This window comes from Paraburkholderia solitsugae (assembly GCF_013177695.1).
GTDB classification, from domain to species: domain Bacteria; phylum Pseudomonadota; class Gammaproteobacteria; order Burkholderiales; family Burkholderiaceae; genus Paraburkholderia; species Paraburkholderia solitsugae.
The window spans coordinates 1-57501 of sequence record NZ_WOEY01000105.1; the positions used below are offsets into that span (position 1 = coordinate 1).

General features: G+C 58.5%; 56 protein-coding genes (1 of these 56 only partly in view). 19 read left to right on the forward strand and 37 right to left on the reverse strand.

Going from position 1 to position 57501, the window contains the following annotated elements; all coding sequences use genetic code 11:
• Positions 1 to 253: 253 nt before the first annotated feature.
• The gene (locus GNZ12_RS26690) at positions 254 to 520 is read right to left on the reverse strand and encodes a hypothetical protein (protein ID WP_172315194.1); all 267 of its coding nucleotides are present in this window, start codon (positions 518 to 520) and stop codon (positions 254 to 256) included.
• A gap of 279 nt (positions 521 to 799) precedes the next feature.
• Between GNZ12_RS26690 and GNZ12_RS26695 the strand changes: the two genes are divergently transcribed.
• Entirely contained in the window at positions 800 to 2494 is a 1695-nt protein-coding gene (locus GNZ12_RS26695; protein WP_172315195.1) for a hypothetical protein, read from the forward strand.
• Positions 2495 to 3006: 512 nt separating this feature from the next.
• Here the strand turns inward: GNZ12_RS26695 and GNZ12_RS26700 are convergent.
• The 6 genes from GNZ12_RS26700 to GNZ12_RS26725 form a co-directional block, all read right to left on the reverse strand.
• Positions 3007 to 4251: a porin gene (locus GNZ12_RS26700; protein WP_235993900.1), complete on the reverse strand. Its 1245-nt coding sequence runs from the start codon at positions 4249 to 4251 to the stop codon at positions 3007 to 3009.
• A gap of 286 nt (positions 4252 to 4537) precedes the next feature.
• Entirely contained in the window at positions 4538 to 5557 is a 1020-nt protein-coding gene (locus GNZ12_RS26705; protein WP_172315197.1) for a succinylglutamate desuccinylase/aspartoacylase family protein, read from the reverse strand.
• Positions 5558 to 5632: 75 nt separating this feature from the next.
• Positions 5633 to 7177, reverse strand: a complete 1545-nt coding sequence (locus GNZ12_RS26710; RefSeq protein WP_172315198.1) for a sugar ABC transporter ATP-binding protein — start codon at positions 7175 to 7177, stop codon at positions 5633 to 5635.
• The gene (locus tag GNZ12_RS26715) at positions 7174 to 8349 is read right to left on the reverse strand and encodes a sugar ABC transporter substrate-binding protein (protein WP_172315199.1); all 1176 of its coding nucleotides are present in this window, start codon (positions 8347 to 8349) and stop codon (positions 7174 to 7176) included. The genes GNZ12_RS26710 and GNZ12_RS26715 overlap by 4 nt, the downstream gene beginning before the upstream one ends.
• Before the next feature lie 47 nt (positions 8350 to 8396).
• On the reverse strand, positions 8397 to 9419 hold the full coding sequence (locus GNZ12_RS26720) for an ABC transporter permease (protein ID WP_172315200.1): 1023 nt from the start codon (positions 9417 to 9419) through the stop codon (positions 8397 to 8399).
• A 229-nt stretch (positions 9420 to 9648) separates the two neighbouring features.
• Positions 9649 to 10797: an amidohydrolase gene (locus GNZ12_RS26725; protein ID WP_172315251.1), complete on the reverse strand. Its 1149-nt coding sequence runs from the start codon at positions 10795 to 10797 to the stop codon at positions 9649 to 9651.
• Positions 10798 to 10911: 114 nt separating this feature from the next.
• Between GNZ12_RS26725 and GNZ12_RS26730 the strand changes: the two genes are divergently transcribed.
• Positions 10912 to 11823 carry a LysR family transcriptional regulator gene (locus GNZ12_RS26730; protein ID WP_216673374.1) on the forward strand — a complete coding sequence of 304 codons (912 nt, stop codon included), beginning with the start codon at positions 10912 to 10914 and terminating at the stop codon, positions 11821 to 11823.
• An 801-nt stretch (positions 11824 to 12624) separates the two neighbouring features.
• Positions 12625 to 13239 (forward strand): dioxygenase family protein, encoded by a 615-nt coding sequence (locus GNZ12_RS26735; protein WP_172315202.1) that lies wholly within the window; start codon positions 12625 to 12627, stop codon positions 13237 to 13239.
• Positions 13240 to 13281: 42 nt separating this feature from the next.
• Here GNZ12_RS26735 and GNZ12_RS26740 read toward each other — a convergent pair whose 3' ends face one another.
• Positions 13282 to 13533 carry a transcriptional regulator gene (locus GNZ12_RS26740; protein ID WP_172315203.1) on the reverse strand — a complete coding sequence of 84 codons (252 nt, stop codon included), beginning with the start codon at positions 13531 to 13533 and terminating at the stop codon, positions 13282 to 13284.
• A gap of 167 nt (positions 13534 to 13700) precedes the next feature.
• Between GNZ12_RS26740 and hmpA the strand changes: the two genes are divergently transcribed.
• Positions 13701 to 14912 (forward strand): NO-inducible flavohemoprotein, encoded by a 1212-nt coding sequence (hmpA, locus tag GNZ12_RS26745; RefSeq protein ID WP_172315204.1) that lies wholly within the window; start codon positions 13701 to 13703, stop codon positions 14910 to 14912.
• A 58-nt stretch (positions 14913 to 14970) separates the two neighbouring features.
• On the opposite strand, the gene GNZ12_RS26750 is transcribed toward hmpA, so the two are convergent.
• The 4 genes from GNZ12_RS26750 to parS form a co-directional block, all read right to left on the reverse strand.
• Complete coding sequence (locus GNZ12_RS26750) at positions 14971 to 15708, reverse strand: hypothetical protein (RefSeq protein ID WP_172315205.1); 738 nt, start codon at positions 15706 to 15708, stop codon at positions 14971 to 14973.
• Between the two features lie 158 nt (positions 15709 to 15866).
• Positions 15867 to 16286 carry a hypothetical protein gene (locus GNZ12_RS26755; RefSeq protein ID WP_328806075.1) on the reverse strand — a complete coding sequence of 140 codons (420 nt, stop codon included), beginning with the start codon at positions 16284 to 16286 and terminating at the stop codon, positions 15867 to 15869.
• A complete protein-coding gene (locus tag GNZ12_RS26760; protein ID WP_172315206.1) occupies positions 16283 to 16753 on the reverse strand; it encodes an RES family NAD+ phosphorylase in 471 nt (156 codons plus the stop codon). Before GNZ12_RS26760 ends, GNZ12_RS26755 begins: the two co-directional genes overlap by 4 nt.
• A complete protein-coding gene (gene parS / locus GNZ12_RS26765) occupies positions 16750 to 17277 on the reverse strand; it encodes a type II RES/Xre toxin-antitoxin system antitoxin (protein WP_172315207.1) in 528 nt (175 codons plus the stop codon). The genes GNZ12_RS26760 and parS overlap by 4 nt, the downstream gene beginning before the upstream one ends.
• Positions 17278 to 17421: 144 nt before the next feature.
• On the opposite strand from parS, the gene GNZ12_RS26770 reads away from it, so the two are divergent.
• A complete protein-coding gene (locus GNZ12_RS26770; protein WP_172315208.1) occupies positions 17422 to 17703 on the forward strand; it encodes a hypothetical protein in 282 nt (93 codons plus the stop codon).
• Here the strand turns inward: GNZ12_RS26770 and GNZ12_RS26775 are convergent.
• The 14 genes from GNZ12_RS26775 to GNZ12_RS26840 form a co-directional block, all read right to left on the reverse strand.
• Positions 17697 to 18329, reverse strand: a complete 633-nt coding sequence (locus tag GNZ12_RS26775; protein WP_172315209.1) for a hypothetical protein — start codon at positions 18327 to 18329, stop codon at positions 17697 to 17699. The genes GNZ12_RS26770 and GNZ12_RS26775 overlap by 7 nt on opposite strands.
• A 245-nt stretch (positions 18330 to 18574) precedes the next feature.
• Positions 18575 to 19150, reverse strand: coding sequence for a hypothetical protein (locus GNZ12_RS26780; RefSeq protein ID WP_172315210.1), 576 nt, complete (start codon positions 19148 to 19150; stop codon positions 18575 to 18577).
• Positions 19151 to 19215: 65 nt separating this feature from the next.
• Positions 19216 to 19689, reverse strand: a complete 474-nt coding sequence (locus GNZ12_RS26785; protein ID WP_172315211.1) for a hypothetical protein — start codon at positions 19687 to 19689, stop codon at positions 19216 to 19218.
• 45 nt (positions 19690 to 19734) lie between these two features.
• Positions 19735 to 19926 (reverse strand): hypothetical protein, encoded by a 192-nt coding sequence (locus tag GNZ12_RS26790; protein WP_097393057.1) that lies wholly within the window; start codon positions 19924 to 19926, stop codon positions 19735 to 19737.
• Between the two features lie 82 nt (positions 19927 to 20008).
• Positions 20009 to 20227, reverse strand: a complete 219-nt coding sequence (locus tag GNZ12_RS26795) for a hypothetical protein (RefSeq protein WP_172315212.1) — start codon at positions 20225 to 20227, stop codon at positions 20009 to 20011.
• 522 nt (positions 20228 to 20749) lie between these two features.
• On the reverse strand, positions 20750 to 21205 hold the full coding sequence (locus tag GNZ12_RS26800; protein WP_172315213.1) for an antitoxin VbhA family protein: 456 nt from the start codon (positions 21203 to 21205) through the stop codon (positions 20750 to 20752).
• Between the two features lie 14 nt (positions 21206 to 21219).
• Entirely contained in the window at positions 21220 to 21516 is a 297-nt protein-coding gene (locus GNZ12_RS26805; protein ID WP_172315214.1) for a hypothetical protein, read from the reverse strand.
• Between the two features lie 90 nt (positions 21517 to 21606).
• Positions 21607 to 21765: a hypothetical protein gene (locus GNZ12_RS26810; protein ID WP_235993901.1), complete on the reverse strand. Its 159-nt coding sequence runs from the start codon at positions 21763 to 21765 to the stop codon at positions 21607 to 21609.
• Between the two features lie 11 nt (positions 21766 to 21776).
• Positions 21777 to 22409 (reverse strand): hypothetical protein, encoded by a 633-nt coding sequence (locus GNZ12_RS26815; RefSeq protein ID WP_172315215.1) that lies wholly within the window; start codon positions 22407 to 22409, stop codon positions 21777 to 21779.
• A gap of 625 nt (positions 22410 to 23034) precedes the next feature.
• Entirely contained in the window at positions 23035 to 23256 is a 222-nt protein-coding gene (locus tag GNZ12_RS45610; RefSeq protein ID WP_172315216.1) for a ClpX C4-type zinc finger protein, read from the reverse strand.
• A gap of 88 nt (positions 23257 to 23344) precedes the next feature.
• Complete coding sequence (locus GNZ12_RS26825) at positions 23345 to 23911, reverse strand: hypothetical protein (RefSeq protein WP_172315217.1); 567 nt, start codon at positions 23909 to 23911, stop codon at positions 23345 to 23347.
• Positions 23912 to 23917: 6 nt separating this feature from the next.
• Positions 23918 to 24187, reverse strand: a complete 270-nt coding sequence (locus GNZ12_RS26830; RefSeq protein WP_172315218.1) for a hypothetical protein — start codon at positions 24185 to 24187, stop codon at positions 23918 to 23920.
• Between the two features lie 8 nt (positions 24188 to 24195).
• Positions 24196 to 24552, reverse strand: a complete 357-nt coding sequence (locus tag GNZ12_RS26835; protein WP_168788769.1) for a helix-turn-helix domain-containing protein — start codon at positions 24550 to 24552, stop codon at positions 24196 to 24198.
• A 5-nt stretch (positions 24553 to 24557) separates the two neighbouring features.
• Positions 24558 to 24860: a type II toxin-antitoxin system HigB family toxin gene (locus tag GNZ12_RS26840; protein ID WP_169491228.1), complete on the reverse strand. Its 303-nt coding sequence runs from the start codon at positions 24858 to 24860 to the stop codon at positions 24558 to 24560.
• 361 nt (positions 24861 to 25221) lie between these two features.
• On the opposite strand from GNZ12_RS26840, the gene GNZ12_RS26845 reads away from it, so the two are divergent.
• Positions 25222 to 25575: a hypothetical protein gene (locus tag GNZ12_RS26845; RefSeq protein WP_172315219.1), complete on the forward strand. Its 354-nt coding sequence runs from the start codon at positions 25222 to 25224 to the stop codon at positions 25573 to 25575.
• A gap of 458 nt (positions 25576 to 26033) precedes the next feature.
• Here GNZ12_RS26845 and GNZ12_RS26850 read toward each other — a convergent pair whose 3' ends face one another.
• Both GNZ12_RS26850 and GNZ12_RS26855 read right to left on the reverse strand, forming a co-directional pair.
• A complete protein-coding gene (locus GNZ12_RS26850; protein ID WP_172315220.1) occupies positions 26034 to 26567 on the reverse strand; it encodes a hypothetical protein in 534 nt (177 codons plus the stop codon).
• Between the two features lie 85 nt (positions 26568 to 26652).
• Positions 26653 to 27219: a hypothetical protein gene (locus tag GNZ12_RS26855; RefSeq protein ID WP_172315221.1), complete on the reverse strand. Its 567-nt coding sequence runs from the start codon at positions 27217 to 27219 to the stop codon at positions 26653 to 26655.
• Between the two features lie 305 nt (positions 27220 to 27524).
• On the opposite strand from GNZ12_RS26855, the gene ligD reads away from it, so the two are divergent.
• The 8 genes from ligD to GNZ12_RS26895 all read left to right on the forward strand — a co-directional run bounded on the left by ligD (position 27525) and on the right by GNZ12_RS26895 (position 40750).
• Positions 27525 to 30038, forward strand: coding sequence for a DNA ligase D (ligD, locus tag GNZ12_RS26860; RefSeq protein ID WP_172315222.1), 2514 nt, complete (start codon positions 27525 to 27527; stop codon positions 30036 to 30038).
• Positions 30039 to 30104: 66 nt separating this feature from the next.
• Positions 30105 to 31016 carry a non-homologous end joining protein Ku gene (ku, locus tag GNZ12_RS26865; RefSeq protein ID WP_172315223.1) on the forward strand — a complete coding sequence of 304 codons (912 nt, stop codon included), beginning with the start codon at positions 30105 to 30107 and terminating at the stop codon, positions 31014 to 31016.
• Positions 31013 to 31855: a tetratricopeptide repeat protein gene (locus tag GNZ12_RS26870; protein ID WP_407947735.1), complete on the forward strand. Its 843-nt coding sequence runs from the start codon at positions 31013 to 31015 to the stop codon at positions 31853 to 31855. Before ku ends, GNZ12_RS26870 begins: the two co-directional genes overlap by 4 nt.
• A gap of 444 nt (positions 31856 to 32299) precedes the next feature.
• Entirely contained in the window at positions 32300 to 33016 is a 717-nt protein-coding gene (imuA, locus tag GNZ12_RS26875; protein WP_172315224.1) for a translesion DNA synthesis-associated protein ImuA, read from the forward strand.
• The gene (locus GNZ12_RS26880; protein WP_172315225.1) at positions 32937 to 34406 is read left to right on the forward strand and encodes a Y-family DNA polymerase; all 1470 of its coding nucleotides are present in this window, start codon (positions 32937 to 32939) and stop codon (positions 34404 to 34406) included. Before imuA ends, GNZ12_RS26880 begins: the two co-directional genes overlap by 80 nt.
• Positions 34407 to 34412: 6 nt before the next feature.
• Positions 34413 to 37556, forward strand: a complete 3144-nt coding sequence (locus GNZ12_RS26885) for an error-prone DNA polymerase (RefSeq protein WP_172315226.1) — start codon at positions 34413 to 34415, stop codon at positions 37554 to 37556.
• A gap of 46 nt (positions 37557 to 37602) precedes the next feature.
• Complete coding sequence (locus GNZ12_RS26890) at positions 37603 to 38562, forward strand: SOS response-associated peptidase family protein (protein WP_172315227.1); 960 nt, start codon at positions 37603 to 37605, stop codon at positions 38560 to 38562.
• 712 nt (positions 38563 to 39274) lie between these two features.
• Positions 39275 to 40750 (forward strand): patatin-like phospholipase family protein, encoded by a 1476-nt coding sequence (locus tag GNZ12_RS26895; protein ID WP_172315228.1) that lies wholly within the window; start codon positions 39275 to 39277, stop codon positions 40748 to 40750.
• A 759-nt stretch (positions 40751 to 41509) separates the two neighbouring features.
• Here the strand turns inward: GNZ12_RS26895 and GNZ12_RS26900 are convergent.
• From GNZ12_RS26900 to GNZ12_RS26915, 4 genes are all read right to left on the reverse strand, one after another.
• Positions 41510 to 42115, reverse strand: coding sequence for a hypothetical protein (locus tag GNZ12_RS26900; protein ID WP_172315229.1), 606 nt, complete (start codon positions 42113 to 42115; stop codon positions 41510 to 41512).
• Between the two features lie 227 nt (positions 42116 to 42342).
• On the reverse strand, positions 42343 to 42615 hold the full coding sequence (locus GNZ12_RS26905; protein ID WP_172315230.1) for a hypothetical protein: 273 nt from the start codon (positions 42613 to 42615) through the stop codon (positions 42343 to 42345).
• Between the two features lie 235 nt (positions 42616 to 42850).
• Positions 42851 to 44206: an MFS transporter gene (locus GNZ12_RS26910; RefSeq protein WP_172315231.1), complete on the reverse strand. Its 1356-nt coding sequence runs from the start codon at positions 44204 to 44206 to the stop codon at positions 42851 to 42853.
• An 82-nt stretch (positions 44207 to 44288) separates the two neighbouring features.
• Positions 44289 to 46634, reverse strand: a complete 2346-nt coding sequence (locus GNZ12_RS26915) for a cytochrome P450/oxidoreductase (RefSeq protein ID WP_172315232.1) — start codon at positions 46632 to 46634, stop codon at positions 44289 to 44291.
• Positions 46635 to 46752: 118 nt separating this feature from the next.
• On the opposite strand from GNZ12_RS26915, the gene GNZ12_RS26920 reads away from it, so the two are divergent.
• From GNZ12_RS26920 to GNZ12_RS26935, 4 genes are all read left to right on the forward strand, one after another.
• Positions 46753 to 47598, forward strand: a complete 846-nt coding sequence (locus tag GNZ12_RS26920; protein ID WP_172315233.1) for an IclR family transcriptional regulator — start codon at positions 46753 to 46755, stop codon at positions 47596 to 47598.
• A 278-nt stretch (positions 47599 to 47876) separates the two neighbouring features.
• Positions 47877 to 48104 (forward strand): hypothetical protein, encoded by a 228-nt coding sequence (locus GNZ12_RS26925; RefSeq protein ID WP_172315234.1) that lies wholly within the window; start codon positions 47877 to 47879, stop codon positions 48102 to 48104.
• On the forward strand, positions 48104 to 49039 hold the full coding sequence (locus tag GNZ12_RS26930) for a patatin-like phospholipase family protein (protein WP_172315235.1): 936 nt from the start codon (positions 48104 to 48106) through the stop codon (positions 49037 to 49039). The genes GNZ12_RS26925 and GNZ12_RS26930 overlap by 1 nt, the downstream gene beginning before the upstream one ends.
• 9 nt (positions 49040 to 49048) lie before the next feature.
• A complete protein-coding gene (locus tag GNZ12_RS26935) occupies positions 49049 to 49945 on the forward strand; it encodes a nucleotidyltransferase domain-containing protein (protein ID WP_216673375.1) in 897 nt (298 codons plus the stop codon).
• A gap of 131 nt (positions 49946 to 50076) precedes the next feature.
• On the opposite strand, the gene GNZ12_RS26940 is transcribed toward GNZ12_RS26935, so the two are convergent.
• The gene (locus GNZ12_RS26940) at positions 50077 to 51342 is read right to left on the reverse strand and encodes a three-Cys-motif partner protein TcmP (RefSeq protein ID WP_172315236.1); all 1266 of its coding nucleotides are present in this window, start codon (positions 51340 to 51342) and stop codon (positions 50077 to 50079) included.
• Between the two features lie 19 nt (positions 51343 to 51361).
• On the reverse strand, positions 51362 to 52219 hold the full coding sequence (locus tag GNZ12_RS26945) for a DUF5131 family protein (RefSeq protein WP_172315237.1): 858 nt from the start codon (positions 52217 to 52219) through the stop codon (positions 51362 to 51364).
• A gap of 98 nt (positions 52220 to 52317) precedes the next feature.
• Between GNZ12_RS26945 and GNZ12_RS26950 the strand changes: the two genes are divergently transcribed.
• Complete coding sequence (locus GNZ12_RS26950) at positions 52318 to 52611, forward strand: helix-turn-helix domain-containing protein (protein WP_172315238.1); 294 nt, start codon at positions 52318 to 52320, stop codon at positions 52609 to 52611.
• Between the two features lie 123 nt (positions 52612 to 52734).
• Here GNZ12_RS26950 and GNZ12_RS26955 read toward each other — a convergent pair whose 3' ends face one another.
• The 3 genes in view from GNZ12_RS26955 to GNZ12_RS26965 are tightly spaced (at most 8 nt apart) and all read right to left on the reverse strand, a layout consistent with a single transcriptional unit that may run on beyond the window.
• Positions 52735 to 55455 carry a DEAD/DEAH box helicase family protein gene (locus tag GNZ12_RS26955; RefSeq protein ID WP_172315239.1) on the reverse strand — a complete coding sequence of 907 codons (2721 nt, stop codon included), beginning with the start codon at positions 55453 to 55455 and terminating at the stop codon, positions 52735 to 52737.
• Between the two features lie 8 nt (positions 55456 to 55463).
• Positions 55464 to 57125, reverse strand: a complete 1662-nt coding sequence (locus tag GNZ12_RS26960; RefSeq protein ID WP_172315240.1) for a site-specific DNA-methyltransferase — start codon at positions 57123 to 57125, stop codon at positions 55464 to 55466.
• On the reverse strand, positions 57122 to 57501 hold the final stretch of the coding sequence (locus tag GNZ12_RS26965; RefSeq protein ID WP_172315241.1) for an SNF2-related protein. The gene runs 2461 nt beyond the window's last position; 380 of the gene's 2841 nt are visible here — the last part of the coding sequence; the start codon falls outside the window, past its right edge — the gene reads right to left on this strand; the stop codon is at positions 57122 to 57124. Before GNZ12_RS26965 ends, GNZ12_RS26960 begins: the two co-directional genes overlap by 4 nt.

Consider the following 57501-nt stretch of genomic DNA (forward strand, 5'->3'; position numbering starts at 1 on the left):
GACGCTTCACTTGAGCTGGAACTGCATCTGTTAGCTGGCAGCGCAGGCAAGAAATCATTCGCGAGCGTCTCTTATGGAGATTGGGCCGGACCGAGGCAACTTCCGGGCCAGTGGCTCAGATGGGTCGACCACGGCCCATCGTGACAGACAACTGCCAGGTCAAAACCGGTTCGAAGTCGATGGACACCGAGGCTTAGGCGCGATGCGCACCCAGCGTCGCAATACCGTGATATGGCAACGCGTCAGCCCTTCGTTAGAGGTCAGCGGCCGAAAGCGTTATCCGTTCGCCAGTGCCTGACAACGCTTTCTGCTCTACACCCTGCAAAAGCCGGCGCTTTCCAAGCTCGAAGGCGAGCATCAATTGCTTCGGGGTCTCGTTCGCTGCGCCGAGTTTTTCGCAAACCGCTTCAGGAGGAAGCGCAAAGGCGCAGTATCCCCAGCCGAAGCCGTAGGCCGAAAACCATAGTGTCGAGTCGGCGGAAAGAAGTGGTGCCGTGAGGTTGGTACGGAACTGGTCCATGGCTGTCACCTTCCTGACCGATAGGAGTGGATTATGATTCTCGCACAGCGAACTTACAGAAGTCCTTTCGTCTCGATGGCTTGCCTGCGGTCATCATTGGCGGAGTCCGGCCAGGTTCGGTCGTTCGACCTCGGCTCGAAGATCGTCGTCAATAGGTGGCGAGCTTGAGCGAGGCCAGGCGACATTCCCTATCCTTTGGGAGCTGGCAAAGCCCGAGACAACCTCTCCCACACGAGCGCAGCCTCGTTAGACCAAACCTATCGAGCAAGGAGCGGCAAAGTGGTTGATGAATACTGCTGGTGGTTCGTGTGCTTTGTTCCGTTGAAAGCGAACGCCCCCAAATTCTTCGGATTCGCTGAATTCCTTGCTGCATTAGCCCTCATGGTACTGGCTTGGACCATCGCCGAGTTTCGGTACCAGTTTCGAGTCAGAACCGCGCCACTGCCGCTTCGACACATCACTTTTGCTATGGTCGCAGCGGTGGGTCTACTGACATTATTGACGGACCTGTGGCGCGCCGAACAATGGCACGTTCCAGAAGGAGACCTTCTTACCCCCGAGATTTGGCAAGCTCTCCTGGGCGCAACCTTTTTCTGTACGTTCCTTGCGTGGGCATGGTTCGCCTTCATTCGTCCGCCCGTCTACGGAAAGAGAAACGCTGAACGCTACGTGCGCGAATTGTATCGGGTGATCCTCAAAGGCTCTTCATCCGAACTCGCTATAGTTGCGGACGAATTCGCACATTCTGTAAGGTCAGTGATTCGATATGCAACTGAACAACCGCAGTTCGCCGAGGGACAACAAGATCCCCGTCCCCGGGTAGCAGCGTACGCAGACGATCTGTTGCTATTGATAGCGGACAGGAAATTTTGCCGCGCGGTGATCGAATCGTCATCCGGCACGGCGCTCGCGATATTTCAGGAACTGGCTGAGACCGAGAAATACCGAGTGCAGATTGGTACATTTGCGAGAAACGTCGTTGGAGAAGCCTTCTTGAACAAGGATTCGTTTCTGTTCCACGAAACAGCAGGATATGAATCGGGTTTGATCGGTTACGTCAAACCGCTCAGTAAGGCGATGTTCGGAAACTACCGGATGGTAGAAACGATTGGAACATTGCTCGATGCGACGCCGTCAAATGGAAACGCTGCCCAATGGGAAGCCTATTGCCGACTAGTGCTGGTTACCTTTCGCGACTACGTCAATGGGGGGATGGGCGGACACTCCTTTGTTCTACATCGGGCGAAGGGCTATATACAAACAGCCGTATCCGACCTCTACAAGATCGACGGCATGCCAGAGAATGCTTGGGATGACGACATACATAACAGGCTCCACGCTGTGGTGAAATTTATCAGGGACGCAGTTGACATTCTTGACAAAAAGGGCGTGCCACCTTATGTCCGATTGCGGATAAGAAATAATGCGGGGCCACCACATGAGACGTTTTACGATCATCTCGCCAGCATGATCTTCGAGGTGGTTTTCAGGGCGTCCTGTGTCCGGTCTCCGCAGGACCTCTGCTGGGCGATTCAATACGGTGCCGTCTGGGGTGAGCTGTTCGAGTTCGGTTCGATGAACAGCGCGGCGGGCAAGGTTGTGAAGTTCAAGGCGCGCCGCTTGATATACGATGAAATCATCAGGATGGGGAAAATTCCGAACTTCAAACGTGCCGGGGTTCTGGGCTTTTGCCTGAACATCATGGGATTGGCATGCCAAAAAGACAAGAATTTTCGCGATACTATGGCGCTCCACAAAGCTGTCCTATCCTGGACGACGAAACACTTCGTCTGGTTATATGCCTATAACTCCCGAGTTGGCGAAGCATGTCTGATTAACGGCATCAGTTATGAAGCAGAGAATCGTCGACTGGTCAGAACGTACCCAGCGGAAGGGTTAAGACGTCAAGCCTCCACAATCTACTTGGACTTGGACCCTGCTCCTGAGGAATCCGTTGATTCGGCAGAGAACTGACGGAATATCGCTTGCCCTCTAACATGACCCCCGCGTTGGCCGTTGCGCAGAGCGTCAGCGCGGGTGTTTCGTCAGCATGCAGCACACCCTGCTGCAGGAAGTCCTGGCGCAGCGCATCGGCCCGCGCGGTCGAAGCCGCACACCGCGTACGCCGACGTAGGGCGGAGCATGGATTGGGGGATGGCCAGACCAGCGCGCGCACAGTTGGAGCGGCCAAATGAGCGGCCGCTTTCCGTAGTGTCGACTGGCCGAATGGGTCGATCTGCGACGGTCGGCATCTGTCTCTGTGCGGCCACAACCTGCCGTTCAGCGAGCGCAAAAACCTGCCGTTGGAACGGCCGCAGTACTCCGGAACCGGACGGACGAGCTACGCGCGTGATCCCGCCATTGCCGACATTCAGGTGTCGCCGTTCGTGAGGCGCCTTCAGTTCGCTTTTCTGCCATTCGTATCAGGTTCCCGACATTTTCTCAGTGCGCGCACCGGGACACACCAGTCCGGCGCGCCCATGGCATCAGAACGTATGCCGAATGCCGACCGTCACCGCAACCTGGTTAGCAGAGTTGGCAGTGCCGACAGCAGCAAGCTGTGCAAGCGGCAAACCAAACGTCGTTTCCCCTGTCACAGGATTCGTATAGCGACCGATGCCGTCGCCGCCGGCATGTTCGTAGTTGACAATCCCATACAGCGCTGTTCGCTTTGACAGGTTGTAGGTGAAGTCGACACTCGCGATCTGGAATTTCGGCCGCTGACTCGTCGTATTCACGTGGCCATATTCGTAGCTGTAAGCAGCCCCAAACACGAGCGCCTCGGACACATTGTATGTGCCGTTTAACTCTACCGTGTCGAATGTTATGTCGCTGCCCGTACTGCTATTCGCTTGAGCGAAATAGAGGCTGTTCGCCAGCCGGGAATGGGTATACAAGAGTCCGAGTGTCGCGCTCCCGAACGTGTACGAGCCGCCGACCCCGAGGTTCGCGAGCGAGTTGGCGTTTTGAATCTGATCATAGCGAGCGGGTCCGAGTGCTGACCAGCTGAGGTCGCCAATATACCCGCTGTCGTCGCCGTTCGCAGTGCCGCCCAGCGCAGACTGGAACGGGTGGTTGACGTAGAGATAGCCGGCTGCCAGCGTAACAGGTCCATTGCTGTAATCCACGCCGAAAGACCACGCACGGTTGGTGGCGATACTGCCCGCCACCCCGCCGAAGCTATAAAGGGCACCGAACTTGAAGCCATCCCAGGTTGGGCTCTCATACTTCAACGCGTTGGGGATATTCATCGCGAAGTTGAGGTTGTCGATGTCGCCGAAGTGCGCCCCCATGAGAGAGGCACCGTTGCAGCTCGACGCGAGTATGCCCAGATATGACGTGTAGGGGTCGAACTGCCGCCCAAACGTGATCGCACCGTATGACCCGTTACTGAGGCCTACATAGGCCTGGTGGTTGAACAGGGTATTGGGTTGAAGCAACGCTCCCGTCGCGCTGGTGTAGCTGTTCTCCAGAGTAAAAATCGCTTGCGTTCCGCCGCCCAGATCCTCAACGCCCTTCAGTCCGAAAATGGACGGAAAGTTATTTCCACCTGTCATCATCACGTTCTTGCTACCGCTTCTATGCCCATCCTGGTCCGACAAAACCTGACTGCTTAGATAGGTAGCGCCGACGTCCACCACACCATACAGCGTAACGGTACTTTGCGAAAAGGCCGCACCGGATGCGCCGGCAAGAGCCGCAAATACGATACTGTTTTTCAACATCTCCATGCCCCTCATTTATTTAGTAAAACTACGTTATATGCCTACTTTCGTCTTATTTACTGTTGCGATACTTCTATTATCGAGTTGCCACTTCGTTGAACGGGGCCGGTGTTTCTCCATGTCGAGGCGATGCTCCTCGAGCGCGGCATGTAACGATTCAAGTCGGCACGACAATGCTAACGGTTCGCTTCAATCCGCATTCCAATTCCAGACGAGATGGGCGTCCGAACCCCAAAGTCGCGACCCCCAATCGCGACCGGGGTTTCAGCACACGGAGAAATTTGGGCGTTGACTACGAAGTTCGCTCCGCAAAGAATCCGATATCCGACCCTTCCGGTAGGGCAAACGTCCCAGCGCCAGATAGTGCACCGGTAAATGCCCAAACGAATCCGTCAGTGGGGCTGACTACGACCTCCAGAACGTCACCATAAAGATTGGTGATTTCCGCGACCGTCTCGCCGCAGTCGACCAGCTCGCCGGGCTCAACCTTTGGCCAGAGCAGGCCCGCAGCCTGAGCGTTGATACAACCCCAGTACTTGTAGCGACCCGGGAGAGCCTTCGGTGACACCTGCTCTTCCTGGTTCCCTTCGATCATTCCAAGCATGCGCATCACATTCATCACACCCCTGCAGCCCCGGTCGGCATCCATGCAGGTGTGCGACATCATTAACTCGACCATCAGTGACGGAACACCATGGGCCATCGCCGTGGGAACGGGATAGTCGTCGGCCGCACCAACCCAGTGTGGGTGAGCGATAGGATCGCTCATGTCCACCGGCGTCACTCCAAAAGCATCGGCGAGCGCCACTGTCCTTTCACGGACCACCAGATCATTGGTAGAGCTCAGATACATCATCGACATCGGAGCAGACGGTTCATGATTGCCATGAAGGTCGATGTAGTAGTCTGCCATCTGATACAGAGGTCCGATGAACGCTCCCATACGTGCGGTCAAAGTGCCTTTCGGGTCTGTTTTCCAGTAAACGCCGGATGCCATATTTCGACCATCCTGCGGAGTAAAGTACGCCCCCTGATCGAAAGCCGCCGCGTTTGCGGCAGGCAACGCAATGACTGAGCCCTTCATCCTTGACGGATCAAGTCCCTGCATAAGGCGAATGATAGCCCCCGTACCCGCGATTTCATTTCCGTGGGTTGCGCCCGAAAGAACGAGTGTGGGGCCTTCCTCCACGCCATGCGCAAACAGGCATGGAATGCTGAATTTGGAACCGGAGGGGTTTCGAATGGTTCCAAGTTCTGTTCGGTGCTTTGTACCGGGTTCAGCCTTCACTTCTCCGATCTTTAGCGTCTTCATAAGTTGTCTCTTTCAGTTCAGGACTGGCGCCGAATCGCTGGCGTCGGCCGCTTCAATTTGTCTGGACCCAAAATCCTAGCCTTCCATCATGCACTCTGCGACGATCCGCTGTTCGCCGAGAGTCGATCCGCTGAGTTCAGCGCTTTTTTGGCCGTTTCGCATGACGACGACACGATCACAGAGGTTTGCCAGATCCGCGTATTCCGTACTGAACAGTACGATGGCGGCGCCTGCGTCAGCAGCATCTTTGATCATTCGAAAAATAGTTCGCCGTGAGCCTACGTCGACACCGTGCGTTGGTTCATGCAGCAGCAGTACATCAGGTTTCATCTGAAACCACTTGGCGAGTAATGCCTTTTGCTGATTACCGCCGCTTAGTGCCGAAAGCGGCAACTCTGGATCTGATGGCCGAACCTCAAATCTTCCAAGCAGTTCGTGCACATGATTTCGCTCGGCCTTTTCACGCAAGAATCCATTCTTAAAAAAGCGTTGAAGGACTGGCAGACTGACGTTTTCGCGAACGGAAGCAGCACCGACGCCAGAGGCGTTGCGGCGATCGGCGGGCAACAATGCCATTCCCGCACGAATGGATTTGGCGGGAGAAAGCTCGGCCTGCGAGAACGACTGACCGCACACGGCAATGGAACCGGAACTAGCCCTCCTGGCGCCGAACAGGAGATACGGGATTTCCTCCTGTCCTGCACCGATCAAGCCGGTGATGCCCACAACTTCGCCCCGGCGAACGGCAAAGTCCATATTCTGAACCCGCTTCCCACAAAGGTTGTCGACGTCCAGAACTATTTCTCCGGCGTTTGTTTCCCTTTCTGGATAGAGCGCATCAAGATCAAAACCCAGTATGGCTCTGATAAGCTCCCGCTCAGTACATGACCCTGTGCTGGCGACATGCGCGATGACACCATCACGAATGACCGACACCCTATCAGTGACCGCAAAAACCTCATCAAAGCGATGTGTCACCAGCAGTACTGCGTGCCCCTGGCTCGCCACTCGTCGGATCGCGGCAAAAACCCGGTCCACTCCGTCACGAGGAAGATGCGCGGTTGGTTCATCGAGAATGAGGACGCCGGGACGATCCGGAGGCAGACCTTGCAATCCTCGAAGTATGGCAAGCATGGCGCGATCGGCTTCCGGCAACTCACTCGCTGCCTGCTCCGGCGTTGCATGAATGCCAAACTCGCCCAATGCACGCGCCACGTCATTGCGAACTCGGCGCCAATCAATTCGCCACGCAAGCCCGGTCTCGAAGCGTCCAATCATCAGATTTTCCAGCACACTCGCGGAACTGATGATGGGAAGATCCTGATGGACCGCAGCAATCCCCGCCGTTGCTGCAAAATCGGCGTCAGGTGGCAAATTGATCGGCTCGCCCCGCAGCACCATCCGGGCACGCCGATCCGTGTCGTCAGGCTGATATACGCCTGACAGGATCTTGATGAGGGTCGATTTTCCGGAGCCGTTTTGCCCGAGGAGCGCATGTACTTGCCCGCCCGACAGGGTGAGGTTCACGCCATCGAGAACCTTGCGCGGACCAAATGATTTCGAGATGTTCTGCAGAGAAATCACAGCGTCGGCCACCGCCTTATCATTTGCCGAATTCATGACTTCAAGCCCCACAGCTTGAGGTAATAGCTTTGAAAGTCGAACCCGTACCAAGTGGCGGCCGGCTTGGTCAGATTCACCGTTCCAATATTGTCGATGGTGAACAACCGTTGGGGCTCAACATTGTCGATAGCGGGTTGACCGATGAGCAGGCGCGCGACCTGATCGACCGTTGCCCATCCCATCCGCTCGTTGGACGCGCCGAGATTGGCGACTTCCGTGTCGGTCTTCAGGGCGATAGCCTGCATATCCGGCAACGACGCATTGCTGCTTACAATCTTGATCCTGTCACCTGCGCCGACCGCAATGATTGCGGGCTTAATCGACGGCACCATGGAGTCAACCGAGGCCACGACATAGCTCATCTTCGGATTCACGGTAACCAAGGTGCGCACGAGCGACGGCAACGTCGTTTGCCATTGCGGCAGCGGCGAATCCTTCTGTATAACCTGGCATTCGGGGCACAGACGTTTAAGTTCCTTCGTAAATTCCTTTGCAAAGACGCTGTCTGACTCGAACGTTGAGCAGCTGATCAGCGCCACTTGGGCATCCGGCCGACCATTTGCGGCAATATAGGCAGCGGTGATCTTGCCGGTGTCGACGATCGAAATATTCACATTTGCCGAAAGCCCCGCATCCGCGATATTTTTGGGGATCGGCCCCGCCGGAATTGCAGCCGTACTGACAACTGGGATGCCGGCTTTCTTGGCATCCGTAATCGCCGCTTGAACGGTGTACGGATCAATGCCCTGCAATACGATTGCCGATGCATGCCGACTGATGGCGCGATCGATCGACGCTGATGCCTGAGACGAGTCGGGAGCGTCAGCCGTGATGATCCTCATCCCGAGTTTGTTTGACGCATCCTCCACACCCTTCAGAACTTCCTGGCTGAATTCAAAGCTCAGACCCGCCGAAATATAAAATATCGACCTTCCAGCAAGCTTTTGGCCGACGTAGATCGCACGTGCGTCAGCGCCATTCGACAATGGCGCGCTAGCCTCCTTGACAATTTGCTTTGCCTGCTCGGTCATCGACATACTCCCAGCCAGTACCGGGGCGGCCAAGGACATGATCGCCAACGCAGACGAAACCTTGAAAAGCTCTTTTGCTTCCCGAAAAAAATTCGTCATGCTGAATTCTTGGCTCATTGCTTTCTCTTCCAATTTCATCGTTCTCTCCTCCAGTTTGTAATCAGGCGTGACAACGTCGTGCCATTTCAGCGCTTCTTAAGACGATTGGCTGCCAATCGCGACAAGGTGACGGCCAATACCAAAGCTCCTCCGTAGAAGACCTGCTCGATCCACCCTGATAGGCCAAGGATTTGTAAACCGACGATTCCCGTTATAAGGAAATAGACCGCGATAAAAGCACCCCACGGGTTAAACCGTCCGGGCGTAATCGCAGTCGCGCCCAAAAACGCTGCCGCGAACGGGGGAAGCAAATACCCATTTGCAGCGTTGGGGTCGGCCGAACCCAAGACCCCCGCAAGGATGACGGCGGCTACAGCACCGATCAGGCTAGATACGACGAGCGAGCCTGCACGCAGACGATCAACATTAATCCCCGACAAGCGCGCCACCTCACGATTGGCGCCTGCGAAGAGCATATTTCGGCCTAACGGGGTAAATCGCTGGATGTACCACCAGACGAGCGTTAACAAGAGACCATAAAAAAAAGCCATCTGAACGCCAAAAACCCTGGTTCTGGCGAAATCGGTGAGTAGCGGCGATATACCGATGATGCTTAGCCCACTGATGCCATAGGAGACCCCTGTGAGGAGGGTTCCCATACCCAGCGTCACGACAAGAGAGTCGACACCAATTCGGACGGCAATGAAAGCGTTGATAACGCCAACCGTCAACCCAAGCAGAACTACCAGCGGTATGACCCAACCGATCGGCCAGCCATACTGAACGTTCAGCACCCCGATCAGCATGAGGCAGCAGGACATCAGCCCCGTCATGGACAAATCAAATTCACCGACGATAAGCGGCACGATCATGCCCATCGTCATCACGACCAGAATGGCTTGCGATCCAAATATATTGGCAAAATTCGCCTTGCTCAAAAAGATTTCCGGGCTTGCGATCGAGAAAGCCAATATCAGAAAAGCCCACGCTATCAGCAATCCATAACGGCTCGCGACTTCGCCGGGGTCGAAACGCCTCAGAGAAATGTTTTTTGGTTGTTTGCGTACCGCGTTACCTTGATTCAAGTCCACCTCACCTTGGATTGCCATCAGAAAATCTCCTCCCTATCAGCCGAAACTCTTCTTTCTTCCGATGAATGCATCGGGTCGCGCCCAACAGCGGGCGGCGGTAAGCTCATGCTAGCCAGCGCTGGGACGGGGCAATTTCCAGTTTTTCATGCGTATAACTAGCAGTTATGAGCCACGCATACGATGAAACTCACACGACTGCGTACGCAACGTATCAACAACCGGGGCCGAAATTACCTGTCGCCCACTGTTACGCCGCACAGCGCGCATAAGCGAGAGCCACGAGGAAACGCACGCCAAGCGGCAGCACGTCGTCGTTGAAATCGAACTCGGGATGATGGCAATACACGCCTCCCTGCCCCAAGAGCGCATATGCGCCGGGTCGCCGCAATAGGAACTCCGAAAAGTCTTCTGAGCTATTGATCGGCGCGAACTCGCGCAGCACGTTTTCCGCGCCGAAGATGTCCACGGCAACTTGTGCCGCGGCTTCGGCCTGCTCGCGATGATTGATAGTCGCCGGCGAACTGTTGCGGAACGCCACGGAGATCGAACACTCGCTGGTCATGGCGATGCCCTCGCAGATCGCACCGATGCGGGACTTGGCTAGCGTGCGAACACCTTCGTCAAAGGTGCGCAGCGTGCCCGTCAACTCCACATGAGCGGGAATCACGTTCGACGCGCTGCCTGCGTGCACGCTGCCAATACTCAACACCGCTGTCGCGCTGGGTGCGATCGTGCGGCTCACGACAGTCTGTAACGCGCAAATGAGTTGCCCGGCAGCCATCACGGGATCTTTGGTCTCCTCCGGCGCCGAACCATGTCCGCCCACACCGTCGATTAGGATTTCAACTTCATCGCACGAGGACAGCATCGCGCCGTCCAGCACACCGAACGTTCCGGGCGGAAAATGCGGCATATTGTGCAGCGCGTAGATTTCGTCGTAGGCGTAGCGCTCTTCGAGTCCGTCAGCCAACATCGCATTCGCGCCACCACCCGTTTCCTCAGCGGGCTGAAACACGAGCACGACTGTTCCAGCAAAATCGCGCTTGCGGCTGAAATGACGCGCGACGCCGAGTAGCATCGCCGTGTGTCCGTCATGACCGCAACCATGGAACACGCCTTGACGTTGCGAACGGTGCAGCGGACGGCCTTCCTCTTCCATCGGCAGCGCATCCATGTCGGCGCGCAGCGCGATCGTTCGCCCCTTCCCGCGGAGCCCGTGCGCGACCCCGACGACGCCCGTGCCACCAATACCGGTGTACGTCTCGATGTCCCAAGCGCGCAGCTTTGCTGCAACAAGCTCGCTTGTGCGGTGTTCGTCGAATGCCACCTCGGGGTGAGCATGTATGTCTCGTCGCAATGCGACCAGTTCGTCGATATCAATATCGACTGCGTTCATTGTCACTGTTTGCCTCCTTGTATACTTCGGCCTTTCGGCTGTACCGGAGTTCGCATACTAGGGGCGCGTTGGCAGCGGACAATTTCCAATTTTTCACGTATATAACCAATGGTTATGGAACGAGCAACCCTGAAGACGATGCAGCTGCAAATGCTCGTGGCGATTGCCGAACACGGCACGCTGATAGCCGCAGCCGAAGTACTGAACGTATCCCAGCCGGCAGTGACCAAGTGCATCAAGGAGCTGGAAGCACGTCTTGGTGTGCAGTTGCTAGAGCGCAGCGGTGCCGGCGTGCATCTCACGCGATACGGCGAAACGCTCCTGCGGCGAGCTCGTGCAGTGATAGCTGAGATTGTCAGTGCGGAACGCGAACTCGATGAGATGAAATCGGGAACAGAGCGCACCCTTTCGATTGGAGTCTCGCTGCTGGCCTCGGCGATTGCGATGCCCGATGCGTTGCGCGCCTTCCGAGAGCGACTGCCGGACGTCAGGCTGAACGTGTATGAATGCCTCCCCACACAGACCACTGACGGATTGCGCGATGGTTCTTTTGATTTGTGCGTGGCATTTGTCGCCGATGGCGATGTGACCGCTGAACACCGGGTGGTACCGATCAGCGAATCAGTACAGGTTCTGGCCGTGCGACGCGACGATCAACTGGCGCGCGAAACACAACTTGCACGTTTAACCTGCGCGCGCTGGCTGTACAATCACACTCGCGACAGTCTTCCCGCCTTCTGGCGCGAGCTGTGCGGCGACAGGGTTCTCTCCCTGCCGTCTCACGTGAACGTTTGTACGTCGCAACGACTCTATGCGCAGCTCGCCCGGGAACCTGGGACCATCAGTGTGTGGCCTGAACGCCTGCTGCAGGAACAGATCAGGCTCGGATTGATGCAACCGCTGGAAACCGATGCCTGTCCTTCACGCCTTACCCTGGGCCTCATCTATCGCAGGGATATGGTATTGAGTGCGAGTTTCGAGTATTTCATCGAGTGTATCCAACGCACACACTCCGGCAACGTGTAGCGCTACTGGCGAACCTGAAGCTCTCCGAGAACCATCAGGGATTCGCGCTCCAGTTCGCAACGGCGAAGCTTCCAACGCCCATCGCAGGATATGGACGGTCATTACCACCTGCCCCAAACCTCAAGGCCAGATTGGGCACGCTGCCTCAAGTGCGGCGTGCAAGTCGGCTAGAAAGCCACTGTACACGCGACGGCCCCGTTGGGCTTGCACCTAACCGAGCGTCCGATACCGGTCGAAAGTTCGCGCCTACTGGCAGAAAGACCTGGCGTGTTCAGAAAGCAACCCACAGCCGCTTCGGTAACGCCGATACCTGAATGTCAGCATGACCGACAAGCGCTAGGCCGCTACATCATCAGTGATCGCTTTAGCCTGACAGGCAGACATGGATCGAGTGCAGCGCCAGACGCCCGAGAGGGTGCGAGAGTGCGCATCCGCTTGCAGTGAGCGCGCCATTCGGAGTGCGGATATCCGAATGGCAGAAAAGCGACCTGTAGCTGCCTCGCGAACGGCGACACCTGACTGTCGGCAATGGCCGATGACTTGTCCTCGATCGACAGTACGAAATGACCGGTCGGCTCCGACATCGGCCCTTGGACCTACAGCGGCTCGACCGACAGCAACGGGTCGATTACGGCCGGTCGCGACCTCGCGGCCGGCTCACCCGACCTGAAGTTTCGGCTTACCATGGTTGGCACTGGTGCAGGCTCTGGTAACTTCGACGGGACCCGCACGGACGCCCGTCGACTCCGCGGCGCGGATCGCGCGGCGTGACGATCGAGCGCGAAACAAGGAGGGTCCACGATGCGCGCACGAAGTGTGAGCTTTGGGCGGCGCGATTTTCTTCGCAGGTCGGGTGCGGTGCCGTCCACGTTGCTGCTGTTGGCGCTCGGAAAAACCGACGAAGGCCGGGCCGACGCAGTTTCACCGACGCCCGCCTGCGACGACGGTCACGGACCGACGCCGCGGCAGACGGCAGGCCCGTTCTTCCTGCCGCACTCGCCGCAACGCGCATCGCTGCTCGAACCGGGGATCAATGGAACGAAGATCGTCCTGACCGGGCAGGTGCTGTCGACACGATGCAGGGCGGTGTCCGGGGCTTTGCTCGATTTCTGGCACGCTAATGACGCCGGGGAATACGACGTCGAGGGGTTCCGGCTGCGCGGTCACCAATTCGCCGACAGCGAGGGACGCTACCGCCTCGAGACCATCGTGCCGGGTCTGTATCCGGGACGCACACGACATTTCCATTTGACGGTGCAAGCGCCGAACGGGCCTACCCTCACGACCCAACTTTACTTTCCGGGCGAGCCGCGCAACGCTCGCGATTTCCTGTTTGATCGCCGGCTGCTGATGACGATCGACGACCACGGCGGGCGCAAGGCGGCCCGGTTCGATTTCGTGCTCGCGTTCGCGTAGCGCAAGTCACGGATTTCGATGGCGCCCGGGATCTCATTCCGGTCAGCCGAAGACGCCCGCGTCGAGATCTCTCGTGAAATGCTGTAGCCAATCGCTTTCGTCGCATAACGGGTATTCCTTCGTAACCTGCGTCGATAGCCTGGTTATGCAGACATAGCCCTGTAGACCGCAGTTCTCGTCACTCTTAGGGTCTGTCGTGTCGGTTTCCCGAAGATAGAAATCTCCTTCTACCAAACCGTCGCGCTGCAAGGTCGCGAGAAAATCTTTGTGTTCATCTGGTTCGATCAGGCGCATGTTCGTCCCCCGATGTGTTCAACGGAGATATCGTCAACCGATGCCAGTATGCTCTCGGCCGCCGCTTTCGGCTCGAGCCGGGCCGACTCGGTATCATCAAACGCGCCATCGTTGTATAGACTTGAGCCAGGTGGGGGCGCTCCCCAGCGTTGTGAAGGAGCCAGGTCATGCTGACGCAGCGAACGAAGGACATCGTCAAGGCCACCGCGCCCGTTCTGGCCGAATATGGCTACGCCATCATCCAGCGCTTCTATCAGCGCCTGTTCGAGACCCATCCTGAACTGAAGAATGTGTTCAACATGGCGCATCAGGAACAGGGGCAGCAACAGCAGGCGCTGGCGCGTGCCGTCTATGCCTACGCGGAGAATATCGAGGACCCCGCAAGCCTGACGGCAGTACTGAAAAACATCGCCAACAAGCATGCGAGCCTCGGCGTGCTGCCGGAGCACTATCCGATCGTCGGCGAGCACCTGCTTGGCGCCATCAAGGACGTGCTCGGGACCGCGGCGACCGAGGATATTGTTTCCGCTTGGGCACAGGCCTACAGCAACCTGGCAGACATGCTGATGGGCATGGAAAGTGAGTTGTACGAAGGCTCCGCGGAGAGACTGGGCGGCTGGGCCGGCTGGCGCACCTTCGTCGTTCGCGAGAAGCGGCCGGAAAGCAGCGTCATCACATCCTTCGTTTTTGAACCGGCCGATGGCGGACCCGTCGCCAACTTCGAACCCGGGCAATACACCAGTATCGCCGTGAACGTGCCGGCTCTGGGTTTGCGGCAGATTCGGCAGTACAGCCTCTCGGATACGCCAAACGGACGCAGCTACCGCATCTCGGTCAAACGCGAGAGCGGCGGTACGCACCCGCCAGGCTATGTCTCCTGCCTGTTGCATGATCACGTCAATGTCGGAGACGAGGTCAGGCTGGCCGCGCCATATGGCAGTTTCCATATCGATGTGAGCGCCAGGACGCCTATCGTGCTGATCAGCGGAGGCGTGGGGCTGACGCCGATGATCAGCATGCTCAAGAAGGCCATACAGGATCCGCAGCGGCAGGTGGTATTTGTCCACGGTGCTCGCAACGGCGCGGTGCATGCCATGCGTGACCGGCTGCGTGAGACAGCCGCGGCGCATGCCAATTTTCATCTGGTGGTGTTTTATGACGAGCCACGGCCCCACGATACTCAGGGCCGTGACTACGATCACGCAGGCTTCGTCGACGTCAATCTGATCAAGAGTTCGATCCTGTTGCCGGACGCCGATTACTACATCTGCGGACCGATCCCCTTTATGCGCATGCAACATGACGCGCTAAAGGAGCTCAGCATCCATGACGCCCGCATTCACTACGAAGTGTTTGGTCCGGACCTGTTCGCCGAATAAGGGGTTGTCGTACTTTCCGTGCAAAATCTGGCGCTTTGATCCTGAAAATCCATATTGATCAAGTACTTGCTGAATTGCTGATTGCGCGAAAGCTACCGAGCGGCCGAGCCTTGCTGCGAGCGGCTCTGCGCGCTGCTACCGCCATATTTTGCACGGAAAGTGCGACAACCCCATTCCCAGCCCCCATTTCATCGGTCATAGAAACATGCACCCGGCTGCTGCGGCGGAGGATTGCGTCCTCCTGCAGCGGGCTGGCGCCGGCGGCCAGCGCAGTCTCATCGACGTCGCCGGTAATCGTGATGTACGCGCCGAATTTTCGGCCCCGTGTACGGTAGAAGTTCAACACCGCGCGCTCATCGGCGCTTAGCGTGGCGAAGATCCGCTCGTCAAGTGCCCGAACGGTATCGACGTCCGGCACTTTGTCGCCGACGTGGCTGTACACCGGCACCGCTACGACAGGCCCCACGGCGTTGGTCAGCGCACGGCACAGCGCAGCGCGCATGTCGTCACCCTCGGCGCGCTCCGTGGGCACCCCTTCGGCGTTCAGTCGACGCACCAACTGCGCGGCAAGCTCGGGGTCCGCCTGTGGGTTCCACGGCCTGAGCGTTCTCTCGCTGTCGGTCTCAGTCGCGGTCTCGTTGTCTTGGACCAGCACGTACGCCGGATGCAGGCCTGCGTAAAGCTGAACGACGACGAGGCTGAAGTCGCCGCTCCATTTAGCGAGCGTGAGGTCAAGCAGAGGTCCGGCCAGCATGGCCGTCTTCACCGGTATCCAGTCTTCGACGATGTCGCCCATCTCAAGCAAATGGAGGGGGATGTCGCGCAACTACCTTGGTCATTCGGTCTCCGATTCGGGGAGAGTGGCGTTGGAGGAAACGATAATTTGCAACTAACCGTCAGCGATCTCACCTACCCTACGTGACACGCTCCTGCGAACGCACACGCAGCAGGCATTCAATGATCCACGCGGCCGAGGCGAACAAGGCGCGAATCGATCGCACCCTTCGTGCGGCCGTGTTTCGCAGCAAGATCCTTCGCCGACACGCCCGCGTCGAAGGCCTTCAACAGGTTCGCATCCTCCTCATCCGACCAGGAGCGGCCGGCGTTCTGCGGTCGTTCGCGGGCAGCTCGCCCGGCAGGCGCGGGCTCACCGCCGAGCTTGTCGAGTTCCTTGACAGCAAAAAACAGGGCCCGGATCACCTGCGGGTTATTGAACGGGCTTTGTCCGGCGAGGATTTCACCCGTCTCGGGATCGATGCCGCGCGCCAGCTGCTCAAGGGTCGTTTTCGCTTCAACGGGATTCATACCACTACTCCGCCTGTCATGGTCCTGTTCGTACGTCGACCGCACGAGCGCGATCGCCGCTGGTTTCACTTAAAGAGCCGCCGGTCCAGCTCGAAGCGCTGCTTATGCAACACCACTACGTGCTTCATGCCCGGATGCGCTGGATTCAGGATCAGGTTGTCGTCACTCGGACATACAACAGACGGAACCCGCATTGCAAGCCGTTTGCCGGCTTCGAGCCACTGCCTCGCCAGATCCACAGTCGACGCGGGATCGTGATCGAGCACGTTCCAGTCGTCCGGCAGATCCGGCACGTAAGCGCTCGACACCACCCTGTCCGGCACTTCCAGCGTGACCAGATAGAAGTTGGCCACCGGAAGCAGACCTGACGCATGAACGCGTGCCTCGAGGACCGCTGTCGAAGCGTGGCAGCACGTATAGAGCACCGGCACCCCCCGCGGATTCCAGCGGCCGCCAGCCAGGGCAGCACCGTTGCCGCTCAGATCATCGGCCCGGTACTTGCCGGGCTTCTCCTTGGCGAGGCGAAACACCTTCATACGGTCACGCCGTGTTCGAGACGTATGAGAAGGTCACGCACACGGTCAAATCCCGTCTGCGTATCCAGCGTGTCCAATGGTCGTTCACCACCCAGTTCAACGTTCGGGCGCAGCAGCCATTCAGCCGCCAGCCTGCCGTCTTCGAGAACGTCCTTGGCCTGGGCGTAAATCAGCATCGTGCGCGCTGCACGGTCCGATTCGCTCGCGCTGAGCCGCTCCCCCTGAGAAATCTTGCGGTTGATGGTGCTGCTGGGAAGGCGCAGACTAGCGAGCAAGGTTTGCACCGGGATATCCAGCAACTCGGTGGCGATCCGGCTGACGATGACCGCCTCCATGCCGTCTCGAATCAGGCGTGACTGTTCGATCGGGGCGAGGCCGAGGAAAAACGTGAGATCGTCTTCCCGAGCGCCGAGCCCGTTGGTGCCTATGTGCGCGAGCCTAGCGGCCGTTGCAGACTTTGCCGCTGAAGCGCTGGACTTTGTCCGCCGCGAATGCTGCCGTCCTGCCACTGCTTCTGCTGTCATGATTTTCTCCCAAATGGGCAGCGATTGATTCCCAACTGGTACAGTTTATTAGATTCCCAAATGAGAAGCAAGCTATGCTCATTTGGGCAACTTCATAAGCCCGCAGGGCTATGCCGGTTCGCGCACCATTCCCGGGGAGACCCCATGACTGAACTGACGATAGAGACGTTTTCGGCCCAGCTGTCGATGATGCTTCGGGACTTATCCCGCGGGATGGTGGCCGAACTGACCGACTTTGCCGTGGCTTACTGGAATGGCCACGAGGTCGTATTTGCGTTTCTGCGCGACGACGACAGTGGAAAAATCGAAGAAGAATTTGATCTCACAGCGTACGCGTGGGAGGAATGGCGGCCGCAGCTAACGCGATGGATCTCGGCACCACGGTTCGGCCCGCGCACCGAGGTGCTGGATTGGCTAAATCATTGAGTGCCCGCTGGCTTGCTGGCTGAAGGCGCAGGAGTTACCCACTCGACAATCGTCTTACCGAGCTTCGTGCTTGCCACGGTCATGCCGGCTCCAAAGGCAGCTACATACGACACGACTAACGCCAGATACCAGGTAACCGGCACATTGGCCAGCAGCCAGCTGATCGTTACCTTTTCAGGAGCCGTCAGCGGTTCAGACTTGGCTGCTACTGCAGGCACCGCCTGCGCACCGTTGGTCGCCGCGGCCGGCTTCGCCTTCGGATCGCCATATTTCTCGAAGCGGCTCATCACCAGCTCGAATTCGCCCAACGTATCGTTCAGATCGAGGTCAAACTTTGCCTGCTGCTCGCGCGCAGTTATGGACCCGTAGGCCATGACCTGAAAGCTCCGACCTTCGAGACCGCACGCGATGTCGTACCTGAGCCGATTTATGCGGTGGATGAGTTCTTCCGTTTCGTGCCGCCAACGTCGAAAGCTCTCGCTATCCCTGTTGCGTTCATCGGCGCGAAAATTCCTCGCGCGTGCGACGAGTTCGTGCAGTTCTTCAATGAAGGCGGTGTAGTCGAATGACTCGAAAGCCCGCGACCATGTCCGACGTACACAGTGGATTGTTCTCGAGCGTTCCAAGGTACGAGCCTTCTTCTAGCCCCTCGGTAGTCACCCACATCCGCTCAACGTGAACCTCCTGATTTCCATCCTCGGCCACGGTCCTGATCCTAAAAATCAGTTTCACTGTATCACCCGGGCGAAGCGATTCACGTCGCTCCCGTTCAGGCAACCAGAAGGTCGATGGATGCGCCTTCGCGACGACTTCTGCGTCGTCAAGCTCCCAACCGTCCCCCTCGATCTGTGCAAGTGCCATACGCCTTTTCCTATTCGCCCTTGAACCGGTAATCAGGGTGCGTCGGCACGTATCGCTTCCACGCTTCAATCCAGTCCGTTGCCATTTCTCGTTGCGCTTGCTTCAGCGAAATTTCTTCATTACAGACCATCTTGTAAAGCACAAACTCAAGCTGATCTTTCTTATCAGCACTCCACTCGCTATTGCGTGGCTGCGGCCACAAGTTGCGTTCGTCGGTGGGTGCGCCGCCAATAGAAAGAGCCACAAGATGGTCTTCCTCGTAGTCGCGCGCCTTACGGTCAGCGTAGCCGAACTGCTCGATCTGGCGCTTCTTCAGAGCGTTTGTGTAGTACGCCGGAGGCCGGATTGCCTTGGTGTAACCCTTAACGCACACCGTCTGATGAATATTGGCTTGAGTTACGTCGGGGTTAATCGCGCCGGGGGTGAACCGCGAATCTGGAAGATCCCCTGCACGCGCAGTTGCCGCAACAAACGTGAACATTGCCGTTAAGACGACTTTATGGAGTGAATGGTTCGGCATCCGTGGCTTTTCCGATTCCTTTACCACTTCCGTTGGTACAGCTTTGATGAGTTCGTAAGGATCCATTTTCGCCTCACTTCGTGATCTGCTGTCTTTGTTCCCTTTTCCTCGGTATGTCAGGCCGCCGCTGATTACTCTGCGCCTGGCGCTTCCTTGTCCAGTTCGTTGTAGCCCTCGGCGGGGTCATCGCCGATTACATCCTCAAATTCGAGCGATTCGGGGAAGACGTCAAGCGCCGCCTCGGTTAATTCCTCGGCCAATGCGCTGATCGAATCGATCCATTCCTTCGTCGCGATTCCCTTGTCGCCGTTCTGCCAGTTCGCCGACCTATCATCGAATTCATCTTCAAGCTCACGATGCACGTCATCGAGCATGCCCCGCGCCGCATCAACCTTTTCGTTATATTCGTCCACGTCTAGTTCCAGCTTCGCACGTGCAGCCGCAACCGCCTCATTGAACACACGCACAGACTCTTCCAACGTGCTCCGCTGCGCCGTCAGTTCGCCGAACGCTGCATCGATGCGCTTCTGATCGGCGACTTTGATCTTGAATGCCATGCTTGTCCTCTTTCGTGATACCCGAGTCCTGCTGCTGGGCGGCGTCATTTAACTCACGATCGCCGAGGCTTTTCCATGCTCCAGATTCACGCTCTACTGCTTCTGCCAGCCCATGCGTCCATAAGCTGCTGCGCAATCGTCAATCTCGTGTTGAGCGATGATCGGAAAAATCCCTGGCGTCGTTGCATTGCATTGAGCCACTTGACCCGTCTTGGGGTCACGAAAAACCGCCGGTGATGCACATCCGGCAAGCATCAGCGCGACAACGATGATTGATCGATTCATTTTTTCCCTGTCGATGGTAGGTTTCGTGCTGCTACGACGATTCTGCCTCGGGTTTCCGTGCGTCACGCGCGTGGCAATCGCGTCACTCCTGAGTCGCTGTATAGCAACTCGGCGCCGTTTTTGCTGGTGAGGTGCCTTGCCAACAACGCTTCATTTCGCCCGTGTTCGTATCTAATCTCCACGCATTGCCGCCGCTATCCACAGCCAGTTGATAGTGGCCTGCTGCCGTGGGCGAAGCATCACGCGATGCTTGGCCGCAGCCAATTAGGATCAGGGATAGCGCAATAGGGATGAGTTTCATATGGATTTTCCTACGCGTTGTACGGCGTCGCGACGCGGGTCAGTTGTTCGGTCTACCTCGCATTCGCCCGCGCCTCTAAAAGCCGCGTTGCACCGACAGCGATCTTGTCCAATGGATGAGCGCTGCAATAGTTGTCCATCCATCCCAAAACAGCCTCGGAGTCTAGGCCGTCCAGAAGGTCCCTATCGAGTGCGCTAGCTGCACCCGACATAAAGCCGAGAACCCAGTTTCCCGCAGATAGCCATTGCGTCGATGACTTTCGTTCAGCCGTCCATGTCCCGCATGTAGATCCAACTCCTTTGCCGAACTGTTGGATGGTGTCGCCGGCGTGGGCATTGTTTACCATACAGAAAAGGAAAGCGACCAGCGAAACAGCCAGTGTCTTCGGTTTCATTGTCCTTGGTTTCCCCGTTGAGAATTCAGCAGACAGCTTGACGGCAACCTAACTGCCCGCTCTGTCTTCGTTCATGTGTGACGCGCGTGTTTTCCTTGTTGCACGGCCTAGGCCGCTTTTCCCTCTTCTCAGTGGAAAAATGACTTGATCTCGGTTGCGGCACCTACGCAAATTAAAAACATCGGTGTCCAGAAAACGATCAGCAAGACGATAAACAGCGGCCACAGTCGAGTGGCAATAAAGCCAAGGATTGCAGCCGGGACCCAGCCGAAACCGAAACCAAGAAGGAAGCCGTATCTGAGCGAGCAATAGGCCCAAGCCGTTAAGAGCACCAGACCGCCGATGACATTGCCAACTGCTTCGTAGGCAGGCCTTATACCGTTGTAAAGGTTCGTCAGGTCGCCAATCGTCCTTTTGCGTTCGCGCGCAAGTGTGGAGTCGCGCACCTGTTCGAGAGTTAGCTCGCCGCGGGCGTACGCTTCTAGGTCTGCGACCACACCCATGTCGAGCTGTTGCGTAGCAATGGCGTTGTCGACGGTGAGCCGCCGCTCAAGCCGCTCCTGCTCGGTAATCTGCTCGCTCATTGTTCGCTTTTCCGTTATGCGGCTGGTTGGCCGCAATTCGCACCGTACGCGTATTCAGCCGGTGGTAGTTGGCTAACCAAAAGCGCCTTCTCAGCGGCTGTGAGAGCAAGTCGAAGCCATCCGGCGCGCTGCGCCGCGCGTGCATAGTCAAGCTCACGTTGCTCCCACGGGCCAAGTGCACCCTCTCGCGAGTCTTTGATCGCCTGTTGGCATTGCTCGATCAGCGTAGCAACTTCGCCCCCGTGACCCGCATGGTCGTCCGCGATGCGCTCGAAACAATCTGCGATAGCCTTCAACAAGTCGCGATACATGGTCTCGTCCTCTTCCTAGATGGGATCGTTGGGCAGCCACATGAGCGCTCCATCACTCTGATTGCCAGCGATCGTCGTCCAACTCCGACCCTACTCATCGATAGCTACGCAGCCCGGTTGCCATTGCTCCCGATTGCGCAGTTCGTTGACCCAGCTTTGCACCTCACCATGGAACAGCACGATCACACCACCTCGCCCGGCGTACCCGTTTTGCTCTCGCCAACGGCGCGCGATTTCGAGGAGTGTCATACGGCCTTCTCCTACGTATCTTGCCGAGGCTCGATCCGGCCTTTCTTGCCGACAGCGAGGCCGAGTTGCCAAAGCACATCCACTACGATCCGCTCGAAGACCGCTACTGCTACGTCGAACGCGTTTTGCGCAGCAGCTTCATCGCAAGCGTGACCTTTGTGAATGATGTCGTTTCTAAGACCTTGAACGCGTCGGCTTTCGTCGATGAGTGCGACTGTAGCGCCTTCTCGACTGACCGTTGCTATGTCTAGGTTAGCGAGTTCCTTAAAGAGGCGCGACAGTAGGTCTCGGTAGCGGTCAAAACCCGTTTGCCCAACGGCGTGCTTCACGATGATGTCCGCTAGTCCCTCGTTGTGGACAAGGCCATAGACGATGGGCTGCAAAAGCGTGGCCTTGAGGAGTAACTCGATCGTCGTGGCGCAAAACACGACAGTTGCTGAATGATGTCCGTTATCCTTGAGCCGGTTCGCCTCTTGGAGGGCATCGACGGCGGGGCGCATAACCATTGGATTGGCTAGATAGTACGAACTCAAGCGATCCGCTGTGAATTCACCGATCGCCTGGGTGCGATGCTCCGGATACAGCTCATCACCGATAAGCTCGTACATTTCATCCATCGCCGCATCGTGCTCGTCGTAGCTCATGGCTTTCCCCGTCGTTTTCCTACTCAGCCAGGTCCGTAGGCAGCGTCGCCACGATCACCTCATGATCAGCCAACAACGGCGAATGCTTATGGCGAATCATGGCTTGCAGATATGCGATTCGCATATGCCCTTCGATAAGCTGATATGGTTCTCGAAAGTAAGCATTACTTTCCCTCGGGTGGCAGTATCGCCCGCCAGCCCGCGCGATAATGATCGGCGTGGGCGTAGTGCCCAATTCCAACATCGTGCGACCAAGCCAAGTGGTGCGCCTATGAGGCTGATCGAAGAGATCATCGCCCCAAAACCTTAGGATTTCCGGCCACCTCCGCACATGTCCTACAGTGAGAATCTCGGCAGAGCTCATCCGTGTAACCTCATAGCACCAATCGAGCGGCCGAAGCCCTAGCCACAACTGAAACTCTCGCCAATGACGATAGACCCAAGTTTCGACAACAGGCGAAGGAACGTGCGCATATTCCTCGGGCCACCGTCGATAGTATTGCTCGAACGGCTCAACTTCGAACGTGCCCCAATCTTTCGGTGCCGGAATTTTCGGTGGCTGAATGCTGATTATCATGTATGGCCGTTTCCCGTTTTCCGTCCTCTTCTAGGCTCGACTGCTATTTCAACGCTTTCCAATGGCTTTGGCCGCCCAAGCACGGGCGACGCTAACGATCTTCGGCATACGTTCCGCCCTCTCTGCGCGGCGCTCAGTGACGATCTCAGTACACGTATCTATGCATTCATCGCAAATCGCTGCATCCGCAATCCCTCGGACGAGCAGTGCAGCAACATGCTGGCTGTTCCCGCAAAAGTCGCAAAGCAGAACGTCGTTGGCGCTTTTCATCGTAGACCGTGCGTTTTCCGATTTCGATAGAGCTTCTTTTGGTACCGAATGCCCTCGGGATCTTATTGTATGCCCGTTGACTCAGTATTCAGGAGCGTGCCTGCCTTGTCATCGGAGCTGCCAGAGCAGCCAGTTGAAAGAGTCGCTTATCTCTGTCGTCCAAAGGATCCCCGTGATAAAGCTTTTCGACGAGATCGAGGAGGTCAGATACGGCTCCATGTTCGACGCCAGCTTCCTCGAGTCGGCGAATTTCCTTTGCCTCCTCGTCCTCCATCCGCAGGGCGCTGCGCTGCACTGGTACGTCAGCTTGCGATTCGCGAATGCCTTCCTGAAGGTGCGGCAGCAACTTCGCGGCGTCCTCGGATAGTCCCGTGTTCGGCACCGCGATTTCTATTAGGGCGGCTAGCTGGTGTCGGAACCACTCTGTGTCGGTGCCGGTGGGCAGTGCGTGGACGTGGCCAATATATTCAACAGCGTCCGCTATCACGTCATCGTGCTCTCGCTGTTTGCGCACGAAGTCCTGATGCTCTTCCGCGATCGCCTGGAATTTCCGCGCGAGCGTCTCCACGATGTCGCTCGAGGTCGCACCGTTGCGCCATAACACATTGCGGGCAACCGCAATGCAGGCACGGTGCAGTGGCGTATTTTGTGTCATTCCGGTTCACTCACTGGTACTTTTGACCGGCACGCGGTCCAACATTGCGATGAGGTCTTCTTTCGAAAGCACGAGTTCACACAGCTTGCGTGGCTGATCGTCTTCGCCAAGGGTCATCACATCGATGCACATCAGAGTTCCGCTTGTAAATGCGGTAGCAGTATCGGGAAACTGAAGCCACCGACTCGACACCTCACATCGAACCATTCCAGTGTTGAGGTCGAGTCGCTTACGATTTGCTGTAGGGCGCGGAAATCGCCTAATGTTGTCGTTCATTGCTTTTCCTAGGCGATGAGTACTTCAGCTGGAATCTTCAACTCGCGATTCAGACGGCGAATCATGGCAAGGCTTAGCCCGCGCTTCCGATTGAGCACTTCGTAGACTCTGTTCAGGTTGCCAAGATACGGCTGCATGTCGCTGGCAGACAGTCCGGCCTGCTCCATGCGGAACTTAATGGCCTCAATGGGATCGGGAAGATCGAGCGGAAAGTGCTCAGCTTCATAACGCTCCACCAGGGTGGCCAACACCTCCAAACGGTCTCCTTCCGGAGTGCCGGGAGCCGGGTCGGCGTCGACCAGGCCAGATACTGTCTGCAAGGCTTCTTTGTAATCGTGTTCGTTGTGAATTGGACGGATTTCCATCTTGGTCACTCCAGTTCTACGGTTTCAGCATCAATCCTGTCGTACTCACCATGCGTTCCGACGAACTTGATGTAGACGACCCCGATGCGATACGCGACCGCAACAATCAGCCTGTAGTCGTTTCCCTTGATGTTGAATACCACACGGTTTCGGCCAACAAAGCTCGCGGTCGCATATCTGGCCTTTATGTCCTGCGGCGTCATCCAGACGGCCTTTACCGCTTCCTCATGCCATGCCAGCAGCGACTGCCGCGCGATCGGATGCTTGTCGCAGAATGCCAGGAGGACTTTTTTCGCAATGATTCGCATCGATGCATCTTAGTCCCATTTTGGGACTAAGGCAAGTGTCAAACCTCGGTCACGGTCCTTGAACTCGGAACACCCGCCGTTTCGACCTCTATTCCGAGCAGGTTTGCGAACATATGGCCGAAAATCGCTTCGCGCCCCATACGAAGTCCGCGTTCCTCGGAAAAAGCGCGGGGCAATGGTTTTGCACGGAATGGCTGAAGCAACGCTAGAGCGACCGCACGCGGCGTGATCCCCGCAGTTCCTTCCCGGGGTCAAGAAAACGGGATCAGTTGCCGTTAAAACCGGATTGGACAACCTGAGCGTCTGGCGCGCGGTCCTTGCGGGCCGAATCGCTCATCACAATGGAATCGAGGAATAAAGGATGCAAATGAAGAAAGTTCTGTTGGCACTCACAGCCTGCGTGACAGTATCGGCGGCATTTGCGCAGACTCCAGGCGGAATCCGTCAAGCGGTCTCGCCAGATCACTACCAGGCAATGCCGCCCTCGGAGCGGCAGACCTACGTGGCCGGCGTACTGGACGCGGATCGCGTGTTTTTCCAGCAGACGCAACCAGTGTTCGCGGCGTGTCTGAACGGCGTCACGCTAGCCCAGGCGACGGACGTCGTCGATAAGAGCCTCCCGACCCTGAAGCCCGAATTGCGGTCGTCGATGCCGCTCGCGGTTCACAACGCGCTGATTGTAGCCTGCGATCGCAGTGGCTATAAGGTGCAATGAACGTGGCACGCGTCACGCCCGGTGTCGCTCATTTAGCATTCGGAAACGGCCTGAACAGACAGAGAACAGCTGGCATAATTCTGCCTCTCAGGTTCTGCTACGGCCCTCGGAATTGGCAGAACTTTTAACCGACCCTGACAGGTCGGTTTTTTTTTGCCGGCTCGCCAAGCACTGCCGTCTGACGGTACGCATACCTCCTTCGATTATTCGCCCGTGTTCTTCATCACGGTGGGCAACGTTTTTTCATGGAGGCAACGATGCTTAAGATTTGCGTGGTATCCGCATGTGTGGTGGCAGCGACTGGCCAAGTATTACCACAGCGACGGATCCGTCCAGATGCTAATCGCCGAGACAGAGCACGCGCGTGCCTTCGTTTTACGCGTCGAAGACCTGCGCCTTGTAATTGAGCGGTGTTGGCGTGCCGAAACGGATTGCGCCTGAACGACATTCGCTACGCGTTACAAACGCTTCGCATCCACAGCAGTGCCCGTGCGGTCAGCAGACGGTCGCAGGACCGCGAACTGTTGTTCGAGGAAGGCTCCCAGCTTGACCTTGCCGTTCTCGTCGCGTTCGCAAAAGTAATAGATGACGCAGTGAACTGCGGCAAGCATGGCCGGGCCAAGAATCAGGCCATCGGCCAGACCGGCGCCGCCGACGGTTGCGGTCCCGTTCGCCGCGTGGCAAATGTGCCCGAGATAGACGTCGACCGGAAAGCCCGCGATGAACGTGAGTGCAAAGATCGCCGCGGCCGGGAAGTCCCGGTTGCGCCCGCGAGCCCGCGGAAGCCACAACGCGAGGCACAGGAGGATAGCCCCAGGTACGACATGGACAGCGTTGCTGTCGCAGTAAGAGGAAAACGTCGAGATCAGCAGCGACAGGATGAACGCGACGCCGTTAAAGCAGCCCAGCGATCTGACACTGCGCGGCAGGTAAAGCAGCGACACGGCAAGCGGAAGGACGCCTCCGATAGCATCGATCGAGATGCTATTCATGGGCGCACTCCGCTGTCATCCCATCGTTCATGTTCCCTTCGCCCGAGAGAAGCAGGGATGAATTCCGCCGCCCGAAGCGCGCGCTTCAGTGCTCGGCGTCCGCGGCGAGCGCAGACTGAGGATTCCAGCCGGCCTCCATCAGCGCTATGGCCGGGTCGCCGGTCAGCGCCGTGTCGATCAGGTCCCAGCGATCCTCATACCCTTCGACGCTCCAGTGGTATGGCCGCGTCAGCGGCGGGATGCTGACGGCGCGCACCGGATTGTCCCGATGCGCCCTGCCGCCCTTGCCCGGGGTTGCCAACCACTTCACATGCGTACTCGCGACGTTGGCGGCCATGTCGGCGGAAGGGACGATGAAGTAACGGAAGCGCTCCGCTGAGTCGGCCGGCGGAATGCCAGCGAGGATCCAGAAAAAGTTGGGACCAAACGCACGCTCAGCCTTCAGGCCGACGTTGCAGGTTACGGTTCCGGGCACGAAGGTCTTGACCTGCACATGAACGAACTTCGTGCCCGCCCGGTTACTGCACAGAACGTCGGTGTTGGGGGTGTTGCCCAGCGTGACCACCGCGGCATACCCACGCCGACACAACTCGCCCGCCACAAAAAACTGGCTGGCGTTGCCCCTGAATGATTTATCTTTTTCGGTCGTCATCTGGTCGACGGCATTGGCCGCCCGTTTTTGGTTTGGCAGTCTGCACACCGGCGACTATCTTAAACCGGTACACCGGCTCGTTGCGCTGGCATTGCAGAATCTTCACGAGAACCGGGCTTGACCGCCGCACCACACACCTGACTCAGGCGCTTTCCTCGAGCGGGGTGTAGCCAGCACATCCCGCCTACACGGAGAGTTGCTGTCATGCCCGATTTTTTCCCCGCAGCGTAGGGGCGGGAGGTATCGCGTGCATCCCACACCCTTCAGTCGTTGGCGGACCGGCTGGACCAGCCGTAGACTAGGCCATGGCTGCCCGCTCCGACAGGACCCGCCCCCCGCTCGCCCGCTACCAACAGAACCGTGACTTCAAGGTCACGCCCGAGCCTGCGCCACAGGTTCCCAGCCCCTCAACGCCCGTCAAAGGTCTCTCCTTCGTTATCCAGAAGCACTGGGCACGCCGGCTTCACTACGACTTTCGTCTCGAACTCGACGGTGTCCTGCTCAGTTGGGCTGTCCCCAAGGGGCCGAGCTACGACCCCAAGGAAAAGCGGATGGCGATTCACGTCGAGGACCACCCGGTCAGTTACGCAGACTTTGAAGGCACCATCCCGCCGAAACAGTATGGCGCTGGCACCGTCATTGTTTGGGACCGCGGCACCTGGGAGCCGGTTGGAGACCCGCATGACGGGATGAAGGCCGGGAAACTCGTTTTCAGGCTCCACGGGGAAAAGCTCGCGGGGCTGTGGGAGCTGGTGCGCATCTCCAGGCCTGAAGACAGGCAGGACCAATGGATGCTCTTCAAGAAGCGTGACGAATGGGCTCAACCGCTCGCGCAATACGATGTCATCAAGGCGCTGCCCGACAGCGTCGCCGGCAAGCCGCTTGGCCTCGTCGAGGAGCGCGCGCCTGGAGCGACTGCCGGGATGTCACCCGTGACGGAGCCAGAGATCGACCTGTCACTTGCCGTCAACTCCGACCTGCCCGCGACGCTGGAGCCCCAGCTTGCCACCCTGGCGACATCCCTGCCGAAAGATGACGGCTGGGTAGTGGAGACGAAGTTCGACGGCTATCGCATGATGGCGCGCATCGACAGGGGACGCGCCCGCCTGTTCACGAGAGGCGGCCACGACTGGACCAGTAAGCTGAAGCGTCTTGCCTCGGACGTCGAAAAACTTGGAATCACAGAGGCCTGGCTGGATGGAGAGCTGGTGGTGCTCAAGGACGGACTCCCTGACTTCAATGCGCTCCAGAATGCCATCACCGGGCCCCGCAATGAAAACATCGTGTACTTCCTTTTCGACGTCCCTTACTGGGACGGCCAGGACCTCCGGAAGGTGCCCCTGACCTCCCGGCGAGCACTCCTCGAGCAGCTTATCGGCGAGCCCACCGAGCGGATTCGGATCAGCCAGCATTTCGACGCACCGCCGGCGCAGGTGTTTCAGGCCGCGTGTGACCTGGGCCTGGAGGGCCTGATGTTCAAGCGGCGCGACGCGCCTTACGTTTCGACGCGGACTCAGACCTGGCTAAAGGCAAAATGCAGGCTCCGCCAGGAGTTCGTCATCTGTGGTTTCACCAGTCGAAGTGCGGCATCACAGGAGGTCGGGAGCCTGCTGCTGGGATACCACGTGGATGGCAGGCTCCGCCATGCCGGCAGCGTCGGCACAGGTTGGGATGCCAGGACTGCCCGAGACCTGTGGACCCGCCTGACCGCAGTTGAAGTGCCGTCTGCGCCATTCGACGCCAAAGCGGTCAAACCAGGGCGGCGGACCACGCGCACTGCGGGCAACGCGCATTGGGTCCAGCCATTGCTGGTGGCAGAGGTCGCGTTCGCCGAGTGGACGCGTGACGGTCACGTGCGACACGCCTCGTTCAAGGGTTTGCGCACCGACAAGCCGGCAGGCGATATCACCCGGGAAGCCGCCAGGACTGCAGCCGCGGCGCCAGCGGCAAACCCGGTCAAGATAACGAACCCTGACCGGGTCATCGACCCGATGGCCGGCATCACCAAACTCGATCTGGTCCGGTACTACGAAAGCGTCGCTGACTGGATGCTGCCCCACCTGAAGGACCGCCCACTCTCGATGGTGCGCGCGCCCAACGGCATCACCGAAGAACTGTTTTTTCAGAAACATCCGGAGACCAGGATGCCCGGGCTCAAGGAACACGAAGCGAACGTGTGGCCGGGACACGGCGCCCTGCTGACCGTCGACACCCTGGACGCACTCGTTTCGGCCGCCCAGATGAACGTCGTTGAATTCCACGTATGGAATTCAACGGTCAAGCGCCTCGACAAGCCTGACCGGGTCATCTTCGACCTGGACCCCGGCGAAGGTTTGAAGTGGCTCGAGGTGCAGGAGGCGGCACTCCTTGTCCACACGCTGCTGACCGAACTCGGGCTTAAGGCCTGGCTGAAGACCAGCGGCGGCAAGGGCTTGCACATTGTGGTGCCACTGGCGCCGCGGCTCGACTATGAGGCCGTCAAGGGTTTCTCCAGGGCCTTTGTACAGCATCTGGTCCGCACCATTCCCGAGCGATTCACTGCAAAGTCGGGCCTTTCAAATCGTCAGGGAAAGGTGTTTGTCGACTACCTGCGCAACGGGATGGGCCAGACGACCGTGGCCGCATTTTCTGCCCGGGCCCGGCCGGGCATGGGGGTGTCCATGCCCGTGACCTGGGAGCAACTTATGTCGCTGAAAAGTGGGTTGCAGTGGACCGTGGCCACAGCGCGCGAGTACCTCAGCTTCCAGACCGAAGACCCCTGGCATGATTACTGGTCGACCCGGCAGCTGTTGACGGCAGCGATGAAAAGGCTAAGCTGAGTCGCACGAGCACGAGTGCCTGCCCTGGTTGCTGCCCCGCCCACCACCTGTTGTGTGGAGGATGTCATGCCTGGACGTTCTATCGCATCGCTGTCGCTTTCCTTCGGTCTGGTGTCCATTCCAGTCAAGCTTTACAGCGCCACCGAGAGCGAAACCGCCGTCAAGTTCAACTACATGTGCAAGGACGGCTCCCGCGCAAAACAACAGTACGTCTCGGAGAGGACCGGGCAGGTCGTGGAGCGTGCGGATTTGCAGAAGGGATATGAGTTTGAGAAGGACCGGTTTGTTGTGTTTTCTTCAGACGAACTGAAGGCGCTCGAAGAGGGCGGAAGTCACGTGGTTGAAATCGTGGCCTTCATTCCGGAGAAAACCGTCGACCCTCTGTACTACGACAAGGCCTATTTCGTGGCTCCGGACAAGCGAGGCGGAAAGCCGTACAACCTGCTCAGGGAAGCCATGCTCAGGAGCGGTCGCTGCGCGGTGGCCAGATGGGCCTCCAGGGGCAAGACGCATATGGTGCAGGTTCGTCCCACCGAAGACGGCCTGGTCTTTCAGCAGCTGCTCTTTGCCGACGAGGTGCGCTCATTGAAGGACTTGCACATCGAGCAAGCCGAGATTTCTGAGCCTGAGCTTAAATTGGCATTACAGCTCATCGACCAGATTGCCGAGGAGAACTACGACCCGACGCAGTACGAAGACGAGGAAAAGAAGCGCGTTCTCAAAGCGATCGACGAGAAGATTGCCGGCAGGCAGATTGTTACGCCCGAACAAGTGGAAGTGTCCGCTACCGGGCAGGTCATCGACCTGATGGATGCGCTGCGCGCGAGCCTGGCCAAAGGCGGCAAGGTCAGGCCGCCTGCCACCAGGGCCAGGGCTTCTGCCGGAGATGTCGAGGCCCTTGCCCCGAAGGGGCGTAAGGGCGTCAAGCGCGCCGAGAAGGCTGAGGAACCATCTGCTCGGGTACGGGCCCGGAAGTGACGCGCCACGCTTTGGAGCATCACTACTCTCTGCGCAGTCTCCAGTCCCTGCTTGGTATATCGCGCAGAGTTTTGACCGGCCTGGTCGAAGCCGGCTTTGTGACCCCTGCCCGCGGCCCCCGGAACGAACTGCGCTACAGCTTTCACGATGCTGTCCTGCTGCGTACCGCCTATCAGCTCCAGACGGCCAACATTCCTTCGCGCAAGATATTGCGGTCATTGACGCGCCTCAAGGCTTCGCTCCCGGAGGAACTGCCCTTGACCGGGATTCGAATTACCGCCGTTGGCAACACAATTGCTGTGCGGTTAGGTCCCGACCAATGGGAAGCTGAGTCGGGGCAGTTGCTGCTCGACTTTGAGGTCGCTCCCCTGAAAGGTGACGTTGCGTTTCTGGACAGCTTCCCTCGCAGCGCAAAGGACGCTCACATCAAGGCCGAGGAGTGGTTTGAGCTAGGTGAGCAACTGACTGCCACGGACCGACAGGGGGCCGAGCATGCTTATCGGAAAGTCGTGGAGTTGCTGCCTGTGGCGCACTACGGCGCTTACACCAACCTGGGCGTTCTCCTGTGTGAAGAGGGACGCTGCGAAGAAGCGCTGGCAGTGTTTGACAGGGCTTTGGAATACTTCCCGGACGACTGCCAGCTTCACTTCAACCGCGCCGTTGCGCTGGAGGAGCTAGATTGCGCCGAGGATGCGCTGAATGGCTACGGCAAGTGCCTCGCGATTGAGCCAGACTACGCGGATGCACACTACAACCTTGCAAGACTCAAGGAACTTCGAGGGGACAAGCAAGGCGCGCTCCGACACTACAACGCGTACCGTCGTATCCAGGGCGCTTGATAGACGGTGGTCTAATAAGGCTCCGGTGCCGGAAGATGCTGCAAAGCTGCCGTCAGGTTAGTGACTCCGGATGGCGGCGCAAGCGCCAGAGATTTCCCGAATGCATAAAAAAAGCCGCAGACATTGCTGCGGCGCGAACACACACGCCGCGCACGGGGCGCTGGCGTTGGCTCCATCCTACACATCCGTGTTTCTGAAGCAATCAGGTATCTCGTCTGAATATTTGCGGGAGGCCGCATTGCCGCCTCTGCCCTGGGGCGGCCTTATGTCAATCGCTGACGCAGGCGTTGCAGAATTGCGACAGAGCCAGTCGCGAAAGATGATCTTGCGCCCGCCTGAACGGCCTGCGGGCAACCGGCCGTGGCCTCCGGAGCACCTCCTTTTACATTTTTCCGGGATAAGCGCTACACTAGACACTGTATATCCATACAGTGTTCTTGCCCCATGAGCGCCCTGCCGCGTCACCCCGAAGAAATCCACCCTGGTCTATGGCGAGCTTCGCAGCTGGCCGCCGGCTTCGATCGGGTGGTGTCGTGCGGCCACGCCGCGCTGGCCGCCGAGCTGCCGGGCGGCGGCTGGCCCGCGGGCGCGCTCACCGAAGTGCTCACACCGCAGCCTGGCTGCGGTGAACTGCGTCTGCTGCAGCCCGCACTGGCGACCGTCGGATCCCGCCCCTTGCTCCTGCTGCAGCCGCCGCATCGGCTACAACCCGCCGGACTGGCGTGGCTGGGCGTTCCCGCACGACAGGCCTGCGTGTTGCGCGCACCACGTACGGCTGATGCGCTGTGGGCCGCCGAGCAGATCCTGCGTGCCGGCACCTGCGGCGCCCTGCTCTTCTGGCAGGCCGAAGTGCGGCAGGAGGCGCTCCGGCGCCTGCATCTGGCCGCGCAGGCCTCGGACACGCTGCTGTTCCTGTTTCGCCCACTCGCGGCCGCCCAGGCGACGTCGCCAGCGCCGCTGCGGCTTGCGCTGCGAGCCGCCAGGGGCGGTATTGAAGTGACGTTCGTCAAACGCCGCGGACCGCAGCGCGACGAACCCGTTTTCGTTCCTCTCGTACCTTCACCTGCACTTTTGAGCCGATATGCAACTCTGGATCGGCGTACATCTGCCGCACCTCGCCCTCGAGTCGTTTCTCCCGCGCTGGTCGACGCCACGCCATGAGGCCGGGTTTGTCGTGCTGGAGAAGGACCGCGTTGTCGCGCTCGACCGCGCGGCGCACTCGGCCGGGATCGTGCCCGGCATGCGCCGCGGTGGCGTATTGACGCTCGCCCCCGACGCGGTCATCCGGGAACGTGATCTCACCCGTGAAGCGGAGCTTGTTCGTGGCGTGGCGTTCGCCCTGCTGCAGTTCACCCCCCACGTGGTGCTGGCGGAGGAATCGGTCGTACTGGCCGACGTCTCGGCAAGCCTGCGCCTCTTCGGTGGCATCCGGCCACTGCGCCGGCGGGCGGGTGAAACGGTGACCGCGTTCGGCGTGACCGCGACACTTGCCGTTGCCCCTACAGGGCAGTCCGCGTGGCTCTTCGCCCGGTCATCGGCTGGCATCGCGCTCACGTTGCGCTCCGTCGACCGTACGCTGCGTCGCGTGCCGCTACCTGCCCTGCCGCCTGCGCGCCCCTACGCCGAATGGTTCGACGGACTGGGATGCGAAACGGTCGACGACGTCCGGCGATTACCCCGCGCAGGCCTCAGGAAGCGCTGCGGCACGGCCCTGCTGGATGCGCTCGATCGCGCGACGGGCGCGGCGCCGGAAGTATACGAATGGCTGGAGTTACCCCCCGCCTTCAGCGCGCGGCTCGAGTTGCCCGACCGGATCGAGCATGCGGAAGCCGTGCTGTTCGCGGCGCGGCGGCTGATCCTGCAGATGACCGGCTGGCTGTCGGCGCGACAGCTGGCGATCGCGCGGTTTGTACTTGAGCTCGAGCATGAACGCGGCCGCGCGGCGGTGCCGCCGACGGCAATCGAAATCGCGCTTGGCGAACCGACGTCACGCGAGGAACACCTCGTGCGCCTGCTGAAAGAACGGCTGGGCCGCGTCGAACTGGTCGCGCCGGTCATCGCCGTTCGCCTCGATGCAAAGGACGTCCGCGAAGCGGACGCGCCGAGCGAATCGCTGTTCCCGGAGCCCGGCGGCTCGCCGCACGATCACGCGCGCCTGATGGAGCTGCTCGTCGCCCGGCTCGGCGCGCAGAACGTGCTCAAGGCGGCTCCGGTTGCCGACCACCGCCCGGAAGTCGCCGCACGCTGGCTTCCCATCGGCGAGACCGCCAGGCCCACGTTGCCGCCGCCCAATCTTCCGCGGCCCACCTGGCTTCTGGACAACCCGGTGCAGCTCATCATGCGCGGCCACCGCCCGTTCTACGGCACGCCGCTGCGCATGGTCTCGCCGGGCGAACGGATCGAGGTCGGCTGGCAGGATGGGCACCCGGTGACGCGAGACTATTTTGTCGCGGAGTCCGACGACGCGGTGCACTACTGGGTCTTTCGGGAGCGCGTAAGCGCCGTCGAGGAACGCGAGCCGCGCTGGTTCCTGCACGGCCTGTTCGGGTGATCGCCCATGGCGCCGACCTACGGCGCACTGCCCGACTATGCGGAGCTTCAGTGCGCGTCCAACTTTTCCTTTCTGCACGGCGCATCGCACGCCGAGGATCTCGCCGCTCGCGCCGCACAGCTCGGGTATGCCGCGCTGGCCGTCACGGACGAATGCTCGCTGGCCGGCGTCGTGCGCGCGCACGTCGAGGCGAAGAAGGCCGGGCTGCCTTTCATCGTCGGGTCGCACTTCCACCTGACCAGTGCCGACGGCTCGCCGGCCCTGTCATTCACCGCGCTGGCGATGACGCGTGAAGGCTATGGCAACCTGTCCGAGCTGATCACGCTCGGCCGCATGCGCGCACCCAAGGGCAGTTACCGGCTCGCGCCGCTGGATCTCGCGCACCCGGAGAAGCCCTTTGGACACCTGCGGGGACTGCCCGACTGCGTCGCGATCCTGTCACCGGACTACCCCGCCGATGAAGACCGACTGGATACGCAGGTCGAGTGGTTCGTCCAGACCTTCGGCGATCGCGCATGGGTCGCACTGACATTGCACGCGCGTGCAATGGACGATATTCACCGGGGCACCGTCGAACACGTCGCGGCGCGTCACGGCGTTCCCGTTGTCGCGACCGGCGCGCCCGTCATGCACGTGCGTTCGCGCAAGCCACTGCAGGACGTGCTGACGGCGATCCGGGTCGGCAGACCGGTCGCCGAATGCGGCTATGATCTCGCGCCCAACGCTGAGCAGCACCTGCGATCGCGTCTGCGGCTCGCCAACCTGTATTCCCAGCGCACGCTCGAGGAGACGCTGCGAATCGCTCGCCTGTGCACGTTTTCGCTCGACGAGCTGCGCTATGAATATCCCGACGAGCTGGTGCCGGCCGGCCATACGCCGACGAGCTACCTGAGACAGGAAACCTACATTGGCGCGCATCGCCGCTGGCCGGAAGGCGTCCCCCATCAGGTGCAACTGCAGATCGAACACGAACTCGCGCTGATCGGGGATCTGCGCTACGAGCCTTACTTTCTGACGGTCTACGACATTGTCAGGTTCGCGCGCAGCGAAGGCATCCTGTGCCAGGGGCGCGGCTCGGCGGCCAACTCGGCCGTGTGCTTTGCTCTTGGCGTGACCGAGGTGGATCCCGCGCGCTCGTCGATGCTGTTCGAGCGGTTCATCTCGAAAGAGCGAGGTGAGCCGCCCGACATCGACGTCGATTTCGAGCATCAGCGCCGCGAGGAAGTCGTGCAGTACATCTACCGCAAGTACGGGCGCGATCGCGCGGCGCTGACAGCCGCCGTGACGACATACCGCCCGCGCAGCGCGCTGCGCGAATCGGGCAAGGCGCTCGGCGTGGATCCGGCGATCGTCGATCGCGTCGCGAAGGCTTACCAATGGTTCGACTCAAGCCGCGATCTGCTCAACCGCTTCGCCGAGGCCGGTCTCGACCCTGAAGCACCGCTGATCGTGCAGTGGGCGAATTTCGCGGCGCTGCTGCTGGGCTTTCCACGACATCTGTCGCAGCACAGCGGTGGTTTCGTCATCAGCCGCGGCAAGCTGTCGAGGCTGGTGCCGATCGAGAACGCTGCGATGGCCGACCGCTCAATCATCCAGTGGGACAAGGACGATATCGAGGCACTTGGCCTGCTGAAAATCGACGTGCTCGCACTCGGCATGCTGTCAGCCATCCGTCGCGCACTCGACATCATTTCAGAAAAGCGCGGCGAGCCGTTCGAACTGCAGGACATTCCTGCCGAGGATTCAGAGACCTACAAGATGATCTGTCGCGCCGATACCGTTGGCGTATTCCAGATCGAGTCGCGCGCGCAGATGAGCATGCTGCCCCGCCTGCAGCCGCGCCGCTTTTACGATCTGGTGATCGAGGTGGCGATCGTACGTCCGGGCCCGGTGCAGGGCGGCATGGTGCATCCCTACCTGCGCCGGCGGCAGGGACTGGAGCCCGTCACCTATCCGAGTCCGCAGATGGAGCAGGCGCTTTCGCGCACGCTCGGCGTGCCGATCTTTCAGGAGCAGGTGATGCAGGTCGCGATGCTCGCGGCAGGATTCACTGCCGGCGAGGCTGACCAGTTGCGTCGCGCGATGGCTGCGTGGCGTCGCAAGGGCGGACTCGAAGCCTACTACGACCGCATCGTGAACGGGATGCTTGAGCGCGGCTACGACCGCGAATTCGCCGAGGCCATCTTTGCGCAGATCCAGGGCTTCGGCGAATATGGCTTTCCGGAAAGTCACGCGGCCAGCTTCGCGCTGCTGGTCTATGCGAGTGCATGGCTGAAGCACCATGAGCCGGTCGCGTTCCTCGTGGCGATGCTCAACAGTCAGCCGATGGGTTTCTATTCACCCTCGCAGCTCGTGCAGGATGCGAAGCGCCACGGCGTGAAGGTGCTGCCCGTCGATGTCACGCTCAGCAACTGGGATTCGGCTGTCGAAGGCAAATCGACTCGCGCGCCGGTACGCCTCGGCATGTCGCTCGTACGCGGGCTGAAGGAGGAAGCCGCCGCGCGCATCGAGCTCGCGCGCGCCGTGCGGCACTTTATCGATGTCTCCGATCTTGCACGACGCGCGCAGCTCGATCGCAAGGATCTGCAGGCGCTCGCGGCAGCCGACGCATTGAGCTCACTCGCCGGCGACCGGCGTGCAGCTTTGTGGCATGCGGTGGCTGCGGTACCTGACCGGGATCTGCTGCGCGGCGCGACTGATGACGACGCGACGCCGGTCCTCGCGCCGATGACGGAAGGCCAGGCGATCGCCAGTGATTACCGGACCCTCGGTTTGACGCTCGGCCGGCACCCGCTGGAACTGCTGCGCCCTCGCCTGATCGCCCAGCGCCTGCTGCCGGCGTCGACGCTGGCCGGATTCAGGAACGGGCAGCTCGCGCGTGCCTGCGGCATCGTGACGGTCCGGCAGCGCCCCGGCACGGCGAAGGGGGTGATGTTCGTCACGCTGGAAGATGAGACCGGACAGGTCAACGTCATCATCTGGCCGTCCCTGCAGGAAAAGCAGCGGCGCGAAGCGCTCGGCTCGTCGCTGCTTGCCGTGTACGGTGTGTGGCAGCGGGAGGGAGAGGTGCGTCACCTCGTCGCTCACCGGCTGGTCGACGTGTCCCCGCTGCTCGGCTCGCTCGTCACGTCGACGAGAAACTTCCATTAGGAACCGGCGTACCATGTTGGCGCACCGTCCTTCAAGGAGAGCGACCATGTGCTATTCAGCCCAGATCGTGGCGAACTACCGCAAGTACGTCAGGATGTTTGGCGCACATATGAGCATTCGCGAGTTCGCGCAGCTTTACTGGGAACGCGCCGAGGGCAGCAACGTCAAGATTCCGAAGGCGATGGACGCGGCGTTCTCGGCTCCGCAAACGGACGAGGAACGTCGGATCAGGGAGGCGATCGACCGGTTCAACGGCGAGCAGGCAACCAGGCTGGAGCAGGAACTGTTCAAGCAGCGCGCGCGGCTCGCCGACGCGGAACGCACACTTCAGGGCAAAACGACGAAGGCGGCCACCGAAAGCAAACGGATCGCAACCAACAAAATCGAGTCGGCGCTGCGCGGGCTCGACGATCTCCGGCGCACCGAACTGAAAGACCGCGATTCGCGAATTTTCCCCGGCAACTATGCTCCGGTGATGGTCATGGAAGACGGCAAGCGCGTCATCAAGCCGATGCGATATCACTGTCGCCCGGCTGGCAAGCCTGCGTTCTACGACAAGAAATATCCCGGACTCTACAATGCCAGGCTGGACAACCTCGAAGGCTTCTGGAAGGGACTTTTTGGGTATTCGCACGGACTTATCGTCGCGAATGCGTTCTATGAAAACGTGAAACGACATCGCCTGGAAGGGCGCGAGCTCGCCGAAGGCGAACTGGAGGAAAACGTGGTCCTGGAGTTCAAGCCGCGGCCCGCTCAGGACATGCTCGTCGCCTGCCTGTGGTCACACTGGCAAAGCCCCGGCCAGCCTGATCTGCTCTCGTTCGCGGCCATCACTGATGAGCCGCCGCCTGAAGTTGCCGCCGCCGGCCACGATCGCTGCATCATCCCGATCAAGCCGGAGCATATCGACGCGTGGCTCAATCCCGATCCACGCAATCTTGCGGCACAGTACGCGATTCTCGACGATCGCTATCGCCCTTACTACGAACATCGAATGGCGGCCTGAGCAGCACAAGTCGAGAACGACAATGGGCCGAGCCTCGGTGCACATAAGTAGGTCGGACCGTCGCCCTAACGAAAGTCCCGGTGCGGCCATGAACCGTCGTTCGCTTGTGCCGGCAATCGGACATTTAGGAGACCGCTTCGCCTGGACAACGGACCTTCGCCACCGGAGCTGAGCACTGTGCTTGCGGGTGCCCTTGGTGAAAAATCACAATGTGCGCAACCGCTCCCGCTGCAGATCGAGGTGCGGCCGCTGTCACGCCGATGACGATGAGCCGCGACGGGTCTTTATTGGGTCTAATGCGTTCTCAGTCTTCAGTAAGCCACGACTGTTCGTGTCAGGTGCCACAGAAAGTGAAAACTGTGTCAGGCAAGTGAAAAACTGCTGGCACAGATAGTGAAAACATCCGATTGCGTTTACTGGAAAAACGCATGGCATGACGTTTCCCTTCATGGGAGTTGGACAGTATCGTGGCTGAGATGACAGAAAACTACGATCGCACGGCGTCGAAGTTGATCGGGAGATTATCGGACCCTTCCGGCCCTTTTTTCCTTTAGCTCGTTTCTGCGAATGATGCCCCCAACGCGCTCCAGGGCAGCCGTTTTGGCACACTTCCATTAGCATGTCCTAGCGATGTTCCGGTCCACCTGTCTGCTTCGCAGCTTACGCCCCCCAGGAGATAACGTGGCTTCACCAATCGATGACAGGCGGCCTCATGGATAGGCCCATCCGACGGGGTTTAGTTATCGCCGGCGGCGGTGCGAAGGGCGCATACAGCTTCGGCGCCCTTAAAGCCCTCCACGAGTCCGACATTAAATTCGAAGCGGTGTCCGCGACCTCAGCGGGAGCACTGAATGCTGCGATCTGGGCGACAGGGCAGATTGAAGCCGGGGAGATATTGTGGCGCCGGGTATCACCCCACAACACGTATCAGTTTCACGGTCCTCTTCGGCTCCTTCCTCGCACGCTTGCGCAGCTTTTTCTCCAGGCCGTGATTTTATTTAACCTTGGGGCTCATCGCATCTTATTGGGGCGATTCCGAACGGAGTACCAGCAACTCGCCGAATATGCCGCAATATTTCTGGCGTGGGCCGTAGCGACGTCGGTCTTTGTACTAAATGGTGGTCTTATTGTATGGGACGACAGACTTGTTCGGATGCCGATGAGTTACGGAATACTGGCGCTCGCGGCTGTCTTTTTTTTAATCGGTTATGTGACGAAGGAATACTATTTTTTTGCAGAAAAGTTAGCGTACGGTGTGGTGCTTTCAGTCCTACTGTTACGTCTCATCGTCGTATCGGTCAGTGTCTTTCGCGCCATCGACAATGGCTACGTCCGCGGCGCCGCCTACGTGGTCTTCTCGGTCCTAGTGATCGCCTTAGGTGTAGTGCTATCCGCCTTCTTGAAATTGGTGCTCCGCATTTTGACTCGTATCACCACCTTTTCCAGCGCTCCGCTGCGGAGCACGATCGGCGAGTTCCTGCGCGATAGCACATTGACGATGCCGTGCTTCGCTGCGGTAGCTTGGAACAAGCTTGTGTACGACCCGGACAGACCGGTATGGAGGTACCACCCAAAGGGAAATACCATAGCGGGATGGTGGGCGCCAGAAGCGCAGCCGATCTGGGTTCCAGAATACATACGCGTTGACGAGGTGCCACCTGAAGCGCGTATAGATGTTTTGATGGCCTCAGCGGCGATTCCCTTCGGGGTCGTTAAGGCGATCGTTGTCAATGGAAAAGAGTATGTGGACGGCGGGCTGGCCGATAATGAGCCCATCACACCGTTGCTGCAGTTTGGCCTGGACGAGATTTGGCTCCTATCGCTCGATCCGAATGGGAAGTCAGACGACGAGCGTCGCGACGAATGCCTCGATCTGCTGCGCAGACCCCGGTTGCTCGGGTTTGATTACTCAAGGGAAGATTACGCTTTGCTCCGGACAGGCCAAACCCCATACCACCTCAATATCCAAAGTTCCCCGCCTCGGGTGATCCCCTATGACGAGATTTCGGCGTGGCCGAAGATAACCCGCCTAGCACCGTCCACAGCACTGGGCGGCGTATTCGCTTCCTTGCATTTCTCGCCGAAATATGCCGCGACGCTGATAGAAATGGGGTACCGCGATACTCTCATTGCTGTTGCGTCCCGGCGTGCAGGACCGATTGACGCGCGGAGCCCACTTATGCCCTGATAGCGCCCCTTCCGGCTAGGGGCGCATCGCGTCCGTGGCGATCACCTCGGCACTCTCAGTTTCCGTTCCACGCCCCACAACCGAAACGCGGATATCCGGATTGCGAGCGTCATGGGCCCCGTTTGGCTACCTTCGCGTTCTTCGGACCCGATAGATGCCCGCAAACCCTTGCTGTAAGCGGCTCTACGACGGTCGCCGGGAACTTTCACGTTTTGTGTCGCGACTGCCGTTTTTATTCACGATATGTGTCGAAACTCCGGCAGATACAGGACTGAATTACTGAAGAAGTTCCACAAAATCAAGGACTCGACTTCTCACGTTTTGTGGCACTGGACACCTCGCGCTCGTTGTCGCGTGCCACGGAGAGTGAAAACTGTGCCAGGTAAGTGAAAAACTACTGCGACAGTTAGTGCAAAAATCCGGGCGGCCGACATTTCCTGTGAGGACTCGGCCGTCCGACACTGTCGTTGATAGACCCGACTCGGTCGTTCGGCTCGTATCTTTCCGATGACGGCTAGCGGGGTATTTCGCTCTCAAAGTCGTCGGCGCTCAACCAACCTTGAGTTTCGCCAATTCTTGGCATCGTCCCTGTGGCTACCGATCTCATTAAATTCGGCACTGACGGTTAAGCGAACTCTGAACTATCCGCCGTTTATTTCGTTTAACCTCCAACTTTCCGCCCGCGACGACGTTTCCAACGTCAGAAGTAGTAGGCGTTGGCGCGGTCGTCACAAGCCACGACAACTTGTGATAGCGTCCTCACGGAACGCAGAGATCTGCGCTCCCACAAGACTGACTTTGAATTAGATCGCACACACCGCCACCTTGCTGGCAATGTCCGGCCGTGTGTTGTTGTGGCGTCTGCCCCCCCTTCGTGATTGGAGGCTTGGGCTGAGGACAGGTGCTGCCGCTTAGGCCAGCCTGAAGCATGTTTGCGACCACTTTGTTTTTGCTTGCGGTGCCATCTGGTTGTTCAAATGTCACAACCACGTCGCCACGCTTGAGATCGCCAATGTCACTTTTCTGATCCTCATCAATAACCTGAAAGGTGTAGGTCGAGTCATGTACCGCGAACCGACCGAAGTTCGCGCGGACCGCTACGAAGGACGCTGGATTCCCTGCCGGATTGCTGGGTGTTATTCCGGAGATCCCCCTCCGAGAGGCGCTACATTGATCCCAGAACCACATTTGCGCGGTGAATGACCCCTTATGCGGTGGCACGTCGGGATTCCAGTCCCTAATCCATACACGGACTTCGTCGGTCGTATTTGACCAGACGTGAATGTCAGCCGAATGCGTTTCTGCTTGACCTGAAAACGGTAGGTTCGCGAGTAGTGCAACTGCACAGAACATGATGATGCGCACGGTTTCTCCTCAAATTCAAAGCGCCGGTCTTTCTCAACTCTCGTCGCCTTTTAGATTTACTACTTAGAGAAGCATAGGTAAGCGAAGGAAATTAATCCGCCATTTTTACCAGTGAAAGGGCGGATCTCCGCTAAAGCGCGAGCCCTTGAAGCCGTCACCTGATAACGAAGTGTCATCCGAGATTCGTTTCGCCCCCTATGGGCGAGCGTGGTCTTGTAGCCGGAAATCTATGAAAAGTCCGTCGTAAAGGGTGGATCGAATGGCTGCGTGGGCGGATGACTTTTCTTTGACCGGCAGTACACTGCGAAAAACTCGGTGCTGCGAACGAGACCCCAAAACAATTGATGCTCGCCTTCGAGCTTGGCAAGCGCCGAATTCTGCAGGCGATAGAGCAGAAAGCGTTGCCAAGCACTGGCGAACGGATAACGCTTTCGGCAGATGATCTCTAACGTAGGGCTGGCGCGCCGCTGATAGCGGTATCGCCGCACGGGCTGCGCCACGCGGCTATGCCTCGGCGCCCATCGAGTTCGAGCCAGTCTTTGCGCAACCGATGCTTGTCGCGACCGGCAGTACACGACCCTTCTCGGACTGCCACATTCCCCGATCGAACGGCCGCTTTTAGACTCGTATGGGGCGTTCACCGGCATGTCCTGACGGTCAGATCGCTTGACCAGGATGACGTTCGTAAAGCAAGTTTCGCCGTGTTTGCAACAAGGCGGCCCGGGGGCGGCCGGTTTAATGTAACGCGCCTGCTGTCTCACCCGTTCCCGCGCGGCCACGCATCGAAAGATGAATCGCGAATACGCCCGCCAGCGCGACACATGCGGGCACGGCCGCGGCCACGAAAAGCGACGCTGACGACCACTGCAGATGCATCAGCGCGCCGCCGAGCACCGGACCGACAACCGATCCGATTCGCCCGATCCCCAGACTCCAGCCGATGCCGGTCGATCGCAAAGCCGTCGGGTAGTAGGTGGCGGCGAGCGCATTGAGTGCGGGCTGCCCGCCGATGATCGAAAAGCCCGTCAGGAAGATCGACAGGAACAACGCACCGACGGAGACGAGCACGGTCGGATTTCCGATCGCGGCAATCGTCACGATCGCAAGCATGAAGGTCGTGATAAGGACACGCGTGAAGCCGATGCGGTCGATGATACGGCCAAGCGCGAGCGTGCCGATCACGCCGCCCCCCCAAAGGGCCGTACCCGCGTAGACCGCAATCGAAGTCGTATAGCCCGCTTCGCGCACCACCGTCGGCAGCCAGTTGGACAGAAAATACATGTCGAGCAGATTGGCAAAATTGACGATCCACAGCAGTAACGTCACACGCGTTCTCCCGTCCTTGAACAATTCTACGAACGGCACGCCGCGCGGTTTCTCTTCAGCGACCTCGAACACGTGACCTGCGGGAATGGCTACGGCCGGTGCAATCCGCGCGAGGCTTCGGCGAATACGCTCAGCGTCGCTCTTGCGGAAAATCAGGAACTGGATCGACTCCGGCAGCGCCAGCCACATCAGCATGCCCAGCACGAACGGGATCGCACCGCCGACGAAAAACACCGCGCGCCAGCCGAAATGCGGGATCAACGACGCCGTGATGAGCCCCCCTATGACACCGCCGATCGTGAAGCCACAGGACACGATCATCATCAGCGTCACGCGGATCCGGCGCGGACTGTATTCTCCAGCCAGTGCCATCGCGTTCGGCATGATGCAGCCAAGCCCCAGCCCTGCGGCAAAGCGCCAGCCGACCAGTTCCCCGATCGAATGCGAAAATCCCGTCGCGAACATGCAGATCGAGAAGAAGAATGTGGCCGCAATCAGCACAGGACGGCGCCCGACCCGATCCGCAAGCGTGCTGAAGGCGAGGGAGCCAACCAGCATGCCAAACAGCCCGGCGCCAAACACGGGCGACAACGTCTCCTTGGCAATTCCCCACTCGCGGATCACAACGGGCGCGACGTAACCCATCGCCTGGACGTCGAATCCGTCCATGACAAGGCATAACGCACAAAGCGTCACGATCATTAACTGATAGATGCCGAAGCGACCGTCGTCGATCAACTCGCTGACGTTAAGTTTGTTGCTCATGGATGTCTCCTGGTGAGCCGGCCGCTCTTGTTCACGACCTGTTCGTTCGGGCGGCTCGGCAGTAAAAGCAAAAGGAATGTTTTCAAAGTTCCAGCACGAGCTTCCTGCCGGCCGCGCGGGAACAGCAGGTCATCATGCGGGTATTGGATTGCCGCTCGCCTTTGGTCAGCACAACGTCCCGATGATCGACTTCGCCGGCGAGTACACGAACTTCGCACGACCCGCATAAGCCTTCTTCGCAATCGCTCTGCACATCGACGTTCGCCTTGCGCAGCGCCTCGAGCAGTGTCTGATTGGCGGGCACCACAACGACGAGTCCCGAATCCTTCAACTCAACTTCGAACGCGTGTTCGTTAGCGGGATCGAGTGCGCCGAGCTTCGATTCGAAATGCTCGACTTTTAGTGAGTCGTCGGGCCACGCGGCGCTCGCTTCCTGCAGGGCTTCGAGCATTCGAACTGGTCCACATGCATAGACCTGCGTGCCATTTTCCACGTTCAGTGCAGTGAAATCGTTACGCGTCCCTTCATCCGACACGTACACGCGAAGCCGTTCACCATGAAGCTCGGCAAGCTCCGGTAGCAAAACCATCGAGGCCCGCGTGCGTCCGCTGAAATGAACTTCATAGTCGATGCCAAGCGTACTGGCGCGGCGCGCCATTGCACTGATGGGTGTGATTCCAATGCCGCCCGCGATCAGGATCAGCTTCTTCGCTGATTCGTCAAGCCGGAAATGATTGCGCGGGCCACGAATTCTCAACTGCGCACCGACCTTGACGTTGTCGTGCATCCATGCCGAACCGCCGCGGCTTTCCGTCTCCCTGAGCACTGCGATTTCGAACGCTCCTGCATCATCGGGGTCCCCGCATAGCGAATACTGACGCGAGATGCCCGTTGCACCACATTCGACGTCGACATGCGAACCCGCAGTCCAGCGCGGCAGCGGCCGCCCATCCGGCGATGCAAACCTGACACGAACGATATCGGGTGTCTCGCGGGACACCGACGTAACGACAACCGGCCGGCTGAGAGCGTGTGCCGACGGCTCGCCGATGCGTACCGCACTACGCGGCTTAAGCACCGATGCGTCATTGCACTCCGGATTCATCGCCGGGTCCCATTCGACGAGCAGATGCTCCGGGCCGCGGAACGACGTGTTGGGCACGTACGAGAAGCGCTGTGCAGAGAGGCGCATGTGCGGAAGGCGACGCGTGAACTCCTCGAGGAAGATCTGCATCTCCATGCGGGCGAGGTTCTTCCCCATGCATTGATGTGACCCGTAGCCGAACGTCAGTTGGTCGCTGGCATTCTCGCGACGGATATCGAACAGATCGGCATCCGCAAACTGATGTTCGTCGTGATTCGCTGACGACGTGACGATCAGCAGCTTCGATCCCGCAGGAATGTCGATGCCCCCCACAGTCACGTCGCGTGTTGCAAGACGCCGCCATGCCGCGACCGAACCGTTATGCCGCAAGCACTCTTCCACTGCGTTCGGAATGAGACCGGGGTCTTCGCAGATATCGCGCCATGCCTGAGGATGCTCGAGCAGCAGCTTCATGGCGTTCGCTGTGGCGTTCGCCGTCGTTTCGTGCGCGGCCACAATGCCGGCCATCATCATCGAATGCAGGTACGAGTCGGTTACGACTTCGGGCAATTCTCTCTGCTTGCGAATGCCGTATTGCATCCAGCCAGGGCCGTCCGGATCCTGACGCATCTTGTCGAGCACCTTGCCCGCGAATTGCCAGAATTTGCCGACCGCATGCGCGACTTCGACCTGCTCTTCGGGCTTGGGTCGACCCCAGGTATTGACCGTGTGCGCGATCGAGTATTCGCGCAGTGTGTCCATGTCTTCTTCCGGCACGCCCAGAAAATGCAGCGCGACGGTCAACGGCACTTCCCAGAGCATCTGGTCGACGAGGTCCGCCTTGCCGTCGTCGATGAAACGGTCGACGTATTCGCGCGCGAGCCGCCGCACCATCGGCTCGTGATGCCTGAGCGCCTCAGGCGTAAAGGGATCCATCAGCGCGCGCCGACGCGGCATATGTGCCGGTTCGTCCTCGTTCACCAGCGTGCGATTCATTGCGTAACCGTACGAGGTCAGCACACCGTTCGCTTCGGGGCCGGTCGGAGTGATCTTTTCGAGCGCTATCGAGGGACTGAACGTGAGGTTGTCGCGGAAGATCGCCTTGATGTCGTCGTAACGGGTGACGACCCAGTAACCGAGCTTCGGGCTGTAGAACACCGGTTCCTGTTCGCGTGCCCAGCGCACGTACTCCGGCGGATCCTGCTGATAGCCGTCTTCGAACGGATCGAACTCCGCGGCCCGACGGCTGACAGGGCAACCCGACCCCGTGCGCCCCGGGTTGGCTTGCGCGCCGTGGTTGAAAGGACATGCGGAGCCACGCTCCGTTGGAATCGTCTCGCTCATCAAAATCTCCCACTGCAAAAAGACTGTTTGCGTAACTATAATACGCAATGCGTAAATTGCATCCCGGGGTTTACGAGATGGTCCGCTACCACAAGGCGCGCCCCGCTAAAATGCAGCCATGAAAAAAAGCTCAGTTATCACGCCGGCCGGGACGACGACCGCCGCCGCGCCGGAGCGCGGACGCCGCCAGCGCGTCCAATCCGCAACGACCGCGGTGGTCTTGCTGAAAGGCCTGGCCACGCTCGGGGGACGCGCGTCGCTGACGGCACTCGCAGCCTACGTCGACGAGAGTCCGGCGAAGGTGCATCGCTATTTGGTCAGCCTGATGGAAGAATCTCTGGTCGCGCAGGAGCCGCTCACCCAGCTGTACGTGCTGGGGACGGAATGTCTCGCGATCGGACTCGCTGCGATGAGGCTGGTCGACCCAATCAGGGTGGCCGAGCCGTCACTAGTGCTGCTCAGAGAAAGTCTTGAGGTCACCTGTTTCGTCGCGGTGATGGGTAACCGGGGTCCGACGATCGTGCGTTTTGAGGAGCCCGGCCTGCCGGTGACGGTCAACGTCCGAGTGGGCTCCGTAATGTCGGTGCTGTGGTCTGCAACGGGCCGGGTCTTTCTGGGGCTGCTGGATGAGTCCCGCGTCCGGGCAATGGCGGAAGACGAACTGGCGCACGCTCCAGCCGACCTACGAGGCCAGCTCGACGCCAACGATCCTGTCGGGCGGCTCAGAGCCGAAGTTCAGGCCGCGCAGTGTGCAACGGTCAAAGACACCAACCTGAAAGGAATCAGCGCGGTCGCTGCGCCGCTCTTCGACTTCAACGGCCGGCTGTGCGGAACGCTGACGGCGCTGGGGGCGACAGGAGGATTCGACTCATCGATCGATGGGCCGATTGCCGCCGCCGTGCGACGCGAGGCACAAGCCATCAGCGTCAGACTGGGATACGTCACGGAGACACCGCGGGCGTAGAGGATAGCTATCAATAACCTCCGGGCAAGCGAATCGTCCCAATGCCAAGGTCTAGCAATCCACTGCACGCTCTGAGATCAACCCCTCGCGCGCTGGTTCGGCGCTTCGAACAAAGTCCGACATGCCGTATCCGACGCTTTGCGAAGGCTCTTAAGCAGATATCAAGTGGCACACATCATCTGGGTGATCTCGACGTACCAACACCATTCATCAAAGTCTCATCGACATGCCCAGTGGAAGAGGTGTCTCGACCACTCGTACCTGATAGGACGTCCAGCGTGAAGATTTCGACTGTCGGCCTCGACCTGACAGTAAAACTTGAACGTCCGAAATGGCCGCCAAAAGTGTCGTTCGCAACCGCTTTCGGCGATCAGCCTTTCGAAACTGGCGCAAAACGAACGGGGCTTACCCGTATCGACCAAGCAAATTTTGACATCCTTTACCTGGTGCAAACCCATCGGGTGATGGTCACCAGAGGGGGCCCACGTTCGGTTACATTACGATAATGTTAGACGAAACCGACCGCCGCACACCCTTCCGCATCCTCTGCCTCGATGGCGGCGGCGCTAAAGGTTTCTACACACTGGGCGTCCTGAAGCAGCTCGAAGCGATGCTCGACAACACACCACTCTGCGAGCGCTTTGATCTCATCTTCGGGACAAGCACTGGCGCCATCATCGCGACGTTGCTCGCGCTGGGGCGCAGCGTTGATGAGATCCGTGAGCTCTATGAGGCGGAGGTTCCGCGCCTAATGAGTATGCGCGGCAGCAACGCAAGGTCGGCCGCGCTGGAGGGGCTAGCTGCCCGGGTGTTCGATGGTACGGCATTCAGCGGCATGAAGACCGGCATAGGTATCGTGACCGCCCGTTGGCTCGAAGAGAAGCCGATGATCTTCAAGGCACACATCGGCCAGGCTCATGGAAGCAAAGGCACCTTTAAGCCAGGCTTCGGCGCGTCCGTAGCGGACGCTGTTGTCGCCTCGTGCTCCGCCTATCCGATCTTCAACCGTAAGCTGGTCAAGACCAGCGACGGAGATGTCGAACTGATCGACGGTGGCTACTGCGCTAACAACCCGACCCTCTACGCCATCGTTGACGCAACGCAGGCACTGGGATACGCCCATGAAGATTTGCGCGTCGTCAGCCTCGGTGTCGGCAACTACCCCGAACCGCCCAAATACTGGCACAAGTGGGCCATCGAGAAGTTTTTTCTCGTCCGGCTGCTGCACAAGACATTGGGGATAAACACGCACTCCTTGGAACAGCTCGCCATGCTGCTCTGCCCGGACGTGCCCATGGTTCGCATTAACGACAGCTACACCACCCCCGACATGGCCGCCGACCTGATGGAGCACAACATCGAAAAACTGAAACTGCTCTACCGGCGCGGCCTCGAATCGTTCGGCAAGCACGAGCGCCAACTCCGACAACTTTTCTCCTGAGGAGAAGCCGTGGCAATCCCGGAAGATGACTTGACCCGTATGGCACAGATCGGGGCGCAGACGACGTCGAAAGATACCTACGCGACGGTGAAACTGGCCCTAGAAGCAGTTGGAACCGGCTACAGCGGCAAGAGCTACAAGATCTTCCTGCAGGGATCTTACGGCAACGACACGAACATCATTAAGGAGAGCGATGTCGATGTGGTCATCCGGCTTGACTCGATCTTTACCTATGATTTGTCAGCCCTGCCGCCCGACCAGCAACAGGCCTTCCGGTCTTCGCACGGCGTCGCGACCTATACCCATGACCACTTTCGCAAAGACGTGCTGGGGGCCCTAACGGCGCGTTTTGGTGCCCACGTTCATGCCGGGACCAAGGCAGTAATGATTGAGCCCTTCCACAGCCGGCGGAAGGCGGACGTGCTGGTCGCGACCCACCACAGGAAGTACAACTGGTATGTGTCAGACCGAGAAGGAGAACACGACTACGTACTCGGCATTAGCTTTCACAAATCTGATGGGACACGCGTCATCAACTATCCACGGCAGCATCGCGAGAACCTCGTTACCAAGAACCAACAGACCAGCGAATGGTTTAAGCACATCATCCGCATCTTCAAGAACGCCCGCCAGCACATGATCGAGCGTGGTCATATCAACGCCGGAACCGCGCCGTCCTACTACCTTGAAGGGCTCCTCTACAACGTGCCGACACATTGCTTTGGCGTCAGCTATGTCGACTCGATGGTGACGTCCATCAACTGGCTGCTTGCGGCCGATCGCTCGAAGTTCCTCTGTGCGAACGAGCAATACCTGTTGCTCGACGGCAATGGCGATGTGACCTGGAACAGCCATCACTGCACGACGTTCATGCAGGGTATCGTAGCTCTTTGGAATGGCTGGTAAGCGACGTTGTCGATCCTTCTTCATCCTCATCGCGGTCGCCGAACATGGCCTTAACGAACCACGGCCGCTCTAAGATGCGGTCTTCTTTTATTGACTCCAGAGAACCATGCGCCGCTGCAACGACACGGCTTTCAGTTGAATAACGTACGCTGTCGCGGCGGCAATATTCGATCCTCATCCCTGATTTGGTTCGCCGATGTCTTATGACGCCCGTCGGGCGAGACAATCTCGATCTCACCCTGCTTTGCAAGGCTGCTCAATACATCTTTGTAAATCCTCGACGTTGCGGGCGAATCGTTGCATGTGGTCGCGTGCAACGTCTCGTAACTCTGTCCATCTTCGTCCGCGTATATCAAGCGCGGAATATCAAGATGTAGCCGTTCTTCGGTGCGTTTCCTTGCATCGTCATCAAACGTATACCCAAGCTTGCCCTGCTGAGTGAACCTTTCATCGGCGTTCGTGATATAGCCAATTTTGAACATGTCCAGCCCCTCGCCACCATAGTGGATAAAGGTATTGCTGTGCTCCCAGTGAACCTCCGTCATTACATCACGCGCCTTCTGGTGCATTGATAGATGGAGTAGCCAGAAATCGCCATGCCCCTGGGTGGACCGGATAAAGAATGGCGTATGAAAACGTGACCCCGCCGATTTGACGATGTGCGGGTAGAGTTGACTCTGAATGTAAGCGCGCCAGTCACGCTCATTATTCTTGATCTCCTGAAGACTTTTCCCCTGAAATACATTCGGCAACCCGATGCCTTCCAGCGGAGAGCGTCCGCCTTTGTCGCTCGCATATGAATTGAACGAATCGACGTTGAACGTCAAAATCACTTCAGCCCTTGGCAGCGTCTGGAAAATCTTTGCAAGCAACGGCATGGGCACTTTTGCGTAGCCGTATTGATCGAGAATAAAAATTGATCTGCCGCTTCTGGGGGTCTTTTTCCGGACATGCTCGATAATCCTGTCGGCATGCAATCGGAAGTCACCTTGAATGAGATGGATGTCCTTGCTTACGCGAGAACCGAAGCCTTGCTCGCCAATCGTCTTGGTCAGGTAGTTTGCAGCATCCCGATTCTTTTCAACAAAGATATAGTCGACGTTAAATTTGACCTTCTTTATACGCCCAGGATGATTGATTCGAACTTCTGCTTCTTCTGCGGCCTTGAGGCAAATGAAGGGCGAGCCGAGCAGAAATTGTCCCGTAACATCGTGTTCATAGGCTCCGCCGCCAGCAAATCCATCCACGATGGTCAGACGCAATTCTTCCTGATGCGGCGAACTGACCAGTGTGGGGAAATATGCTGCCAGATAACTTCGTAGAAGATCATGTTTGGCAACGCTATGCTGTTGTAATTTTGCAGGGCCGTTTTTCCAATCATAGTGATTTTGCGGCATATGTCCCCTAGGCTATAGCCTATGCCCCCCTTGGGAATTCGTCCCACGTGGAGCCATCTAGCAATCTTCCCGATTTGGTCTTCCCCACTTTGACCATGCGAATCATCTCGCCCATTCTTCCAACTACCTCGACGCGCTGGGCGCGCGCGGAAATACCTTCCTCGATGATTTCTTCAGGAGCCCAATGTCCCCATTGCTTAAAGTGAAATGGTACAGCGGCATTCCGACATTGATCACGCAGACTTTCCGCCCACACAGGATTCATCCATCTCGCATGCGCACCACTTTCACCGCCGGCAATGACCCAGTTGATGCCGGCGCTCAACGCTCCAGGCTTAGCCAACCACTGTGCGATGTCCAGCGGCCCGAGAAGAGGTTCGGCTGAAACGAAACGAACGACGACATCATGTGCGAGCAGATGGTCGACACGCTTCTCGAGCCAGTTCTGTTTCTCTGTAGAAGTGCCCAGCCAGATGTTCGCCGGCCACTTGCCATGCCAAGGGGCAAGTTTTTTTACATGCTCGATTCGTTTCGTGAGCAGCAACCAGTCCAGATGAGGCGTGGCTTCAATCAATCCCCACAGGCGTTCACGAGGGGCGTGCAAATCCTTTCGATTCTCGAATACGTCAGCCATCGAGGCGCAAAAGACCCGCCGGCGCACGCCATCAACTGCGGCCTCCTTGTTCCATTTAATCGGCTCCTGCCAGTGAGCATCCGTGAAGAACCGACGTTCCGCCTTGCTGCCCCAGATATCGGCCCCGAGCCGCTTTGCCCATGTCTCAGCGTAACAGAACTTGCAAGCCGGAGACACGCGCACACATCCCCACCACGGATTGAAAGTGTGATGCGTCCATTCGATTTTGCTTTCCTTGCCCATTACACGCTCCTAGCCTCCCGTAGCACGCATTGTAGGTATTGTGTTTATGCATGTAAAGCATATACTCCGCATAAATTCAGTACGCTAAAAGCAATATTATGGCCTCATCTCCCGGCGAAATCGTGCGAAAAGCATGGAAGCAAACAGGCTTGAGACAGAGCGATTTTGCGTCAAAGCACGGCATTACACAATACAATCTATCGCGCTATGCGGCAGGGAAAGTGAAGCCGCCGGACGAGTTCTTGATGCAGTGCATGCATATTTTGGGGATGATCCGTCAGGAGGAAATCAGTCCTCAAGATCTGGCCGACCTGATTCAAAAGAAGTTGTCGCGCCCCGAGCAGGCGGCAGTCCGTCGCGCAGTTTATGATCTGTTATCCAATTTTCCTTGACCGCGCCATGTGAGGTCCGGGGCGCAGCTGAACTGCGGACCGAGATAAGGATGGGGAGGCTGCCCGATAAGCAGTCTCTCAATGTGCCGGGCGGTCGCGCTTTCCCATCCTTCGCCCGACGCGCTAACCTTGGGTAAAACGCGCCATCAACCCGGTCAGCGTCGCACTACCGATGATCTGGTCGTCGCCGATGAGCGCATAAGCCCAAGGCTTGCCACCACGCTCGGCGGCATGTTGGCTTGCGGCCCGGCACCATTTCGTGGCGGCTTGCGACTTGGCTTGCACCACGAGATCGTTGAGTTCGTTCCTGCTCTTCACCTCGCAGATCAGCATGCGATCTCGAGTTTCGACAACGAAATCCGGTTCGTAGTTGTCGCCGGCACGATATTCAATCTGAAACTGAGTCCTACCTGGTTTCAACCACTTCTCGACCGACGGGTCGGCATCGATCAGAACGGCGAACCGGCGTTCCGGATCCGAATCGAATTTCTGGAGGGAATAACAGCAGTTCTTGAATCCGCCAAACACCTGCCGTTTCGTGTCAGATGCCGGCGATACAGGTTGGCGGAAGTCGTGCACTCTTTGCCCCGGAACCACATTGAACGGCTGAGCCTGAAGCAAGGTGAATCCGCGCGCCACACGAACCTCATAGTCGTCTTCGCCCAAGGGCGTTTCGACATAGTTCTGCATCATCTGCGCGAAGATGAACTCGGCAAGCTGGCGACCATTTCTCAGAAGTACGTTTTCCGTCTCTGCTGCAGTCGTCAGGTACGAATTGATGCGAGCGACCATTTGGCCCGCGAGCTTGTAAAGCAGATCGGCATGGGCATCGTAATCAACCTCGTTCCGCTCGATCAGGAAGCGGACCAGGTAATCCTCGAGGCGCTCCTCGCGAGGATCATCGACAGTTTTCGCCAGATATATTCGAACCTCGGTTCGCAGGCTTTGAACCACCAATCCATCGTCGATCGGCCGGACGTTGATTGTGGTCAGGTCTTTCAAATCGAAGTCGGCGAACTGGAACGTTACCTGCCGTTTCGGAATGACCAAAATCTGAGGGATAGACAGTGTCCGCTCGGCTACAGTTTGCGTCACGGCTTCCACGATCTGATCGACGCGCGGCGCAGACACCATGCCCGCTAACGTCCCTTGCGCCGGTCGGATGATCTCTTGAACGGCTTCGGTTATCTGACGCTGCACGTCGGGAGTTCGGAGCTCTTCCGCGCTTCCGAGCTTGCGTTCAAAGCGCCGGATCACTTCGAGCGTTACTTCTGCCGTGCGGGTTTCTTCCGGTGTGTTCAGTGTGAAAACCGGTGCCGCCGCCTCCTCCAGGCCAGGAAGTGACGGACCACCACCAGTGATCATAATTTCCGCAATCGAAGGGGCGGTCACGAGCGCGGCGCCAGCGGAAGAAACGTCGCATCCATCGCCGATCTCAATATGCGTCATGACGATCGAGCCGGGCTCTCTGGCCTTCTGGATGATTTCGTCGAAGCGGTCATGGGCGATAACTGTCAGCCTGTCGACGGCCGCAAAGTCCTCCTCGCCGCTTCGCGTCACGCGCTCCCCGTATGGCAAGCGAAGACCACGACCAAGCGTCTGCTCCGTCAAAATATCGGAGGCGGACGCCCGCAGCGGAACGATCGTGTAGAGGTTGGTCACGTCCCAGCCCTCTTTGAGCTTATTGACGTGGATCACGATCTCAGTGCGACCGTCCTGCTCCAGCGCCACGAGGCGTTGGGTAGCGTCCTCGCTTTCTTCACCCCGCAAAGCCGAATGAACCTCTGCGACCTTGTCTTTAAATCGGCCCATGAAAAAATCATCCGACTCAATGTAGCCGCGTAGACGCCGCGCATGGTCGGTGTCCTGTGCGACAAGCAGAATGAATGGCTGCACCCTTGGTCGCCCCGTCACGCGGTGATACCGGTCAAGCTCGACGGCAACGTGGTCATGGTTGTGAACTGCATCCTCAAGCTTGATCTGCTCGAGGCGCTCATCAGACACCGATTTCGGGTCGAAATCTTTCCGCGTGGCTACGGCCGGCTCTTTAACAAACCCGTCCGCCATTGCCTGCCCCAGGCTGTAGCTGTAGATCACGTTACGGAACGGTACGGAATTCGCGCCCACCGTCTTCGGTGTAGCCGTCAATTCAAGCCCGAGAATTGGCTTCAACCCGTCGATGGCTTTGGCACCTGCGCTCGCGCGATAGCGGTGCGCTTCGTCCATCACGAGCACAAGATCATCCAGGCCCGCGAGATAATCGTAGTAGCTCTCGCCGATCGTTTCCTGCAACTTCTTCATCTTGGGACTTCCGCGCGGTCCCTCTTCCTTGTTAATCTTGTCGATGTTGAAGATGTTGATATGGACATCGCTACCGAAAAGGTCGGAGGCTCGACCGCCTTCGAGACGGACGCCCCGGCCGCTCTCGTAATTGTCGCCGGTGATCAGCAGCGGCGGATTGGTTGCAAACTCAGCGATACCCTTGAAAACGTATTTGGGATGACCTGGCGTGAAGTCATTGATCAGCTTTTGGTAGATCGTTGTGTTCGGTGCCAGGACGAAGAAATGCCGGCTTTTTCCTGTCAGATAGAGATAGGCGATAAACGCGCCCATCAGACGTGTTTTCCCCACGCCCGTTGCAAGGGCAAAGCAGAGCGATGGAAAGTCACGCTCGAAATCCTCAAATTGCGGCCAGGTTTCGCGGATAGCTGCGAGTGCCCGGCCATCAGCGATGTCCTTTCTCAGTGGGACACGCTGTAATACCTCCGCAAGGATTTCCAGAGAAGCGGCTTGTGGCGGACGAAGAGACAATCGCTGTGTGATGGTATGCAGTTCCCGGCTCATTATTCGTGCTATTCCTTTTCTGCAAACAAATCAGGCTGCGGTCGGGCCGCCGTCTTCGGGGAGCTGCGCTTGACCGGCTCTGGCTTGGCGATTGGCAGGTTCTGGACGGTCAGACTGTAGTCGTCTTTGCCCCATTCGCATTTGCGCAGCACGGCAAGGGGGATCTTTCGCACCGTCAGGTTCGCGAACGAATCCGCTTTGGCGTTGAAAGCCTTGCAGCAGACAAGCAGGCTGCGCTCGTCACCGACTTCCTCGGAGAGCGCGCGCAGCTGTTCGTGCGTCAAGCTTTGCGTCGTGACGTAGATAAAATCTCGCTCAGAAGAATGACCGTGCATCCAATAATGCTGCTCGCTCGGATCGTAGGTGAATCCCATCAGCTTGCACACGGCCTCGGCGAGCATGGCGGCGTTGTAGTCAGTTTGGATGACCCAGTTACCCCATTTGTCCTTCTGAAGCAATGACGGCGCAAGGCGGTAGTACCGAAAGCCACCTCCGCCTTTCCACCCCACAGAGTCCGTTACGCCGCCTGAATCCTCGCCGTCAACGACTTTCGTCAACCGTGGAATAACATGCGTGTGGCAATGCTCGCCTAACTCGACCATGATCCAACGACGGCCCATTTTCTGCGCCACTGCGCCCGTCGTACCGGAGCCAGCAAATGAATCCAACACAAGATCATTGGGATCGGTCGCAATTTCGAGAATGCGCTTGAGGAGCCGCTCCGGTTTCGGAGTATCGAACACATTTTGAGGACCATACAAACCAATCATTTCTTTCTTGGATTCGTCTGTATGACCGACTTCGTCGTGAGGCCACCAATTGTGGGGGGTCATTCCATCCCGGACTTCGGAAAGAAATAGCTTCAATGCTGGCACAGTGTTAGTCCCATCGCGACCCCACCAGATGCGGTCTTCGTCGACATGACGTTGGTGCGTCTGCGGGTCGTATTTCCAAGCCTTCTTGGTATTCTTAATCACCATCCCGTTATTCGGGTTGACTATGTCGTAGCAGAGATTGCGCCGCTTTTCCGGAGTTGCCTGATTAAGATAATCAACGGCCTTCCACGGTCCTCTTGGATCGTCATCAGGGTTTGAGTATCGGGCGGCTGATTCTTCAGTCCTGGGTAATAACTTATTTTTGAACTGATCGCTTTTGGCATAAACCAAAACAAAATCACAAATCGATGCTATGCCCTGAAAATTATTGCTAACGCTGTATTTCCGTTGCCAAGTTATCGTCGTTTTGTAGTTACTCCGGCCAAACACCTCATCGCACAATACCTTGAGGTAGTGAGCTTCATTGTCGTCAATCGTGATCCAAAGCGATCCATCGTCCGATAGCAACCGTTGGATTATTTCGAGTCGGTCACGCATGAGCGACAGCCAGATTGAATGTTCCACGCCGTCATCGTAGTGCGTGAAGGCGCTACCGGTGTTATAGGGAGGATCGATGAAGACGCACTTCACCTTGCCCGCGAACTCTGATTCGAGTGCCTTGAGTGCCAGCAAGTTGTCGCCGAAGATTAGCCGATTGTCGAATAGGTCACTGTCCGTCAAGCGATGCTTCGCGTGATGCGACTTCGACTGATCTTCAATGAGGATCCGTGGTTCGAGGTGCTGCCGGTTATCCTTGCCAACCCAGGTCAGCTCGAGACGCTGCTTCTTGCTCATATAATCTCCCACCGGATGGTGAACAACGGTGTGAGCGTCGGCGCTATCTTTAGACTTTCCTGAATTTTGTCGAGCATTGATTCCACTTCTGCACGGATTTCGGCCTTCCGGTCGAAAAACGCCGCCTTCATCTTGTCGCGCTTGGCTTCCTGAGCACTGATACGTCGCTTCTCTGTGAGTTTTTCACTCATGGGTAAATTCGATCCTCGCAATGCTTTTCTTGCTGCTTTGATTTCAATATCGATTGTCTTCACATCGGCCTCGAACGCGCGTTCCAGGTCGTCACCATAGGCATCAAGTTTTTCGCCCTCTTCTTCCAGCCAGACGTTGTTCTGCTCCTCAGCGAGGGCGAGAAGACTTTTACGCCGCTCAGCTT

Coding starts and splice junctions, on each gene's coding strand:
- GNZ12_RS26740 (WP_172315203.1), bottom strand. CDS start 13,533: ATGCGCCTGATCGAACCAGATGAACACAAAGATTTTCTCGCGACCTTG.
- GNZ12_RS45610 (WP_172315216.1), bottom strand. CDS start 23,256: ATGAAAAGCGCCAACGACGTTCTGCTTTGCGACTTTTGCGGGAACAGC.
- GNZ12_RS26725 (WP_172315251.1), bottom strand. CDS start 10,797: ATGAACGCAGTCGATATTGATATCGACGAACTGGTCGCATTGCGACGA.
- GNZ12_RS26835 (WP_168788769.1), bottom strand. CDS start 24,552: ATGGAAATCCGTCCAATTCACAACGAACACGATTACAAAGAAGCCTTG.
- GNZ12_RS26790 (WP_097393057.1), bottom strand. CDS start 19,926: ATGAATCGATCAATCATCGTTGTCGCGCTGATGCTTGCCGGATGTGCA.
- GNZ12_RS26785 (WP_172315211.1), bottom strand. CDS start 19,689: ATGACGCCGCCCAGCAGCAGGACTCGGGTATCACGAAAGAGGACAAGC.
- GNZ12_RS26955 (WP_172315239.1), bottom strand. CDS start 55,455: ATGAGCCGGGAACTGCATACCATCACACAGCGATTGTCTCTTCGTCCG.
- GNZ12_RS26880 (WP_172315225.1), top strand. CDS start 32,937: ATGCAACTCTGGATCGGCGTACATCTGCCGCACCTCGCCCTCGAGTCG.
- GNZ12_RS26690 (WP_172315194.1), bottom strand. CDS start 520: ATGGACCAGTTCCGTACCAACCTCACGGCACCACTTCTTTCCGCCGAC.
- parS (WP_172315207.1), bottom strand. CDS start 17,277: ATGACAGCAGAAGCAGTGGCAGGACGGCAGCATTCGCGGCGGACAAAG.
- GNZ12_RS26705 (WP_172315197.1), bottom strand. CDS start 5,557: ATGAAGACGCTAAAGATCGGAGAAGTGAAGGCTGAACCCGGTACAAAG.
- GNZ12_RS26795 (WP_172315212.1), bottom strand. CDS start 20,227: ATGAAACTCATCCCTATTGCGCTATCCCTGATCCTAATTGGCTGCGGC.
- ligD (WP_172315222.1), top strand. CDS start 27,525: ATGGCTGCCCGCTCCGACAGGACCCGCCCCCCGCTCGCCCGCTACCAA.
- GNZ12_RS26850 (WP_172315220.1), bottom strand. CDS start 26,567: ATGAATAGCATCTCGATCGATGCTATCGGAGGCGTCCTTCCGCTTGCC.
- GNZ12_RS26840 (WP_169491228.1), bottom strand. CDS start 24,860: ATGCGAATCATTGCGAAAAAAGTCCTCCTGGCATTCTGCGACAAGCAT.
- hmpA (WP_172315204.1), top strand. CDS start 13,701: ATGCTGACGCAGCGAACGAAGGACATCGTCAAGGCCACCGCGCCCGTT.
- GNZ12_RS26780 (WP_172315210.1), bottom strand. CDS start 19,150: ATGGATCCTTACGAACTCATCAAAGCTGTACCAACGGAAGTGGTAAAG.
- GNZ12_RS26895 (WP_172315228.1), top strand. CDS start 39,275: ATGGATAGGCCCATCCGACGGGGTTTAGTTATCGCCGGCGGCGGTGCG.
- GNZ12_RS26710 (WP_172315198.1), bottom strand. CDS start 7,177: ATGAATTCGGCAAATGATAAGGCGGTGGCCGACGCTGTGATTTCTCTG.
- GNZ12_RS26890 (WP_172315227.1), top strand. CDS start 37,603: ATGTGCTATTCAGCCCAGATCGTGGCGAACTACCGCAAGTACGTCAGG.
- GNZ12_RS26885 (WP_172315226.1), top strand. CDS start 34,413: ATGGCGCCGACCTACGGCGCACTGCCCGACTATGCGGAGCTTCAGTGC.
- GNZ12_RS26760 (WP_172315206.1), bottom strand. CDS start 16,753: ATGAAGGTGTTTCGCCTCGCCAAGGAGAAGCCCGGCAAGTACCGGGCC.
- GNZ12_RS26810 (WP_235993901.1), bottom strand. CDS start 21,765: ATGACACTCCTCGAAATCGCGCGCCGTTGGCGAGAGCAAAACGGGTAC.
- GNZ12_RS26830 (WP_172315218.1), bottom strand. CDS start 24,187: ATGAACGACAACATTAGGCGATTTCCGCGCCCTACAGCAAATCGTAAG.
- imuA (WP_172315224.1), top strand. CDS start 32,300: ATGAGCGCCCTGCCGCGTCACCCCGAAGAAATCCACCCTGGTCTATGG.
- GNZ12_RS26930 (WP_172315235.1), top strand. CDS start 48,104: ATGTTAGACGAAACCGACCGCCGCACACCCTTCCGCATCCTCTGCCTC.
- GNZ12_RS26910 (WP_172315231.1), bottom strand. CDS start 44,206: ATGAGCAACAAACTTAACGTCAGCGAGTTGATCGACGACGGTCGCTTC.
- GNZ12_RS26805 (WP_172315214.1), bottom strand. CDS start 21,516: ATGTATCGCGACTTGTTGAAGGCTATCGCAGATTGTTTCGAGCGCATC.
- GNZ12_RS26940 (WP_172315236.1), bottom strand. CDS start 51,342: ATGCCGCAAAATCACTATGATTGGAAAAACGGCCCTGCAAAATTACAA.
- GNZ12_RS26815 (WP_172315215.1), bottom strand. CDS start 22,409: ATGAGCTACGACGAGCACGATGCGGCGATGGATGAAATGTACGAGCTT.
- GNZ12_RS26735 (WP_172315202.1), top strand. CDS start 12,625: ATGCGCGCACGAAGTGTGAGCTTTGGGCGGCGCGATTTTCTTCGCAGG.
- GNZ12_RS26800 (WP_172315213.1), bottom strand. CDS start 21,205: ATGAGCGAGCAGATTACCGAGCAGGAGCGGCTTGAGCGGCGGCTCACC.
- GNZ12_RS26700 (WP_235993900.1), bottom strand. CDS start 4,251: ATGGAGATGTTGAAAAACAGTATCGTATTTGCGGCTCTTGCCGGCGCA.
- GNZ12_RS26950 (WP_172315238.1), top strand. CDS start 52,318: ATGGCCTCATCTCCCGGCGAAATCGTGCGAAAAGCATGGAAGCAAACA.
- GNZ12_RS26715 (WP_172315199.1), bottom strand. CDS start 8,349: ATGAAATTGGAAGAGAAAGCAATGAGCCAAGAATTCAGCATGACGAAT.
- GNZ12_RS26915 (WP_172315232.1), bottom strand. CDS start 46,634: ATGAGCGAGACGATTCCAACGGAGCGTGGCTCCGCATGTCCTTTCAAC.
- ku (WP_172315223.1), top strand. CDS start 30,105: ATGCCTGGACGTTCTATCGCATCGCTGTCGCTTTCCTTCGGTCTGGTG.
- GNZ12_RS26770 (WP_172315208.1), top strand. CDS start 17,422: ATGACTGAACTGACGATAGAGACGTTTTCGGCCCAGCTGTCGATGATG.
- GNZ12_RS26920 (WP_172315233.1), top strand. CDS start 46,753: ATGAAAAAAAGCTCAGTTATCACGCCGGCCGGGACGACGACCGCCGCC.
- GNZ12_RS26730 (WP_216673374.1), top strand. CDS start 10,912: ATGGAACGAGCAACCCTGAAGACGATGCAGCTGCAAATGCTCGTGGCG.
- GNZ12_RS26945 (WP_172315237.1), bottom strand. CDS start 52,219: ATGGGCAAGGAAAGCAAAATCGAATGGACGCATCACACTTTCAATCCG.
- GNZ12_RS26960 (WP_172315240.1), bottom strand. CDS start 57,125: ATGAGCAAGAAGCAGCGTCTCGAGCTGACCTGGGTTGGCAAGGATAAC.
- GNZ12_RS26855 (WP_172315221.1), bottom strand. CDS start 27,219: ATGACGACCGAAAAAGATAAATCATTCAGGGGCAACGCCAGCCAGTTT.
- GNZ12_RS26750 (WP_172315205.1), bottom strand. CDS start 15,708: ATGGGCGACATCGTCGAAGACTGGATACCGGTGAAGACGGCCATGCTG.
- GNZ12_RS26720 (WP_172315200.1), bottom strand. CDS start 9,419: ATGGCAATCCAAGGTGAGGTGGACTTGAATCAAGGTAACGCGGTACGC.
- GNZ12_RS26845 (WP_172315219.1), top strand. CDS start 25,222: ATGCAAATGAAGAAAGTTCTGTTGGCACTCACAGCCTGCGTGACAGTA.
- GNZ12_RS26825 (WP_172315217.1), bottom strand. CDS start 23,911: ATGACACAAAATACGCCACTGCACCGTGCCTGCATTGCGGTTGCCCGC.